Raw genomic sequence first — 56,803 nt, forward strand, 5'->3', positions numbered from 1 at the left:
GGCCGGCTTCATGCGCATCATCGATCCGGCGGCATTTGCGCCCTGGCTCGGCCGCATCATCAATATCCATCCGTCGCTGCTGCCCCGATATCCCGGCCTGCATACGCACCGCCGCGCACTCGAGGCCGGTGATCACCTGCACGGCGCCAGCGTGCACTTCGTCACCGCCGAACTCGACGGCGGCCCGGTGCTGGGCCAGACCCGGCTCGAGATCCGTCCCGACGACACCCCGCAGTCCCTGGCCGAGCGGCTCCTCCCGCAGGAACACCGGTTGCTGGTGGCCTGTGTCGGCCTGCTGGCGAGCGGCCGGATCCGCTGGCGCACGACGGGCATCTTCCTCGATGGCCGGCCGCTGGCGAATCCCCTGCAACTCGACGAACACGGTGAATGGATCGACGATGCCGGCTGACCATGCGGCGTTCATGTTCGACGGTCCAGAATTGGGCGATTCCAAGCGGAGTACCGAGCCTTGATCCGAATCACTGCCCTTTCCCTGTGCGCCATGCTGCCGGCAATGGCGCTCGCACAATCGCCGATCGCTCCGTTCAGCGCCGAATACCAGACCTTGCGCAACGGCAAGGAACTCGCGCGCACGACGATCAAGCTCGGCGAGAACGACGATTCGACCACGACCCTGCTGACCACCACCGAAGGGACCTCCGGGCTGGCCAAGCTTGCGGGACTCGATGTCAGCGAGGAATCAGTGGTGCGCTGGGTCGGTGGCCGCCCGGAGACGATCCAATACGATTTCCGCCAGGACGTGGCTTTCAAGAACCGCCGGCGCCATGGCGAATTCGACTGGACGACCGGCCAGGTGCACATGGTCGACGGCAAGAGCGACGCCCGCTATGCCCTGGTGCCGAATGCGGTCGACCGGCACGCGCTGACCCTGGCCCTGGCCGCCGACCTGTCACGCAACGCCGAGCAGTTCGACTACAAGGTCGCGATGAAGGACGCCATCGAGGATGTCCGCTATACGCGCTGCGGGGATGACGTCGAGCTGACCGTGCCCGCCGGCACCTTTTCGACGCGCTGCCTCGAGCGCGTGCGGGCCAAACGCACCTCGAAGATCTGGTTCGTCGAGAACAACGGCTGGATACCCGTGCAGATCGAACAGATCGAGAGCAAGGGCGACACGGTCACGCTGCGGCTGGTGTCGGTGGAGAAAGGCTGACGCCTCGGGAATGGAGAATGGGGAATGGGGAATGGGAAAGCCAAAGCGCTACACGCTCCTGCTCCTCCCATTCTCCATTCCCTATTCCCCATTCCCGACCATCAAGAAGGCAACCGCCGGATCCGCGCGCCGAGCGAGCCGAGCTTTTCCTCGATGTTCTCGTAGCCGCGGTCGATGTGGTAGATGCGGTCGATGGTGGTGTCGCCCTCGGCGACCAGGCCGGCGAGGACCAGTGACGCCGATGCGCGCAGGTCGGTCGCCATCATCTGCGCGCCGGTCATGGTCGGCACGCCCTTGATGATCGCGGTGTTGCTTTCGAGCTGGATGTCGGCGCCGAGGCGCTGCAGCTCCAGGGCGTGCATGAAACGGTTCTCGAATACCGTCTCGGTGATCACGCCGACGCCCTCGGCAACGCAGTTGAGCGCGGTGAACTGGGCCTGCATGTCGGTCGGAAAGGCGGGGTACGGCGCGGTCGTGATGTTGACGGCCTTGGGCCGGCGGCCGCGCATGTCGAGTTCGATCCAGTCTTCGCCGGTCGAGATGTGCGCGCCGGCATCCTCGAGCTTGCCGAGCACGGAATCGAGCGTTTTCGGCCGCGCGTGCTTGGCCATGATCTTGCCGCCGGTGATGGCGGCGGCGACGAGGAACGTGCCGGTCTCGATGCGGTCCGGCAGCACCTCGTAGTCGGTACCGCCGAGGCGCTCGACGCCATCGATGACGATCGAATTGGTGCCGGCGCCACTGATCTTCGCGCCCATGCTGTTCAGGCAGTTGGCGAGGTCGACGACTTCGGGCTCCTGTGCCGCGTTTTCGATGACCGTGGTGCCCTGGGCCAGCACGGCGGCCATCATCAGGTTTTCGGTGCCGGTCACGGTGACCAGGTCGAGGACGATGCGGGCGCCCTTCAGGCGCTTGGCGCGGGCCTTGATGTAGCCGTTCTCGACGCGGACCTCGGCGCCGAGGGCCTGCAGCCCCTGGATGTGCAGGTTGACCGGGCGCGAGCCGATCGCGCAGCCGCCGGGCAGCGATACTTCGGCCTGGCCGTAGCGGGCCACCAGCGGACCGAGCACGAGAATCGACGCGCGCATGGTCTTGACCAGGTCGTATGGGGCGAAGAAGCGGTCGGTCGTGCGCGGATCGACGTGGATCTTCATGCGCTCGTCGACGACCAGTTGCACGCCCATCTGGCCGAGCAGTTCCATGGTCGTGGTCACGTCGTGCAGGTGCGGCACGTTGGCGATGCTGACCGGCTCGTCGGCCAGCAGGCAGGCGGCAAGGATCGGCAGCACGGCGTTCTTGGCGCCCGAGATCTGGACATCGCCGCGGAGCGGTTCTCCGCCGTTGATTACAATTTTGGCCATCGCCCGCGTGTTTCCTGAGTTGAAATGGGATCGGAATCGCCCCGGCCCGAAGGGTCGTGGGGCGGATCCGAAGAGTAGACCTGCGCAGCCGCTTCGCCGGGAATTCAGCCTTTGGCCGCTTCTTCCGGAGTCAAGGTGCGCAACGAAAGTGCATGAATCGCATTCCCCATATGTTCACCCAGGGTCGCGTAAACCATGCGATGGCGCGCCAGCGGGAGCTTCCCGGCAAATGCCGGACTGACCACTCTCGCCTCAAAATGTACGCCGTCCGCTCCTTCCACGACGATTTCCGCATCGGGCAGGCCTGACTGGATGAGATCGTGAATGGTTCGGGTGTCCATGAAGAGGCGGATTCCTGGCGATGCTGCGACGGACGGCCCATCCGGGCCGTCTTGAGCGCCAGCAGGGGGTAACGGATACAATAGGGAGCGCCAATGTTACTCAAAATACCGCTTCGCCGGAATCAAGCGCCGGCCGACCCGGCCATTTCGCTGCTCAATCCAGTCCTGATGAACGCCCAACTGAACACCCAAAACCTGACCCTGAACAGCCCGATCCTCGACGAATCGAAGATTCGCAACAGCGCGATGACGGTGATCGAGACCGAGGCACGGGCGATCTCGGCCCTGCAGAAGCGCGTCAACGGCAGCTTCCTGCACGCCTGCCAGCTCATGTTCCAGTGCCACGGGCGGGTCGTCGTCATCGGCATCGGCAAGTCCGGGCACATCGCGCGCAAGATCGCTGCCACCCTGGCCTCGACCGGTACGCCGGCGTTCTTCGTGCATCCGGCCGAAGCCAGCCACGGCGATCTCGGCATGATCACGCAGAAGGACGTGGTCCTGAGCCTGAGCAATTCCGGTGAAACCGACGAACTGCTGACCATCCTGCCATTGATCAAGCGCCAGAACGTGCCGCTGATCGCAATGACCGGCAACGAATTTTCCTCGCTGGCCAAGCTCGCCGACGTGCATCTCGACGTCTCGGTCTCCGAGGAGGCCTGCCCGCTCGGGCTGGCGCCGACGGCCAGCACCACCGCGGCCCTGGTCATGGGCGATGCACTGGCGATCGCGCTGCTCGAGGCCCGCGGCTTCACATCCGAGGATTTCGCCCGCTCCCACCCGGCCGGCACGCTGGGTCGGCGCCTGCTCGTGCGCATTAGCGACATCATGCATTCGGGCAAGCAGATCCCCGTGGTCGACCAGCACGACTCGCTGACTGCGGCCCTGGTCGAAATGACCCGCACCGGACTCGGCATGACCGCGGTCACCGACGATCAGGGTCACCTGCTCGGCGTGTTCACCGACGGCGACCTGCGCCGCGCGGTCGACGACAACGACATCGATCTGCGCGACACCCGCGTCGGCAAGGTCATGACCTCGAACCCCAAGACGATCACCGCCGACAAGCTCGCCGCCGAAGCGGCCCAGGTCATGGAGGCGTTCAAGATCCACGCCCTGCTCGTGGTCGATGACGAAAACCACGTGGTCGGCGCCCTCAACATCCACGACCTGCTGCGCGCAAGGGTGGTTTGATTTGTTCGGGAATCGAGAATAGGGAATCGGGAATAGGCAGAAGCAACAAAAGAGCGCAGCCTCGCTCCGACCATTCCCTACTCCCCATTCCCCATTCCCGGCTTTTTGACCATGCCCCCCACCGACATTCCCGCCGAGATCCGTGAACGCGCCGGCCGCATCAGGCTCGCCCTTTTCGACGTCGATGGCGTGCTCACCGACGGGCGCCTCTGGTATGCCGAGGACGGCCACGAGCTGAAGGCATTCCATGTCCATGACGGCCTCGGTCTCAAGCGCCTGCGTGCCAATGGCATTGAGGTGGCGATCATCACCGCGCGCATCAGCCACCTGGTCGCCCAGCGCATGGCCGAACTTGGCGTCGTCCATCTGTACCAGGGTCAAAGTGACAAGCGCATCTGTTTCGACCAGTTGCTGCACGCGCTGCAGCTTGAGGCCGGACAGTGCGCCTATACCGGCGACGACCTGCCCGACCTCTGCGTCATGAACGAGGTCGGCCTGGCCATCGCAGTGGCCAACGCACATCCCACCGTCATTCGCCACGCGCACTGGCGCACTCAGAAGGAAGGTGGCTCCGGTGCGGTCCGGGAAGTCTGCGACCTGCTGCTGGAATCCCAGGGCAAGTCCGAATCGGAGCTGGCCGCGCATCTGGGGAGTCGCTGAGTCCGTGTCGTTGCGATTGACCATGGCGGCCCCGAACGGGAACCGCCCATGAACATGGACCGGCGTTTCATCCTGCTGGTCATCGGCCTGGTGATCCTTGTTGCAGTCACCCAGGTGATGCTCTGGCTGACCCGCCCGCCGGCACTCGAACCGACCTTCAGCGGGCCGCCACGGTCGAGCTATACGCTGGACAACTTCTCGATGAATGCGCTGGGCGAAGACGGCAAGCTCAGTTTCACGGTCAGCGGTCCGCGCCTGACCCGGCGCAGCGAGGACGGCTCGATCTTCGTCAGCACGCCGGACTACGTGATGGTCGACAAGGACGGCAACCCCTGGGTCGGCAAGTCGGATTCGGCCTGGGTCAACAAGGATGGATCGCTGATGCGCCTGGAAGGCAACGTCGAGATGGCACGGGCCGACGCGGATGCCGCGAAGGCGGCCACGCTGCACACCTCGGACCTGACTGCGCGGCCGAAGGCCAAGACCTTCGAAACCGCGGCACCGGCGCGAATCGAGCAACCGGGCTCTATACTGCGGGGTACCGGCCTGCGCGGCGATCTCAACACGAAAGTCCTGGAGCTGTTGTCCGATGTCAACAATACCTTTGAGCCAACCCCGCGAAAAAACTAGGGTTTCAGCAGCCGCTGGCCGGCTGGCGGCACTTCTGCTGCTGGCCCTGGCGCTGCCGGCACATGCCCTGAGCACGGACCGCGACCAGCCTCTCGATGTCCGCGCCCAGTACAACAAGAGCACGTTCGGCACGCAGAACGTGACCCTCTTCCAGGGCAATGTGCGCATGGTGCAGGGCTCGCTGAAGGCGGCCGGCGATGAAGCGCGAATCTGGGAGATCGAAGGCGCTGACGCCGATGCCACCGCCCGGCGCCTGGTCCTGACCGGCAAGCCGGCCCAGCTCGAACAGCTCATGGACAACGACGGCGGCAAGCTGACCGCGCGCGCCTTGACGATCGACTACCGCTCCGACACCGGCCTGGCCGAACTGACCGGGGATGTGGTCGTGGTCCAGGAAGGCCGCTCCGAGTTCCGCGGTCCGCACATGACCTACAACACCAATACCGGCGCCATGGAAGGCGGCAGCCAGGCCCCCGGCAGCGAAGTCCACATGACCTTCAAGCCAAAACCGAAGGCCACGAAGAAGGCCGGAACGGACACGAACCCCTGATGCTGCATGCGGCGAACCTGCGCAAGGCCTATTCGGGCCGGACCGTCGTGCGCGACTTCGGCTTCTCCCTCAAACAGGGCGAAGTGGTCGGACTGCTCGGGCCGAACGGCGCCGGCAAGACAACCTGCTTCTACATGGTCGTCGGCCTCGTCGCGACCGATTCGGGCAGCATCCGCATCGACGAACGCACCGTGACCCACATGCCGATGCACGAACGCGCGCGGCTCGGCGTCGGCTACCTGCCCCAGGAACCCTCGATATTCCGCCGCCTGACCGTCGCCGACAACATCATGGCGATCCTCGAGTTGCGCGACGACCTCGATGCGGCCGGACGCGAGAGCGAGCTCGAATCCCTGCTCGACGAACTGCAGATCAGCCACATCGCAGGCAACAAGGGCGTCAGTCTTTCCGGCGGTGAACGGCGCCGAGTCGAGATCACCCGCGCGCTCGCTTCACGGCCGCGATTCCTGCTTCTCGACGAACCGTTCGCCGGCATCGATCCGATTTCGGTGGTCGACATCCAACGCATCGTGCGCCAGCTCAAGGCGCGAAACATCGGCATCCTGATCACCGATCACAATGTCCGCGAAACGCTCGGCATCTGCGACCGCGCCTACATCATGAACGAGGGCACCGTGCTGACCCAGGGTGCGCCGGCCGATGTGCTGGCGAATGAGGAAGTACGCAATGTCTACCTTGGGAAAGAATTTCGCATGTAATCGCCACCCCGGTGGGTAGCGGCACGGGTTGGATGCGGGTTCCGCATGGAATCGGCCCCCGTAATGGCCCACTCCCGAGGTTCGGACTGTCACGCACGGGGTAGAAAAATCCCCGCCGGACGGCCGCGAACGGAGCCAGCCAGATCCAATCGCCTGAGAGTGGACCCGGGCGCCCGCAGCGTCAAGACCTGCCGCTTGTAGGCAATTGGCGCTAGGATTGCATGAAGCTCCAAGGTGACCGTCCTACGGGCATGAAACCCGCTCTCCAACTCCGCGTCCAGTCCCAGCTCGCGCTGACGCCGCAGCTTCAGCAGGCCATCAAGCTGCTGCAGCTCTCCAGCGTTGAACTGGAACTCGAGCTCAACCAGGCGCTCGAGTCGAACCCGCTGCTCGATATCGAGGAGGATGATCCGGACGAAGCCGAAATCGAGGAGTTCGTACCGCCCGAGCACACGCTCAGCGCGCCGGTTGACGCCAGCGACGGGGCCGGTAGCGAAACGCGCGACGAGACGCCCGATTTCGACGACATTCCGCTTGATCTCGGCGAAGATCGCCGTGACTACCGCGCCTCCTCGTCCGATGACGAAACCCTCGAACAGCAGGACGCCGAAGCCGAGGACCTGCGCGACCATCTGCTCTGGCAGCTCAACCTGACCCCGCTGTCGCAGCGCGATCGGTGCATTGCAACGGCGATCATCGAAGCGATCAACGACGACGGCTATCTCGACGAAAGCAATGAAGTGATCTGCGCGAGCCTCGCCGATCTGTGCGCGGTGACGGTCGAGCAGGTCGAGGCGGTGCGCCATCGCGTGCAGCGCTTCGATCCGCTCGGCGCGGCCTCACGGACGCTGAGCGAATGCCTCGACGTCCAGCTCGAAGCCCTCGACCGGGATACGCCGGGCCTCGACAAGGCCCGCCTGCTGGTTGCCGACTGCCTCGACATGCTCGCCCGCAACGATCGCACGCGTCTGTGCCAGAAACTGCGCGTCAATGACGAGGAGCTGGATACGGTCATCGACCTGGTCCGCTCGCTGACGCCGAAACCCGGTGCCGGCTACTCCAACGGCCCGGCTGAATACGTCGCCCCCGATGCCTACGCGCACAAGGTCAACGGACGCTGGCAGGTCTCGCTGTCGCCGCATTGCCAGCCACGCCTGGCCATCAACGAACACTATGCGAGCCTGATCGCGCGCGCCCAGCGCGACGATGCCAGCTACCTGCGTGGCCAGTTGCAGGAAGCGCGCTGGCTGATCAAGAGCCTCAAGACCCGCGCCGAGACCGTGCTCAAGGTGGCGCAGGCGATCGTGCAAGCCCAGGAGGCCTTTCTCGAATTCGGTCCCGAGGCGATGCGCCCGCTGGTGCTACGCGACGTCGCGGAGGAAATCGAGATGCATGAATCGACGGTTTCCCGGGTGACCACGCGCAAGTACCTGCACACGCCACGCGGCACCTTCGAATTCAAGTACTTCTTCTCCAGCGGCGTCTCGACCGTCGACGGGGGCGCGGCGTCGGCCACGGCCATCCAGGCCATGATCCGCAAGCTCATCGACGATGAAAAAGCAGCCCGCCCACTGTCCGACCAGGCCCTGGCAGTGGAACTCAATCGCCGCGGCATCAGCGTTGCCCGCCGCACCGTCGCAAAATACAGGGAGGCCCTCAACATTCCATCATCGAACGACCGTTGCCGGCTCGGCTGAACGACGTCCGGGCGATCCTTCGGGAACGTCCCGGCGTCGCAGCGGTCGAAGTCGTCAACAGGATCCAGCGAACATGAATCCGGGATCGCGCGAATAGCCAGGATCCCGAACCGGGCCGGTATCGACCGGCCTGCCACTGAAGGAGGTTGCCATGCAGATCACGATCAAAGGCCATCAGATCGACGTCACGCCCGCTCTTCGCAAGCACGCCGAAGGGAAGCTGGAGCGACTGACCCGGCATTTTGACCACCTTCACGAGTTATCGATCGTGCTCAGTATCGAGAAGCTGCTGCACAAGGCCGAGGCGACGATTCATGTTTCCGGCAAGGATCTGCACGCCGATGCGGTCGCTCCCGACATGTATTCCGCCATCGACGCGCTTGCCGACAAGCTCACCGCACAGGTTCGCAAGCACAAGGAAAAGCTCACCAACCATCATCCTGAAGAGGTTCGCGCCGCGCGCTACGAATAGGCTCACCGGCGGCCGGCCCGCCCTGCCGGCGGGTCGGCCAGCGCCACGACGACGCTGCGAAACCGCGCCGCACCCCCGCCGACACCGCTGCGCAGCCGGCAATGCGATACTGTGCATCCCGGAGCCTTCCCGAACCCTGACTGCGCATGCCATTCCTTGATCTGCTGACCACGGAGCGCGTACGCACGGAGTTCATCGCCAGGGACAAGGCCAGCCTGCTGCGCAAGCTGGCCGCGATGCTGGGAGAGGATCCCGCCGAACGTGAACTCATCAGAGCCGCACTCGTCGACCGCGAGGACCTCGGATCGACCGGCCTGGGCCACGGCGTAGCCATCCCGCACGGACGCATCGCCGGAATCGACAAGGCGCGCGCCGCCTTTGTGCGGCTGGCCCGCCCGATCGCATTCGGATCGGCCGACGGGGTGGCGGTCGATCTCGTTGCCGCCCTTGTCGTACCCGCGCACCAGACCGACCAGCACCTGCAGCTGCTGGCGGAACTGGCCGAAGCCTTTTCGGACGCGCAGTTGATGGCCAGGTTTCGCCGTGCCGGCGACAGCAGCGCGCTGCGCGCGGAACTGGCAGAATTTGGCCGCAACCGAAGCAAGGGCCCGGCATGGACAGACTGACTTCCCGCCAGCTATACGACGCAGTCGGCGAGCGCATGCAGCTGCGCTGGGTAGCCGGGTTGCGCGGCGAGGGCCGCGCCATCGAGCCTGGCGACAAGAAATCGCGGCGGCCTTCGCAGATCGGCTACCTCAACATCATCTACCCGAACAAGGTGCAGATCATCGGTACCGAGGAGCTGGCCTATCTGGACAGCCTCGATTCGCGCCAGCGCTGGGAAACGATCGAGAAGATCATGGCCTACCGCTCGATCGCACTGATCGTGACCAAGGACCAGGCCATTCCGGGCGACCTGCGCGATGCCGCGGAGGAGTCGCAGACGCCCCTGTGGATCAGCCCGAAGCGCGGGCATGAGCTGCTTACCTACCTGCAATACCATCTCGCCCGCGGCCTGGCCCGCCAGGTGACCCTGCATGGCGTGCTGATGGAGGTGAACTCGATCGGCGTGCTGATCACGGGTGAAAGCGGCACCGGCAAGAGCGAGCTGGCCCTGGAACTGATCACGCGCGGCCATCGCTTGGTCGCCGACGACGCTCCCGAATTCACCCTGATCGCACCCGACGTGATCGACGGCACCTGCCCCGAGATGCTGCGCGACCTGCTCGAGGTGCGCGGACTCGGCGTGCTCAACGTGCGCGAGATGTTCGGGCATACCGCGGTCAAGCCGTCGAAATACCTGCGCCTGATCGTGCACCTGCAACCGATGGCCCAGAGCGGCGCCGACGACGAGATGAAACGCCTCTACGGCGATGTCGGCTATCGCGAGGTGCTCGACGTGCCGATCCCGCAGATCGTCATCCCGGTTGCCTCGGGCCGCAATATTGCCGTCCTTGCCGAGGCGGCCGTGCGCAGCCACATGCTCAAGTCCAAGGGCCTCGATCCAGCCCAGACCTTCGTCGACCGCCAGGCGCACCAGCTGCGCCGGCTGCCTCCGTGGTGAGCCCGTGAGCGAACCAGCGACCAGCCCCGGCAAGACCCGCCTGATCGTCGTCAGCGGGCTCTCGGGTTCCGGCAAATCGGTGGCGCTGAGGACCCTGGAGGACCTCGACTACTACTGCGTGGACAACCTGCCGAGCGCGCTGATGCCGGCCTTCGTGCGCGCCGTTTCGGAGGATGCCGACGGCCTGCATCCGCGCCTGGCGGTCGGCGTCGACGTGCGCAATCGGGCCGACGACCTGTATCGCCTGCCCGGTGTGCTGGCCAGCTTGGCCGAAGTGGGCATCGACTACGAACTCGTGTTTCTCGATACCCGCGACGACACCCTGATCAAGCGCTATTCGGAGACGCGCCGGCGCCATCCGCTGTCGGCGGACGGGCTGGGCCTGGCCGACGCGATCGCACTGGAGCGCAAGCTGATGCGCCAGGTCGCCGCGATCGCCGACCGCGTGATCGACACCAGCGACCTCAACGTGCACCAGTTGCGACGCTTGGTCATCGGCGAACTCGGCATGAGCGCGGGTTCCCTGACCCTGCTGTTCGAGTCGTTCGCCTACAAGCACGGCGTTCCGACCGATGCCGATTTCGTCTTCGACGCACGTTGCCTGCCGAACCCGCACTGGAATCCGCAACTGCGGCCCTTGTCCGGGCGCGACGCGCCGGTCAGGCAATGGCTGGAGGCGCAGGCCGATGTCATGCTCTTCCATGACAACCTGCGCGACTTCCTCGACACCTGGCTGACCCGCTTCGAGAGCGAGGGACGCAGCTATGTGACGATATGCATCGGATGTACCGGCGGACGCCACCGTTCGGTCCATCTGGTCGAACGCCTGGCCGAGCATTTCCGCCAGAACTACGAACAAGTCCTCAGCTACCACCGCGAACTGGAATAATGGTCCCATGACAGCTGCGAAGCTTGCCCCGCCCCCGTACAGAGCCACTTGCCCTGGGGCCCTGAACCCTGCGTCGTGCCCGGGGTGGCGGCGATGAGCGTCGGCGTCCTGCTCATGACCCACGAGGCCATGGGCGCGGCCCTGGTGGGGGCCGCCCGGCATGTGCTCGGCAAGCTGTCCCTGCCGCTCGATGTCATCGAGGTGGACTCCGGTGCGGACCCGGACAGCACGCTGACCGACGCGGCGCGGCACGCGCGCGGGCTCGATCATGGTGAAGGCGTACTCGTCCTGACCGATCTGTACGGCGCCACGCCGTGCAATGTCGCCCAGCGCCTGCCTTCGCTTGGACTGCACATGCATTGCGTGTCGGGGCTCAACCTTCCGATGCTGCTGCGTGTGCTCAACTATCCCGAACAATCACTCGACGAACTCGCGCAGACCGCAGCCAGCGGCGGTCGCGGAGGAATACATATCGACCATGCTTGAACGAGAAATCACCATCAGCAACAAACTCGGCCTGCACGCGCGGGCGTCGGCCAAGCTCGTGCAGACGCTGCATGGCTTCAAGTCCAGCGTGTTCATGGCCTACCGGGGCAAGGAGGTCAACGCCAAGAGCATCATGGGCGTGATGATGCTCGCCGCCGGTCTCGGCGCGGTGCTCACCCTGCGTGCAGACGGTGACGACGAGGAAACCGCGATGGCCGCCCTGGTCGATCTGTTCGAGCGCAAATTCGACGAGGGCCAGTAAAACCCGGGCGATGCCGGAGGCGTCGCCCGGACTGCGCAGCAGCAGACGTGTGCAGTGACAAGGAGAAGGATTCGGCGTGCGACTCATACTTGAAGGCAACGGCGCATCGCGCGGCATGGCGCTCGGGCGGGCTCGTCTCGAGCAACCGAGCCGCTTTCTCGTCGATGAGACGCCGCTCGAACAGGCCGAGGTCGATGCCGAAGTGCAGCGCATCGACGAAGCGCTGGCGACCGCCCGCGGTGAACTGAAGGCCCTGCGCGACAAGCTCGAGGGACCGCTGGCCCGCGAAGTCGCCGAATTCATCGATGCGCACAGCCTGATCCTCGAAGACCCCGTTTTCATTCATGGCCTGCACGAACTGATCCGGACCGGCCGCTACCATGCCAGTGCCGCGCTCAAGATGCAGCGCGAAAGCCTGGTCGCCGTGTTCGAGGCCATGGACGACCCCTACCTGCGCAGCCGGCGCGAAGACATCGAGCACGTCATCGGACGCGTGCAGGGCGCGCTGAGCCGCGAGTCGAGCGTCGAGGAACGCAAGATCGCGTCGCGCGTCGGCGAGATCCTGGTCAGCGACACGGTGGCGCCCTCGGAACTGGTCCCGCTGGCCGAACACGGCGTGCTCGGCTTCGTCTTGACCGCCGGCAGCACGCTTTCGCACAGCGCGATCCTGGCCCGCTCGCTGCGCCTGCCAATGGTGGTCGGCTCGCATGATGCGCTTTCCCACCTGCAGGACGGCGACCTGCTCCTGATCGATGGCGACGAAGGCCGGATCATCGTCCATCCGACTGCACAGGACCTCGCCGGCTACCGCCACTGGCAACGTGAGGTCGTCCAGCAGGACAAGCGCCGCGCACGCCTGCGCGATGCCGATACGCGGACCCGCGACGGCGTTCCCGTGCAGTTGTACGCGAATGCCGAGATGTCCGGCGACGTGGCCCAGGCCCGCGCCTACGGGGCCGCCGGCATTGGCCTGTACCGCACCGAATTCCTGTTCCTGCAACGCAAGGATGCGCCGGGGGAGGAAGAGCAGTTCCTCGCCTATCGCGACCTCGTCCTCGGCATGGGCGGGCTGCCGGTGACGATCCGCACGCTCGATCTTGGCGCCGACAAGGTCGACAGTGCCGGCCTGGTTCTGCAGGATGAACCCAATCCCGCGCTTGGCGTGCGCGGGGTGCGCCTGTCCCTGCGCACCCCGCAGCTGATGCACACGCAACTGCGCGCGATCCTGCGCACCACAAGCTATGGGCCCGTGCGCATCCTCGTGCCGATGGTCAGCGCCACCGAGGAGATGATCACGGTCCGGCGCATGGTCACCGAGTGCGCGATGCAGCTCCGTTCCGAGGGCCATCCCATTGCCGACTCGTTCGAGATCGGCGCCATGATCGAGGTGCCGGCGGCAGCGATCGCGCTGCCGAGCATGATCCGCAAGCTCGACTTCGTTTCGATCGGCACCAACGACCTGGTCCAGTACACCCTGGCGGTGGATCGCAACAACAACGAGCTTGGCGCCCTGTACGATCCGCTGCACCCGGCCGTCTTGCGCCTCCTGGCGCACATCATCGCGGTCTGCAAGCGGGCCAGGCGTCCGGTCACGCTCTGTGGCGAAATAGCCGGTGACGTGCATTTCACGGCCATGCTTATCGCACTCGGACTGACCGAATTCAGCATGCATCCCGGCCTGCTGCTCGAGGTCCGCGAAGCCGTCAATGCCATCGACGCCGAGGCCGTACGCAAGGTGGCCCCCGTCCTGCTCCGCGCCTCGGGGCGCGAGAGCATCCGCAAGGTCGTCGAGCGCATGCGTGCGCAGAGCCGTCCGATTGTGGAAAATACCGACCTCGTCAGCATCCCGCCCTAGCGCGCAAGCAGCACGCTCCGCGCCCAAACCGATCCCAGAAGATGCCCGCAACCCTTGACCACCTGATCAGTTCGCGTGTCCGTACGCATGCTGATGAACACGCTGCCCGGTTCGCCCGGCGCGAACCGTTCCGTCATGTCGTCATCGACGATTTCCTGGCCGGCCCATTCGCCGATCGCCTGCTTGCGGAGTTCCCGGCCTTCGAGCGCGGCAACGCCCGCAACGAAGCCGGCGAGCTCGGCAGCAAATCGACCGTCGAGCGCATCCGTGAACTTGGCCATGCCTACGCCGATCTCGACGACCTTATCCAGTCGGCCGAATTCCTCGCCCTCCTCGGCACACTGACCGGCGTCGATGACCTTCTCTACGATCCCTGGTACTTCGGCGGTGGTACCCACGAGAACCGGGCCGGACAGGACCTCGACCCGCACGTCGACTTCAACCGACACCCGATCGAGAACTGGCACCGGCGCCTGAACCTGATCATCTACCTGAATCCCGAGTGGGAGGATGCCTGGGGCGGCTCGCTCGAGCTGCACGACGATCCGCGCTCGCCGGACAACCGGGTCCGCCTGATCACCCCGCTCTTCAACCGCTGCGTGATCTTCGAAACCACGGAGACCAGTTGGCATGGGTTTGCCCGAATCGTCCTGCCCGACGACAGGCGCCACTTGAGCCGCCGTTCGATCGCCCTGTATTTCTATACGCGTGAACGACCCGCCGAAGAACTGGCCGACACGCATTCGACCATCTATGTCGACCGGCCACTGCCCGACCATTTCAAGCCGGGCACCGTATTGAGCGACGCCGACGTCGAGGAACTGCGCACCCTGCTGGCACGCCGCGACCAGCACAACCAGCGCCTCTACCGTGACATCACGCGGCTCAACACCGAACTTGAGCAAGCCAGCGCCGCACTCAATGCCGGGCGCCTGGGACGCCTGCGCTTTTTTGTCCAGCGCCTGCGCAGGAAGCTCAAATTTTGAAGGAGGCAGGCGACCAGACGCGACGATCCGGCCCGGCGAATCCGAAGCCCTCGATTCCGCTGGCCGTTGCTTTCTGGGCAGTCATCTTTCCGGCCTGCGTCATCCCGAATGAGATGGCCCTGCAGGACGTGGCCATGCCCGACCTTCGCCTGGCGGGCATCTTCGGCACCCTGGCCCTGGTCGCGATCGTCTTTTCCCTGTTCGGGCTGTTGCGGCCGCGCCTGGCGACGGCGCTGGCCGTCGTCGTGCTGTCGATCATGCTGCTCGTGCGCTTCCTGTTCTACGGACTGGCCGAGTTTTCGGGCTTCGGATTCACCAGTGACGTCTTCATTCACATGGAGGTCGAATCGGTCCGCGTTGCATGGGAGCAGTACCGGCTGATGATCCTGGCCCTGCTCGGCGTGCTCGTCGTGGCCGCCGGCATCGTCATCCTGCTTGCCCGACGCATGGCGCGTCCGTCACGTCGGGTCGGCCTGGCCATCCTGGTGCCGGCCGCCGTCGTGGCGCTGACCTGCCACAAGGCCATGCCCGAGTGGATGCTGGCCGAATCCGCATACGAGTGGTACCAACCCAAGCGCCTCGACATGCCCGAGGCGGAACAGCAACGCTGGCGCAACAGCGGTCTGGTCAACGTGGATCTGAAGAAGAAGTCCGACATCACGGTTGAACCACCGGAGCATCCGCGCAACCTGATCCTGCTTTACATCGAGTCGGGCGGGCTGCGCGTTATCGACCCACCGAAGTACCCAAGGCTCATGCCCAACCTGGCCAGGCTCGTGCGCGAGCGCTCGCTCGTTCCTTCCATCCATGCCAGCAGCTACATCACGATCGAGGGCATCGTGAATTCGCAGTGCGGCACGTTGTTTCCGTTCGAACGCGACAGCGAATCGCTCACCGGGCTCGACGGTGCCGCGGAGGAAATGCCCTGCCTGGGCGATGTGCTACACGCGGCCGGCTACCGCCAGAGCTATCTCGGTGGCGCCGGGCTAAGCTTCGCCGGCAAGGGAAATTTTCTCCGTGCACACGGCTACGACAAGCAGATGGGCATGCGTGAGTGGGTCGAACAGGGCCTGAATCAGCGCCCAGGCACCTGGGGTCTGAGCGATGCGGACCTGTTCGAGCAGTCGTTCGTCGAACTCGCGGCGCTGCGCCGTTCGGGCCAACCATTCAACCTCACGCTGCTGACCATCGGCACGCACTTGCCCGGGTTCTTCTATGAGGAGTGCTCGCCCTATGGCGCGGGAAACGAACGCTTCCTGAACGCGCTGCACTGCACCGACCAACTGATCAGACGCTGGCTGGATCGTCTCGAGGCGGAGGGCTATCTGAAGGACTCGCTGGTCGTCATCACCGGGGACCACAACGTATTCCCGAATCCCGAAATGCAACGCCTGTTCGGAAAGGATGCCATCGCGGACCGTCGATTGCCCTTCATCGTGCTCGGAGACGGCTCGAATGCGTCCAGCGATTTGGATGGCGCGGGCGTCGATCTTGCGCCGACCGTGCTGGACCTGCTTCGCATCAGGCATGACGCGCAATTCGCCCTGGGACGATCCTTGTTGAAGCGGGAGCCCAACCGAAACTACTTCGTCTCCCGTTATATCGACATATTCAATAATGAACCCGTCGATCCCGCGCACGGCCCTTGCAGTGAGAACGTCGCGCCTTCGCCGCCCTTGAACATCTGCGACAAGAAGAGCCTCCTCACTCTCTTGCGCATCCAGAATGCGGCGTTTTCTCGCCCCTCGGCCAAGCTCCGGTGCGAGCGCGCCGAACGAACCAGGATTCTGATTCCCGACTCAATCGAGCAGCCGATGCGAATCCTCGTCGACGGCGTCGATCAGGCTTTGCGGTTCTCATGGATGGAACGTACGTTGCATGAGTCGATGCCCGGGCTCTACCTGATCGCATTCGACCAGGAAGGGAATTTGCTCCAGCGAAAATTCTATCCAGAGGAAGAGAAAAGCGCCTACTCGAAGCGGCCGATCGACCCCGACGGAACCAAGGGTATTCTTGCCGTGTGGCGCAGCACCAATCCTTTCGTTCGACCACCAGCCTGGATGCACGCGTCATCGCGAGCCAAGACCGCTACCGCCACGCTTCTCGACACCCGCGGCACCGTCGCACGGCCTTTGAATCAGCACGCCAGCGACGCCGGCAGCGAGTTTGTCCTGGATCGTAATTCCTGCGATCTTATCATCTCGACTCGCTAACCTCATGCTTTGGATCGCAGGTACCTCTGTCTCAATAGAAGAAGGCGGCTACGCCAGCCGACTTCAGCAACGCGCCATGCGCGAATGCGGAATCTCCAGCATCAACCTATCGATAGGTGATCAAACATCCCTCATGGGATGCATGCGCGTCATGGAGCATCTCGAACGCATGACAGAGGGTGATGTGCTTGTATGGGAATACAGTTTGCTCGACTCGCTACTGACGAAGGACGCGTTCGCCGAGGACGACGTGCATGCGGCCCGACGAATGGCATGGCGACGCTTGATGGAGCGCAACGTGTCCACTTTCGTGCTGATGACGCCGCACCTCCAAAGCCCCACAACCCGAACGGCATGTGAAGACTTGATTGCTGCTGATGCCAGCGCATTCGGACTTTGCTGCCTGGATGTTCGCGAGCTGTTTGCATCCCTTGGGATCCACAATTTGGAGCCGCACTACCGCGATGATCGCCATCCGCGCCATGATTCGCCGGTGGTGGATGCCATCGTGGAGAAGGTCCTTGGCTATCTGCGCATTACCCATGGAACGCTTGCACCAGCCATCCCGGCACCGCCAATGCCCGGGCGCGAGCAGCACTGGCGATGGTTGGATGCCCGCGAGCTCGCAAGGATGGCTGGGAGAAAGCCGAGGCAGTTCAGCAACTCATTCTTGAAAACGCAAGCCATCATCCTGCGAAGCGATGAGGCTATAGACGTTCCGCAAGCGAGTCGTATCGTAGCGTTGGGTGTCTTAAGCACACACGATTCGGGAGGAGCCTGGTGTGGGCATCCAGGATGCCCGCCCGCCTCGACGCGATTGCAGGCCGAGCTGGACTACTCGTTCCTTCTGCGCTCCACAGGCATTCTCTGCGTGCGCAGGGCAATCGATAAGGTCGCCTCAGCGCCTGCGTGGGCTTATGGACGAGGCACGTGGGCAGGTTATGGTCAAGCACTCAGCAGCGCGCCCGGTCGACTGCTGGTCTTCGGCATGCTGTATGAGCCCGCCATCGGGGTGCCTGTGGCCGATGCGAACGCGAACAGTGCGATGACCTCGCATTCCCGACCGAGACCCGCCTTGGTTGCACGGCTGCGGTGGCGACTTCGGAGCTTAATGGGCAGACATTGACCGCATCCGGGAATCCGCTAGCAAGCTTGTGCGCAGCAGCTGCTGCCGACTTCATCCCTCGAGGCAGCTGCGAAGGACACCCGAATCGACGGGCGCAGGTGAATTGGCCAGGCCAACGACCCGATACCGGGATTGTTCAAGGTGGCCCTGCACAAACGTCGCAACGGTCACGATGAACTTGCGATGATTCACGCGAAGGCTTCTCCCATGCAGATATGCGCTGGACTAGTGCAAGGCACACTCATTGCAGATGTGCCGAGAGGATCTTGAAGGCCAGGACTCTCTGGTCGCCGGGCTCTCCGGGTTTCGCCGGTATCCACGTTCTCGAAGCCAGGATTTCGAGTTCGATGTGGTTACCCTTGTCGACTTTGAGCGGCAACGTGAAAGAAGTGCGCGCGCCTGGAGACAGATTCTGCGTGTACTTCTCTCCAGCTATGGTGATTCGAAGTTCCTGGTCCGCGCCAAGCTGCGGAGGCACCCAGACTTCAATTACCAGGCTACTGGCCTTGCGCGTCAGTTGCAGGGCAGCGCTCATGGCTTCGCCCACCCACCCGTCTGGCCACAGGCCTGTCACGCCACGAGGCTGGACCGCATAGCCCTGCACGGGGAGCCTCATCGAATCGCGGGCTTCCGACAGCGCATGTTCAAGGCTCGCAATCTGCGCTCCAAATTGCTTCTCCCGATCATAGAGGAAACGTAATTGCGTCCGCATGCGCACGAAGCGATTTCGCAGCTCTCTGATGTCCGCCTCGTCGAGTTCGCGGCCGGGTTTCCAGTCGAGCGTGTCCTCGGGGACATAGATGGTTGCATGAGGAGGCGCGGTCTCTGCGGCTGGGCGTTCGCGCGTATACAGGTAGATCGCGAAGGAGCGCCGCGATAGTTGGCGTCGCGACTCCGGCAGTTCGATCTTCGAGAATCCATGCCATGAGACTTCGTTCGTCTCGAAGATCACGCAGGTATTCATCAGCGGGGCAACACTCCTAGTCCGATTGTCGCTGCGGTCCCAGGGGTTGGAATGCAGCTCGAGCTGTCCGCCCCAATCAGCCCGCCATTCCTCGTTCAGATAGATGATCAGGTTTAGGCGTCGGTGCCACTTCGTGCGCGGGTGATAGTTGAAATCCACGTGCGCGTCCAGCCCCTGCCCATGTCGGTTTTCATGGGTACCGCCACCGATGTAGTCGGGATCATAGAGCAAGCCGGGAATTCCCGTGACGCGCGAGACGTAATCGAGAAAGGCACTTGTCTGGATGTACCGATCGAGTTCCCGGTAAGCCTCTGAAATATCGCGTACATCCGTGCGCACGGCCTTTCCGCCCACCTGCCCCATCTCATTGAGAGCATTCCGTTCCTCGAAGCTCGGGAAATCCGTGCTCAGTGCGTGGCAGAGATCGCAATCGAGGAAATCCTCGATGACCACGAATCGGAACGGTTCCGCATTCGCGAACTGCTGAGCGGCGTCTTCCCACTTTTGATGGACTCGCGGATCGATGACATTCATGGGTTTTCCCGCGACTTCTTCTTGGAGCCGAATGGAATTGAATTGGGCTGGATCAATGGGATTGGTTTGGATTGGAGCAGCTGCCAGAGCCGGTTCGCCGTGCACCGAATCGCCCGCGATTCTGCGCGCCGCCGCCGACGCTCAAGGCTTGGAAGTCTTTTCGGGCACGTCTTCCTGCTGCCGGATATCCGCTGTTCACCCTCGCAACCTAGCGACGAACAAGCCAGATGCTGCCTCCTCCAAATGCCCTGCCGTCAGGGTATGCCAAGGCTTCCTTCAGAAGTTCCCTGTGCCGCCAATAGGCATGGCTACACGAGAACGTGACTTCGAATGCTGTCGAGTACATCAGGAGCGCCCGCAGGAGGTACTGTTCGTTCCAGCTCCGATTCTCCGTCACGACCCAGTCATGTGGATAGTCGCTCGGAAGGAAGATGTCGTGAACGTGGATGCGGACACCCGGATTCAGCCTTGGGAGGACTTCGAAGTACAGAAAGTTGACGTCGCTGCCGGTCTTGGCCACATGCGACGAGTCGATGAACAGAATATCACCTGCCTCAAGTTGGGCGAACTCCGAAAGCGGAACATCCTGAACCTTCTTCTCAACAAGGCGATTCAGACCTGAGAATCCGTGACGCAGGAAGGGACGGGGATACGGTTCGATACAGGTGATATCCAGTCGATCATCGAGAAACCGGCGCTTCACGTCCGCAGCAAGCAATGTGGAATACCCTGAACCAACCTCAATCAGACGGCGGGGCTGCCAGGCGCGCAGCAAGACAAACATCGAGCGGGAGTCCAGCCAGCTAAATTGCGAATTCCGGGTATAAAACTGTTCGAGAACATCCGAGTCCTCGACGGTCTCAGGATAATCGTATTCCGGCAGGAATTTTGGAAAGTAGGACCCTAGAATCTGCCGATGGCTTGCTTCGTTGAAGTCGATCCCGAGGACCTCGGGGTCCTCTGGCCAAATGCGTGCACTCTGCGCCTCTATCGAGTCTGGATCGACGACTGGCGAATAGAAATGGCCGTTGGGGTGCGCGGTTTGGACTGGCACGTCCTCATGCTCCTTCGGTGACAATGGAATCGTCGCTGGAGGGTTACCTCCGAAAAATCGCTCTATCAATGCTTTCAATTGCCACTCTCGATGTAATTTGATCGGAATCCATGTCCGAGAATTTCAGATGTGGCCCCAAGCCCCATACTGAGGCCTCCGAGTTGTGCATTTCCTCCGGTCGACTGGCGGCCGGATCAGAGCGCACAAGCAGCCATGGAGTGGCACATCGAGGAAACTCGACCGCAGCCGGTTCCATGTCGGCATCGGAGGGGTGTTACGCTGATGGACTTGCGGGATCGATTGCAGCTACCGGATCGAATCGCCGGAAGGCAATTCTACATGGCTGATGAACGAAAACGATCTTGTTCTGAATGGCTCATCGCGACCTTGTCGCGCAGATAGGTGGGCATTGGAAATTCGGGCGCAAGGCCCGATCCGGCCGCCAGATCAGGGCCGGCAATCCGGGCAACTGCAGCGGCCTGAGGATAGCGCCGGCCCGTCGTCGACGCCGGAGCGAACTCCATCCGACCGAGAATGAGATTGCCGTAGCTATCCCATCCGCTGCCGATGACGTGCCATTGCAAGGAACGCGGCAGTGAAATTTGGTCCGCGAGCCCCACGGTGTCGGCGCCGATGGAGGCGACCAGACCGTCGCTGCTGCGCTTGAACAGGCCAGCGTAAACCCTGTTCGGACGCTCCGGCTTCCTGCTGGTCGAGGCATTCGTGTTCCGGCGCGCCCTCCGGCGTGGACCACTCACGAGTATCGAATCTCTAGCGCTGACCCTCGCCCTGTTCGCCGCGGCAGTCTCACTGGTCATCGGCATTGGTCGCTTGGACTATTTTGTCGGCCATCCGGGACAGATTTTCGCGGATCGCTATCTGCCATGGTCGTGCATGTTCTGGATTGGCTGCGGCATCTTGCTTCTGCGCAAGTTGGATCGCGCTGGGCCGTCAACCCGTATTGCTGCTGCAATCGTATCGATCGTCATTCCCATCGCATTGCTTCCCAGCCACGAGAGCTGGGCAGGATGGGGCGAAGCCGTCTTCCGCAACAGCCAGCAAGCCGGCGCCGCCGCGCTATCGGACGTTTACGACGCACGCCTGTTTCCGGACGATGAATCGGCCTCCACTGCCGATGTCCGCAGAACGCTGGACCTGTTGAAGCACCGGCATCTCGGGATGTTCTCGACCGCAGGTGCCGAGAGGCTGGGAGCGCGGGTCGATCTTGGCGGGCCCGCACTGGACGCATCTATATGGATGGACAGCCCCGAACTGCTTGCATATGCTGAAGGCGGGCGAACGGCGGCGCACGTTCATGGTACGTGATCAGCGGAATCTGCCACGTGCTCGAAGGAGGCACACTGGTCATCGTCGATGGCAATGACCAGATCGTCGGCTATGCCTTGCCGAGCTTCGTCGGCACCAGCAAGCACTTGCCGAGGAAAGGTACAGGAAACGCGGGTTCGACGGGTATGTACGCTTCTACTCGCGCGGTGAGTTGTATCTACTGGCCCTTCTCGACCCTGACCGCAACAGCGCGACTACACTCGCGACCCTCGCGACGGAGCCCAGGTAATTGAGCGTTCGGATGCGTCCGCTCGAGGCTCGGCGCGACCGGGAAGCCCCACCATTTCGGCAGCGCGTCCGGAGCACAGGGGGTTGCATAGAAGTGCAAAATCCTCTCACTTGACGGCATGGCCGATAGGGTCGGTCTTGCCCGAGTCAGAAATACGGGTGATGCAGAAAGGCAAAACGCATCGGCTCAGGTCTAATTCGAATCATGGGGAAACATGCGTGAACACAGCAGTTCTCGAACAGAAGGAATTCGCGGCGCAATTCGAACCGCACGGCGGTACAGACCGCGAGTACCTCGCGCATCACTATGCCCGATTTGTCTCGACACTTTGCGAATTTCGCTCCAGTTGGGACATGAGCCGCGGCAACCGGGTCGTCGATATCGGCGCGCACTGGTTGCATCAGGCAGTACTTTGGAGCCAGGCGGGATTCAGAATTACCGCCGTCGACATGCCGATCACGTTTGAAATGAGCAACGTACGGTCCATTGCCGAAGCAATGGAAATTGAATTGCTAGCCTGCTCCAATCTAGAGAAGGCTGATGCCCTGGATGCGCTACCCGATGCCAGCGCGGACGTCATCCTGTTCACTGAAATCATCGAGCACCTGACGTTCAATCCAGTCAATCTTTGGAAGCAGGTTTACCGCATCCTCTCGCCACGAGGCCGACTGCTGGTTACGACACCAAACTACTATGCCTGGAATGGGCGAGCTTGGAATTTCCTGCGTTTCGTGCGTGGATTTGGCGGCGGAATCAGCGTCGACGAAATCCTCAACTCGAATACCTATGCTCACCACTGGCGCGAATTTTCAAAGCACGAAGTCATTCGCTATTTCTGCCTTCTTTCTCCGGACTTCAACACGGTCAAGGCGAAGACAGTCAGAAATGACTATCCAGCACCGCTTAAACTGAGTAAGCGGATATCAGGAAAGGTCTTCGAGACAATATCCGGACTGCGCCCCAACCTGCACTTGGAGATCGAGCTCCTTTCAAAGGCACACGGAATCACCATTGAGCCTGGATGGTAGTCGGAATCAAAGGCGCGGAAGATCGAGGCGCGAGAAAATCCAGATTCCCTCTGAATCCACTTCTCGACCAGGCGGGGGACCGAAGATGTGGCACAGTCGTCATGGCGTGCTGAACCTCCTTGACTGATACTTCCGTTTAATCGAATCGGTCAGGAGGGTGGCTGGACGTGGCCAGCGGATTGCTGGCGCTCTTCACTGGTGAAGGCGACCTTGTCGCGCAGATAGATTGGCAGGGCCTGCTCTGCGGACATGCCCCGGCCGAACTCCAGATGCTGCAGAGCCAGCCGCGCAATCGCCGACGCCAGCGGGTATCGGTTTCCTTCAGCCCACAGCGGCTCTTCACCCAGACGTCGCAAAATTGCATCGCGGTAGCCGTCCCAGCCTGTTCCGACGACGTTCCATTTCGCGCTGAGCGGCACTTTCAGAGCTTCGACGGATCCCACGGATTCCATGCTTGTCGGAGTGACCAGGCCGTGAGCATCGCGTCCAAAGCAACCAGCGTAGATTTCGCCCATGCGGGCATCGATGACAGCAAGAATGGCACCTTCATTCAGTGGCACATCGAGGGCGAGCGCCGCCAGCGAGGATATCGGAATCACCGGCAGATCAAGCGCCAGGGCGATTCCCTGCGCAGCCGAGACGGCCAGGCGCACGCCGGTGAATGCGCCGGGGCCGCGACCGACGGCAATCGCGTCGAGGTGGCGTCTCGAGATGCCGGCTTCAGCCAGCACCGCCTCGCACATCGGTAGCAGCAACTCGGCATGCCGGCGCGGCGCGTATTCGCTGCGGGTGATGATTTCTCCGTCGCAACTGAGGGCGACCGAGCAGCATTCGGTGGCAGTTTCGAGGGCGAGCAGGTTCATGACGGCATTCTACCGGTTGTGCCGGCGCCGCCGATGCCGATGCCATACCAGTCGATGCGTCGGGTCAGGTACATCAGCGCGGCAATTGCCACGAGCAGGGCAATCGCCCCCATCAGCAGGGAGTATTGTTCGCTGATCACGAGGCCGTAGAGCAGCACATAGACCAGGGCCAGCAGCCCACCGAGGATCGCGCCGGCCTGGCGACTGCGCGCAGCGGCCGCGGCATATCCGCCTACGATGCCGACCAGGGCGATTGAAGCCAACGCGTAGGACCATGCGAAACCGATCTGTTCGGACAGCGCGAGCAGGAGGACATAGAACGTGCTCAGGGCCAGGCCGACCATCAGGTACTGGACAGGGTGCACGCGCCAGCGCCCCAGCGCTTCGAACAGGAACAGGGCGACGAAGCTCAGGGCGATGAACAGGATGCCGTACTTGCCGGCCCGCTCGTTCTGCTGGTAGGTACCGACCGGCTGGAACAGCTCGACGCCGAAGGCCGATTGCTGGAGGACAAGGCCATTGAGGGCGCTGGACGCACCGGCCTGGCCATAACTGCGATTGAGGTCGAGTACCTGCCAGTGGGCCCGGAATTCCGTCCTGTTCTCGCTGTGGCTTTCCGGCAGGAACGCGCCGACATAGCTCGGATCAGGCCATGCGCCGCTCAGGCGCACATCGGTCTGACGGGCCAGAGGCAGCACGCTGATTGAGGCCGTTCCGGCGAGGCGCAGGCTAAACGAGAACTCGTGCGCCGACCGGGCGCCGTCCAGATCAATCGGCCACGCTACCTCGGTGGTGGTCATGCCGCCGAATCCGCCGCTACCGGGACCGAGCGGGCGCTCGACACCATCGAGCGTAAGCGCCGACATGCTACGGATACCGCGAACGTCAGCGATCGGAACGCGCAGCACGGCCTGCGCCCACTGCGGCTCGCCGCCATTCGTGGCCAGTGCCTCGAGCGAATCGCGATTAAAGCCACCACTGACCGACAGGGCGGCCGTGTAGATCGGCGTCGCATAGATGCCGTATTGGCGGACCTCGGTTGCCAGACTGCCCTCGACCAGCAGCTTTTCGGATAGCAGATAGCGCTCCTCGTCAGCGAGGATCCATCCCTTCTCGCCTTGCAGCTGCCTGCGCACGGGCACCACGAGCACCGGGCCACCGACAGTCTGCTGCCGGCCCCAACGCTCGGCGATGCGCTCGCGGGCCTCGCTCTCGAGGCCCCGACGCTCGCCGACCAGGGACTGCACCTGCGCCAGCGGTATCAGCATGACCAAGGCCAGCAGCCCTACGCCGATCACCTTGAACGTGATGTTCTGGGTCCAGTTGCGCACCTGCATGACCGTCTCCTCTGGGTGAGAGGAGACAGTGGAGCGCCGGCAGCAGGCAACCGGAAGGCAGGAAATGGCCATTCAAGGGCAATTGCGGGCACGAACTTGCGCGGCCGTGGGGAGGCGTTGGGGTTCGCATTCGCTCACCACCAACCTACGACGCGCGGGCTTTCGCGCCAGCCTTCGGCACACGCCCTGCTCCGCGCAGGTCAATCGGAAAAGCGGATTCGCGCGCATGGATGGGAAATGGTGGGCCGTGAAGGATTTGAACCTTCGACCAATGGATTAAAAGTCCACTGCTCTACCGCTGAGCTAACGGCCCCCGCTCCAATCAGATACCTCTGTCGCGCAAAGCGCGACAATCACTCCCCCTCTCCCCCGGGAGAGGGCAAGGGGTGAGGGTCCGGGCCGCGATGAAAAACATCAAAGCCTCAAACCAAAACCCCGCCGCGCAAAGCGCGACGATCACTCCCCCTCTCCCTCCGGGAGAGGGCAAGGGGTGAGGGTCCGGGCCGCGATGAAAAACATCAAAGCCCCAAACCAAAACCCCCGTCGCGCAAAGCGCGACGATCACTCCCCCTCTCCCACCGGGAGAGGGCAAGGGGTGAGGGTCCGGACTACGACCATACCCATCGCAGCCTGAAGCCCCAACCGCTCTTGTAAGAAGCGGCTTCAGCCGCGATGCAATTTCTCGAATCGCAAGAGCATCGAGGCTGAAGCCGCTTCCTACGCCGCTGCGGCACTTCTGCCGTTCAATCGGACCTTGGAGCGATCCGATCGAACCGGCATGATGACGCGCGAACCGCGAAGTTTAACGGCATATCCGTTTCAACGATAGCGTGTCGGATCGTCGAGACCGGCAGCGGCAAAGCCCTCCGCTCGCAGGCGACAGGCATCGCAGTGGCCGCAGGCGCGCCCTTCGGCGTCTGCCTGGTAGCACGAGACGGTCGCACTGAAATCGATGCCGAGCCGCGCGCCGGCACGCGCGATGTCGGCCTTGCTCATGGCCATGAGCGGCGCGTGCACGCGAATTCCGGCGCCCTCGACACCGGATTTCGTCGCCAGGTTGGCAAGACGCTCGAAGGCCTCGATGAATGCCGGGCGACAATCCGGGTAACCGGAATAATCGACTGCGTTGACGCCGCAGAAGATGTCCGAGGCACCGAGCACCTCCGCCCAGCCCAGGGCAATCGACAGCATGATCGTATTGCGCGCCGGCACGTAGGTGACCGGAATACCCGCACCACCCTGCTCCGGTACGTCGATATCCGCAGTCAGCGCCGATCCGCCAATTGAACGCAGGTCGACACTGACCGTCTTGTGCTCAACCGCGCCGAGCGAGCGCGCGAGGCCGGCAGCAGCCGCCAGTTCGGAGGAATGGCGTTGGCCATATGCCACGCTCAGGGCATGGCAGGCGAACCCGCCTTCGCGCGCGAGCGCGAGGGTAACCGCGGAGTCCATGCCACCCGATACGAGGACGACAGCCGGTTTTCTGTTTTCCTTGCTCATGTCATTCCGTATCAATCAAAACCGGCGCCCATGGTTCGCTGGCTGACGTTGCTCCCTGGGAAGCCCGCGCACAACGAGCGCGTCGATCAGCCTTGCCGCTGCTGTTCCCTATTCCCTATTCCCCATTCCCGGCCCCCAATCAACGCCCGGGCTCGCTGCCCCAAAGCTGCTTGTGCAACTGCATCTGGAAACGCACGGGCAGACGATCGGCCAGGATCCACTCGGCCAGGGCTCGCGGTTCGAGCTGGCCATGCACTGGAGAAAACAGGATCGGACAGCGCCTGGCCAGTGCATGCTCCTCGATACGCGCCACGGCCCAGTCGTAGTCGGCACGATCGGCAAGCACGAACTTCACCTGATCGCGGGCTCCGAGATGCCCGACGTTTGTCCAGAGATTGCGCCCGACCTCGCCGGAACCGGGCGGCTTGAAATCGACGACGCGCCGGACACGCGGATCCACCTCGCCGATATCGAGTGCACCGGAGGTTTCGAGGGAAACCTCGTAACCCTCATCGCAGAGCGCGACCAGCAAGGGCAGGCAGCGCTTCTGTGCCAGCGGCTCGCCTCCCGTCACACAAACATGATGGGTTGCATAGCCGCCGACCTGGTCGAGTATCGAGGGAATGTCCCGCCACTCGCCGCCGTGAAAGGAGTACTCCGTGTCGCACCAGACGCAGCGAAGCGGGCAGCCGGTCAGGCGCACGAAGACCGTCGGCCAGCCGACACTGTCGGACTCGCCTTGCAGGGAATGGAAGATCTCGGTGACGCGCAGACGCCGTGAGGCAGTGGTCGCGGACGACGGATCGGGTGTCAGGGCAGTTGCGACCATCGCATCGTCGAATCCGGGCCGGACTCAGCGCCGGTTTTCGAGCTTGAGCGCGCGCAGGCGGCCCTGGGCGAGACGGGCCACGGTCGTGTTCGGGTAGGTTTCGACCACCGAATTGAGCGTCGCCTCCGCGGCGTCCCATTGCTTGAGCTCGTACTGGCAATAGCCGGTCTTGAGCAGCGCGTCGGGCGCCTTCTGGTTCTGCGGGAAACGCGACAGCAGCGTGTTGAAGGTTTCCAGGGCCACCCGGTAATTCTGGGTGACGTAGTAGGACTCGCCGAGCCAGTAATAGGCGTTGCCGGTCAGGTCGCCGTTCGGGTACTCCGCGATGAAGGTCTGGAAGCGGCGTGCCGACTCGGCATAACGACCGTCCTTGAGTGCGGAAAACGCCTCGTCGTAGGCGCGCTTTTCCGCCTCGGGATCGGCTGCATCCGGTGGAAGATCCGCGCCGGGGCTATCCGACGCCAGGGGTGCGGCATTGCCTGCCTCGTCCGGCGGCGCCAGCTGTGCGTCGCCCGGAGTCAGCGAAGAATTTGTGTCGCCTTGCGGCGGCGTACCGAGTTCGATGTCCTGCAGGCCCTGATCCACCGGACCCGGGCCGGCGGCCGGTGCCGCGGCAGGTCCGCTACGGCCTTCGATGCGGCCAATTCTTGAATCGAGATCGATGTATTGGTCCTTGGCGCGACCCTGGGCTTCGCTGAGCTGGTGGCGCAATTCCTCGATCTGTCCCTGCAGCACCTGGACCTGGGACTGCAACGCCTGGATCTGGTTGACCAGTTCGATGCTGCCCTGTGCGCCGCCCCGTCCGGAGGCCTGCTGTTCGAGGCGCTCGAGGCGCTCGGACAGGCTCAGGCGTTGCTGGGCGCTCGCCGGGGCGGCAAGCGCAGCAGCGGTCACGAGGACCGCTGCTGCCAGACACTTGCTGTATCCAGTGTCGCCCACGGACATCAGTTGGCGCTGGTGTAGACGATTTCGACGCGGCGGTTCTTCGACCAGGCCGACTCGTCATGGCCGCGATCGACCGGGCGCTCTTCGCCATAGCTGACCACGGTGAGCTGGCCGGACGATGCACCGGCAGCGCTCAGGGAGCCAGAGACGGCATTGCCGCGGCGCTCGCCGAGACCGAGGTTGTACTCGCGCGTGCCGCGCTCGTCGGCATGACCTTCCAGGGTCACGCGGGCGTTCGGGAACTGACGCAGGTATTCGGCATGGCAGGCCACCTGGGCCTGGAATTCCGGCTTGATTTCAGTGCGGTCCAGATCGAAATAGATCACGCGCTGGCGCAGGCAGGAATCGGTGTCGAGATCGCCGACCTTGTAGCGGCCGGACTCTTCCACCGGGGTGGTGTCGGTCGGTGTCGCCGGCTCTACCGGCGCGCTCGGCTTGACCGCTTTCTTGGCGCAGGCGCCAAGGCCGGCCACAAGCATTGCGGCAAACAGGATACGAACAGTATTCTTCATGAGTGTTCCCCTCAATCGGTTGTTAAGGTCACGGTTAAGTTTTAGGACAGTAGCAATAGACACGATCATGCCGGTGTTCCGGCCATTCTTTTCTCTTCTGGCTTGTCAGCGCTGGCGAAACGGTCCCCACGCCGGTTCCCGAACATCACCATCGGCGAGGACCAGCCGCTGCCGCACCCTTCCATCGGCGGAGACCGCATAAAGCACGCCCCGGGGCCCTTCGGTCGCTGCGTACAGGACCATGCTGCCGTTCGGTGCAAAGCTCGGCGATTCGTCCACGTTGCCCGGGGAAATCTCCGTGTAAGTACCGGTCGTGCGGTCAAAAACCGTAATACGATACACGTTTCCATTACCCTGTGCCATGGCGATTTTCTTGCCATCGCAGCAGATCGTGGCACGCGCATTGTACTGGCCCTGGAAGGTCAATCGCGCTGCATCGCCCCCCGCTGCCGACACCTCGTATAACTGCGGTTTACCTGAGCGATCGGAGGTGAACACCAGACTGCGCCCATCCGGCATCCAGGCGGCCTCGACATCGATCGCGAAATGATTCGTCAATTTGGTCGATTTTCGCGACGCCAGGTCCATGATGTAGATGTCCGGACTGCCGCCGTAGGACAGGTTCAGGGCGAGCTTGGTGCCGTCCGGCGAGAAGGCCGGGCCGCCGTTGATGCCCTTCTGCGCCGAGATCAATTCGCGCGAGCCGGTCGAAAGGTCCTGCAGGTACACCGAGGAATTGCCCCGCTCGAACGAGACATAGGCCAGGCGGCGGCCGTCCGGCGACCAGGCCGGCGACATCAGCGGTTCGCGCGAACGGACCACGACCTGCGGATTGAAGCCGTCGGAGTCGGCCACCATCAGCGCGTACTGGGTATTCTGGCCGAGGCCGACCGAGGTGACGTAGGCGATTCGCGTCCAGAACGCGCCGCGGACACCGAGGATCTTCTCGTAGATGAGATCGGCAATCTGGTGCGCGACATCGCGCATGGCCGTGCGCTGGCCGCTGATGGCGAGACCGATCATGCGACTCTGGCGGGCCACGTCGAACAGCTCGAACTCGACGCGCAGGGCGCCGTCGCCGGCGTCGGCGATGCGGCCGACGACGAGATAGTTCTGCTTGAGCAGGCGCCAGGTGGCGAACTTGACCTCGGACTCGCGGGTCGGGAACTCGACGATGTCGCGCCGGGCCAGGGTGAAGAACTTGCCCGAGCGGGCCAGGTCGGCACGGACGATTTCGGAAACGTCGGTCTCCGGTGGCAAGCCGGCGCCCTCGAAGGCGAACGGAACCACCGCGATCGGGTCGGCGGTGCGGCTGCCATCGTTGATTTCGATCGTCAGGCCCTGGGCCCAGGCGCCGTTGGCGCTGACGAGCAGAAGCAGGAGCAGTCCGAAGCGGATCAGGGTGCGGTTTCTCATCAGCATTTTATCCTTGCCCGTCGTATTTGAAATTGAAGGTGATTTCGCGACTGAATACTTTCTCATAGCCCCTGTACGGCAGCGGAGCGGCCCGCATCACGGCCTGTTCGATCGAAACGCGCGCGCCGGGATCGGCATTGCAGGGCGACGTCACGTTGGCCGATATCACGTCACCACCGGGGATCTGCACGATACGCAGGGTGCAGCGCAAACCGGGCGGCACCGATTCGGGCCGGTTCCAGTTCTGCGTCACCGCGGCCTGGATCGCGGCGGCATAGCGCGCAGTCAAGTCGTTGTCCTGGCCGCCGGCGCCGGTCTGAGCCTGCCTGGCCTCCTCTTCGAGCAATTCCTGCATGCGTTCCTTTTCGGCATCTTCCTGCTCCGCAAGACGCCTGTCCTGCAGCTGCTTGAGACGCTCCTTCTCGAGATTCTTCTTCTTCTCGGCCAGCGCCAGTTGCTTGCGCACCTCGTCGAGCTGCTTCTGCCGTTCGGCTTCCTGCTTTTCCTGTTCGAGCAGGATCTGCTCGCGCCGACGCTTCTCTTCTTGCTCCTTCTTCAACTGGTCGGCCTTCTGTTCGGCCAGCGCGGCAACCCTCTCTTGCTCGATCAGGTCCTGCTTCGGCGGTTCCGGCGGCGGCACCGTGTCGGGCTTCGGCTTCGCTTCCTCGGGCTTCGGCGGTGGTGGCGGCTTCGCCGGCGTCGGCTTCGCCCGCGGCTTGCGCGAACTTGGCTTCGGCGCACTGGTCGGTCCGACCAGGCTCGCCTCGATCACCGGCCCCGGCATGACCACCACGCGCGACTCCTGGGTCCACCACAGGCCGATGCCGATCATCAGGATCAGTACGGCGTGCAGCAGCACGGCATAGATGACCGCGCGAACCTTGTCGGCGAAACTTTCCATCGTCCGGCTCAGCGCTTCTTGTCGGGGGGTGGCGTGGGCTGGCTCATCAGGCCGACCTTGGGCGCCCCGGCCTGCTGCAACAGCACCATGGCCGCGTAGATCCTGCCGTAGTCGACGCGCTCGTCACCTCCGATCAGCACGGGTACCTGGGGATTCTGGCGGACGAAAGCTGAAACCTTGTTGACCAGGGTTTCCTCGTCGACCGGCTCGCGCGTGCTGGCGCCGATGGTCAGGAACAGGGCCCCGTCCTTGTCGACGCTGACGACGACCGGTTCCTTGTCGTTCTGGATCGCCGTGGCGTTGGACTTGGGCAGTTCGATATCGACGCCGAGGTTCATCAGCGGCGCGGTGACCATGAAGATGATCAGCAGCACGAGCATGACGTCGATGTAGGGCACGACGTTGATCTCGGCCTTGAGCTTGCGCCGCTTGCGATTGCGATAGCTGTGCTGCATCAGGCGACTCCGCTGGCTCGTATGCGCGTTGACGGCGCGGCGCTGCCGGCATGCAACGCGCAGGCGCGTCGATCAGGGTTGCTGCATGGCTCAATCATCGACGTGGGCCTGGCGCTGCAGGATCGAGGAGAACTCCTCGAGGAAGGTCTCGTAACGCAGGGCGACGCGCTCGACGCGCGTGGCGAAGCGGTTGTAGGCCCAGACCGCCGGAATCGCCGCGAACAGGCCCATTGCAGTGGCGATCAGCGCTTCGGAAATACCCGGGGCGACCATGGCGATGGTCGCCTCCTTGACGTTGGCCAGGCCCTGGAACGCGATCATGATGCCCCAGACGGTCCCGAACAGGCCGACATACGGGCTGATCGAGCCGACATTGGCAAGGAACTCGAGATTCTGTTCGAGGCGCTCGACTTCGCGCGATTGGGACACCCGCATGGCCCGTTGCGCGCTTTCCAGCAGGGTCCGTGAATCGACGCCGCGGCGCTGGCGTTGGCGGGCGAATTCGCGGAACCCGGACTCGAAGATCGCCTCGATGCCGCCGATGCGATCGCCGCTGGCGTTGACGTCCTTGAACAGGGCGGCCAGGTCGGAGCCCGACCAGAAACGCTCCTCGAACTCGTTGGCGCTCGAATTGGCCCGGTTGATCATGCTCATCTTGCGGAAAATGATGATCCATGAGACCAGCGAGAACAGGACCAGCATCAGCAGGACGAACTTGACCGGAAGGCTCGCCCCCCAGATCAGGGCGAAGACATTGAGTTCGTGATTCATGATTGTGCGATCTCTTGCAGCAGGAATTCGGGAATCGGAATGGGACGCCAGCGTTCGACGTCGAGGCAGGCGATGCGCACCCGCGCATCGACCAGCCTGCGATCGTCGGCAGTCCGGCGCAGGGATTGTTCGACCTTGAAACTGGCGCTGCGCAATTCGGTGACGCTCACGGTGGCCTCCAGCATGTCGTCCAGCCGGGCCGGCTGGATGAAGCGCAAGTCCATGCCATGGACCACGAATACAACGCCGTGTTCTTCACGCAAGGCCTGCTGTCCGATGCCGGCCGCACGCAACCACTCGGTCCGCGCGCGTTCGAAGAAACGGACGTAACTGGCGTGGTAGACGACACCACCGGCGTCGGTATCTTCCCAGTAGACACGCAAAGGCCAGATGAACGGCCGGTTCCGACCGCTCACCGGCTCGCCACCCGTGGCTGCTCGCGGGGCGAGGGAATCATTCGCCACCCGGGTCGAAAAGTTCGCCCGGAACGGGCACTTGCGCGCGTCGCGGCGGGGTCAGGCCGAGATGACGCCAGGTTCGATTGGTAACCATGCGCCCGCGCGCGGTGCGGATCAGGAAACCCTGCTGGATCAGGTAAGGCTCGATCACGTCCTCGAGCGTGCCGCGCTCCTCGCTGAGCGCGGCGGCCAGGGATTCGACCCCGACCGGACCGCCATCGAAGTACTCGATGATCGTGCCCAACAAGCGGCGATCGAGCGCATCGAAACCCTCGGCGTCGACATCGAGCATCTTCAGCGCATCCCGCGCCACCGCGGGCGTGACATTGCCGTCGGCCCGGATCTCGGCGAAATCGCGGACCCGGCGCAGCAGCCGGTTGGCGATACGCGGGGTGCCGCGCGAGCGCCGCGCGATCTCGCCGGCACCCTCGGCGTCGCAGACCACGCCGATGATCCTGGCCGCGCGCTGCACGATCAGGGTCAATTCGGCCGGGGAATAGAACTCGAGGCGCTGGACGATGCCGAAGCGGTCGCGCAACGGTGCGGTCAGCAAGCCTGCCCGCGTGGTCGCCCCGATCAGGGTGAATGGCGGCAGATCGAGCTTGATCGAGCGCGCCGCCGGCCCTTCGCCGATCATGATGTCGATCTGGAAATCCTCGAGCGCCGGATACAGCACTTCCTCGACCACCGGCGAAAGACGGTGGATCTCGTCGACGAACAACACGTCGCGCGGCTGCAGGTTGGTCAGCAGCGCGGCCAGGTCGCCGGCACGCTCGAGCACGGGTCCGGAGGTGCTGCGCAGGTTGACCCCGAGTTCGTTGGCGATGACGTGGGCCATGGTGGTCTTGCCGAGGCCCGGAGGCCCGAAGATCAGCACATGGTCGAGCGCACCCGCCCGCCGCCGCGCGGCTTCGATGTAGATCGACATCTGCTCGCGCACGGCTTCCTGGCCGAGATATTCGGCCAGGCGCTGCGGGCGGATGCTGGCTTCGATCAGCTCGTCCTCGCGGTCGGCGCTGGCGGCGATCAGGCGGTCGGTCATTGGGGGCCGGGATTCGGGATTGGGGATTCGGGATTGGTCAAAGCGGATTATCGTCTGGCTGGCACTTTCGCGATAGCAACATGACGGCGAAAGGCGCCAGTGTCTCAGTAAACCACATGCCGCCGGCTCTTCCGAATCCCGAATCCCGAATCCCGAATCTCGGTTCCAACCAATCCCGAATCCCGGCCTCTCAGATCTCCACCTGCGTACCCAGCTCGATCAGGCGGTTGCCGGGAATCTCGAAGTAGGCGGTGGCCGGCAGGGCGTTGCGCTGGAGGAAGGCGAACAGCTTGTCGCGCCATAGCGGCATGCCGTGGTTGTCGGTCGCGACGATGCTCTCGCGGCTGAGGAAGAAGGTGGTGTCCATCATGTCGAACGGCAGGCCGCATTCGCTGATCGCCATCAGCTGTTGCGGCACGTTCTGGTCCTCGGCGAAGCCGTAGCGCAGCACGACCTTGAAGAAGTCGTCGCTGAGCGTCTCGATCTCGACATGCTCGTCGGCATCGACCGTCGGCACATCGAGGGTTTCCACGGTCAGCAGCACGTTGCGCTCGTGCAGCACCTTGTTGTGCTTGAGGTTGTGCAGCAAGGCGTTCGGCACCGCGCCCTGGTTGGCGGTCATGAAGATGGCCGTGCCCGGCACGCGCAGCGGCGGGTGCGAGTTGATCGAGGTGACGAAGGGCTCTATGGCGAGACCGGCGCGCTTGATCTGGCGCATGACCAGGTCGCGGCCGCGCCGCCATGTGGTCATCACCGCGAACAGGATGATGCCGAGCACCAGCGGGAACCAGCCGCCGTGCTCGACCTTGTCGGCGTTGGCGCCGAGGAAGGCGCCATCGATGGTCAGGAACAGCAATCCGACCGCGAACACGCTGATCCGGCTCCAGCCCCAGATCCGCCGCGAGACGATCATGACCAGCACCGAATCGATCGTCATCGTGCCGACCACGGCGATGCCGTAGGCGGCAGCGAGATTGGTCGAGGACTGGAAGCCGAGCACGACCGCGATCGTCAGCACCAGCAACATGCGATTGATCCAGGGCAGGTAGATCTGGCCGCGCGATTCGGCCGAGGTGTGCAGGACCTGCATGCGTGGCAGGTAGCCAAGATGGATCGCCTCGCGGGCGACCGAGAAAGCGCCCGAAATGACCGCCTGCGAGGCGATCACGGTGGCCGCGGCGGCAAGGATGATCATCGGGAACAGCAGGGCCTCGGGAATCATCCGGTAGAACGGGTTGGTCGCTGCCGAGGGGTCGGAGAGCAGCAAGGCACCCTGGCCGAAATAGTTGAGGACCAGCGCCGGCAGCACGAAGCCGAACCAGGCCATGCGGATCGGTTTCTTGCCGAAGTGGCCCATGTCGGCATAGAGCGCTTCGGCGCCGGTCACGGACAGCACGACAGCGCCGAGCGTGAAGAAGCCGGCGGTGCCGTTGCCGAGCAGGAAATCGATGCCGTAGTGCGGGCTCAGCGCGGCCAGCACCTGCGGCGCCTGGACGATCTGGACCAGGCCGAGTGCCGCCAGTGACAGGAACCAGACCGCCGTGATCGGAGCGAACACCGCGCCGACCTTGCCGGTACCGTGGCGCTGGAACGAAAACAGGCCGATCAGGATCAGCACGGTGATCGGCACGACCCAATGGTCGAGCCCGGGCGCCGCGACCTGGAGACCCTCGACCGCGGATAGCACCGAGATGGCCGGCGTGATCACGCCATCGCCGAAGAACAGCGAGGCGCCGAAGATGCCGAGGACCATGATCAGCCAGCGCGCCTTGACGTTGTCGCGCACGCCACGCTGGGCCAGCATCATCAGGGCCATGATGCCGCCTTCGCCCTTGTTGTCGGCGCGCAGGATGAAGGTGGCGTATTTGACCGAAACGACCAGGATCAGCGACCACAGGAACAGCGACAGGACGCCGATGATGTTGGCCGAGGAATGGCCGATGCCGTGTTCGCCGAAGGCTTCCTTGAAGGCGTACAGCGGGCTCGTACCGATATCGCCGAAAACGACGCCAATGGCGCCCGCGGCGAGTCGGTAAAGGCGGGTGCGGCTACCGTTGCTGGTTTCAGTGCTCATGGATTCGCATTCCGGATTCGATGCCGATCAGCGCAGTGCCGCTTTCAACGCCTTGCGGATGATGTCCTCGGCACTGTCGCCGGGCGCACTGGCATCCTTGACCAGCCGCGAAACCTCGGCGGGCTTGTAACCAAGCGACTGCAGGGCCACGCTGGCTTCGCTGACCGGGTCCTTGGCCACCGCGCCGAAAACGCGGGTCGCCGGCGTCCCGACCAGGCCGTCGACCCGATCGCGCAACTCGACGATCATGCGTTCCGCGGTCTTCTTGCCGATGCCCGGGATGCGCGTCAACGCAGCCACGTCGCCCCCCTGCACGAAGCGGGCAAAGTCATCGGTGCTGACCCCTGAGAGAACCGCGAGAGCTATCTTGGCGCCGATTCCGCTGACTTTCTGCACGCCGCGGAACAGGGCGCGTTCGGTTTCGCGCAGGAATCCGTAGAGGGCGACCGCGTCTTCCTTGACCGCGTAGTGCGTGCACAGCGTGACCGCCTGGCCTACTTCAGGCAGGTCGTAATAGGTCGACATCGGCACTTCGAGTTCGTAGCCGATGCCACCGACATCGACCATGATCCACGGTGGCTGCTTGCTCACCAGGGTGCCCTTCAATCGACCGATCATCGGCGCCTTCTCCATGCTGTTCGCGGAATGCCCAGCCGCTCGGTGCTCGAGCGGGTGTGGGCATGGGTCAGGGCCACGGCGAGGGCATCGGCCGCGTCGGCCTGCAACCGGCCCGGGATGCCGAGCAGCACACCGACCATGTGCTGGACCTGGCCCTTGTCGGCACCACCACCGCCGACCACGGCCTGCTTGACCTCCTTCGCCGCGTACTCGGCCAGGCCGAGGCCATGGCTGACCACCGCGCAGATGGCCGCGCCGCGGGCCTGGCCCAGTTTCAGGGCGGAATCCGGATTGCGCGCCATGAAGACGCGCTCGATGGCGACTTCGGCCGGCGCATGTGCTTCGATTGTCGCCCCGACTTCGTCGAAAATGCGTTTGAGACGCTCATGGAAGGTATCCGCCCCCAGCAGGTCGATCGCTGCATGGAAGACGTGATGGGAGCGACCGTCCTCGCCGACGTCGATGACGCCGATGCCGGTGCGCTGGCTGCCCGGATCGATGCCGAGGATGCGGATCATGGCCGCCGGATCCCTGCGCGTTCGACATCGGCAGGAGCGCGCCGGCGGCTTCGGATGACACTGACCTCCATCGACGCTACGTGTCCTGTCCAGTCCATGCGCTTGACCCGATGGACGCCTCGGCGTCGAACGGGCAAGTCGCGGATTTTAGCAGGTGCCGGCGCGCCTGGCTGGATCATCGGGCGGCTCCCGCTTGCGCGAAGAACCGTCCGTCGCGGAGGAACCCGGCGGCCAGCGAGGCGACCTCGGCCGAGAACAGCAATCCGGTATGCGTGGCGTCGACCACGCAATGATCCCGGACTCCCGCCAGGCGGGTCTCGGTGACGCTGACCGTGCCGTCGTGTGGCCGCTCGAGCGGTGCGATCAGGGCGCCGAGGCCGATCGGCGTGCTGCCTGCAATCACGCCGACCTCGCGTTCGCCGTTCCAGGCCTGCAATCCCTGGTGCAGGACTTCGGCGCTCCTGCCCATCAGCAGTCGCCCACCCGGCAGGGCCTGCAGGCGACTGGCCGCCGTGCTGCCCCTGAGCGGAGAACCGAGACAGACGATCCGTCCCGCGGGAAGGTCCGCATCCTGCGCCGCCAGGTCCAGCGCGAGCATGCCGCCGAGACTGTGGCCGACCACGTGGACGCGGCGTGCGCGCGGCTGGCGCCAGCATTCCCGCAGCCGCGCCAGCGAACCGTTCCATTCCGCGGTGACGCTGCGATAGTCGAAGGTCTCGACCGAGAACCCGGCATTGCGCAGGCGGCGGGCCAGCGGCAGCATGGCGATGCCGCGCATCCAGATGCCATGCACGACGATCACGTGTTCGGCCGACTCAGTGCTCACCAGCTCGCATCCTCCGGGCGCAGGCGACCCGACCGTGGTCAGGCGGAACCGGGCGCTGAAACAGGTCCATCGGGCTGAGGACCGTGGCTTCAGCGATCCGCCGGCTCGACCACCTGGACGTGCAGTTCAGCCAGTTGGGCGCCCGGCACCCGCGACGGCGCGGCGGTCATCAGGTCCTGCGCGCTGGCCGTCTTCGGGAAGGCAATGACATCCCGGATCGAATCGGTACCGGCCATTAGCGCCGCGATGCGATCGATGCCGAAGGCGATGCCACCGTGCGGCGGCGCCCCGTAGCGCAGCGCCTCGAGCAGGAACCCGAACTTGGCCTGTGCTTCCTCGGCGCCGATGCCGAGCAGGTCGAACACGGCACTCTGCATGTCGGTACGATGGATACGAATCGAGCCACCGCCGATCTCGTTGCCGTTCAGGACCATGTCATAGCCGCGCGACACCGCATTCGCGGCATTCGCCCGGAGGTCGGCCACGTCGTCGATCTTGGGCGCGGTGAAGGGATGATGCAGGGCGACGAAACGCTTCGCTTCGGCATCGAACTCGAACATCGGGAAATCGACCACCCAGAGCGGTTTCCACGCATTTTCGACCAGACCGAGGTCGCGTGCGACCTTGATCCGCAGGGCGCCGAGGAAATCGCTGACCGTCTTGTAGTCGCCGGCCCCGAACAGCAACAGGTCGCCACTCTGCGCAGCGGTCGCACCGAGCACGCCCTCGAGTGCCGCATCGTCGAGGAACTTGGCCACGGGTGAGTTGATCCCGTCGCGCCCGTTTTCGAGCGCGTCCACGCGCAACCAGGCCAGTCCCTTGGCGCCGTATTTCGCCGCATGCACGCCGAGTTCGTCGATCTGCTTGCGCGTGAACGACGCGCCGCCGGGCACGCGCAGGGCGGCGACGCGTCCGGCGGGATCGTTGGCCGGCCCGCTGAACACCTTGAACTCGACATGGCGCACGTGCTCTGCCACGTCCACCAGTTCGAGTGCGATGCGCAGGTCGGGCTTGTCAGAGCCATAGCGGGCCATGGCTTCGGCGTAGCTCATGCGTGGGAACGGCCCACCGAGATCGACCCCGGAAACTTCCTGGAAGACATGGCGGATCATGGCCTCGACCGCGTCCTGCACGTCGCGCTCGCCGACGAAGGCGAATTCCATGTCGAGCTGGGTGAATTCGGGCTGGCGGTCGGCGCGCAGGTCCTCGTCGCGGAAGCAGCGTGCGATCTGGTAGTAGCGATCGAAGCCGGCCACCATCAGCAACTGCTTGAACAGCTGCGGCGATTGCGGCAAGGCGAAGAACTCGCCCGGGTGCACGCGGCTCGGCACCAGATAGTCACGGGCACCCTCCGGCGTGGCCTTGGTCAGGATCGGCGTTTCGATATCCTGGAAGCCGCGCTCGTCGAGATAGTGGCGCAAGGCCGACACCAGCCGCGTGCGCAGGCGCATCTTGCGCTGCATGTCGGCGCGACGAAGTTCGAGGTAGCGGTAAGTGAGCCGGGTGTCTTCGTTCGGATTCTCGTGCAGCGCGAATGGCAGGCCTTCGGCCTTGTTGAGGATTTCGATGCGTCCGGCGAGCACTTCGACCTGGCCGCTGCGCAGCTTGTCATTGGCGCTGACCCGGCGCCGCACGGTGCCCTCGATGCGCAGGCAGTATTCGTAGCCGACCCCCGAGATCTGCCGGAAGGCTTCCTCCGACTCACGCTCGACCACGATCTGGACGATGCCCTCATGGTCGCGCAGGTCGACGAAGGCCACGTGGCTCTGCAGGCGGACCGTATCGACCCAGCCGCAGACACTGACGCTCTGGTCGATCAAGGCCTCGTGGATGAGGCCGCAATAGTGACTGCGCATGGCTAGCTCCGGGGAAAGGCGCGGAATGCTATAGCCGATCATGCTGCACCGCAAACAAGAACGCCCGCCGTGAGGCGGGCGTCGAGGCTTGCAACAACGCTGGAGGCGGGCTCAGCGCCAGCGACGATCGATCCGGAACACCGCCGAACATCCCCCGCTGACCCAGACTCCGGCGCGGTTCCAGCCCCAGCTCCGGCCCTCGATGCAGGCCGAATTGGAGAGCTGGCGGACGATTCGGACACCGCCGCCGCGACCGACGTCGACCTGGCACATGCGATAGCGGTAGTCGTCGCTCGAGCAGGTCAGGCTGATGTCGCGATCCCAGCCGGGACCCGGACGCCAGTCGCCGCCGTGGTGATCGCCCCGCCCACGCTCGACGAAAACGCCGGCACAACCGCGGTCGACCCACAGGCCACGGCGATCGATGCCCCAGGTACGGCCCTCGATGCAGCGCGCTTCGGAAAGCTGCCGAACGAGGTCAGCCGAACGCCAGTCCACGTCGCAGCGCGTGTAGCGATAATCGTTGCTGCTGCATTCGATGCGATCACGACCGCCGCCGTAGCCACCGCGTTGCGGCTCGGCCTGGGCCGTCGTAGTCATCAGAACCGCTCCCGCAACGGCGACCCCGATGGTGAATAACTTGCTCAGCATGCGCCTTCTCCTCTCTGATGGCGCCCGCAGTGTAGACCGGACGACGCTGAACGTCTGCCCTCCCCGGCTAGCCTTCGTTCGCGGCAGACGGTTTCGATTCAGGCTTCTTGGTTTCCGTCTTGACCGGCTCGGGCTTGGCCGAGGTATCGGCGGCGGCCGGCTTTTCCGCGGACTCCGAGCTGGCCAGGTTGCGCCTGGTGTCGCCCTCCTTCTTGAAATCGGTCTCATACCAGCCTGAGCCGGACAGCCGGAATGCCGGCGCGGTCAGGCGTCGGCGCACGCCATGCTTGCCGCATTCCGGGCAGTCGCTCGGATCGGCGTCGGAAACCTTCTGCAGACGTTCGAACCGGTGCGCACAGCTCGGACATTCAAATTCGTAGATAGGCATCGGTGTCTTCACCCGGAATCGTGGAATGCTGCGCCGGCAAATGGTGCCTCGCGCCAGCATATCAATGCCTGGGCGGATGACGGAAATTCCGCGCGCAAGGGCCGCAGAGGAGCCTGCACGTGCGCGCACCGAGCCGCGGGGCGAGACATCCGCCCGGCAGATCGATACTCTCACGACCGGACCACGCCTGGTCCGCTGCGCCAATTCGACCGGCCACGGCGCGCGGAAACCGCCGTCTGGCGGGAATCGGAACCGGCGGCAACCGGCCCCGTTCGGCCGCAAACAGGAGCCTGAAACCTAATGAATGAAGTCATCGGCGCGATCAATGACCTGGTCTGGAGCAAGGCGCTGATCGCGTTGTGCCTGGGTGCCGGCCTGTACTTTTCGATACGCACCCGCTTCATGCAGGTGCGCTCGATACCGGAGATGATCCGTTCGATCTTCAGCGGCAAGACCTCGCCCTCGGGCGTGTCGTCGTTCCAGGCACTGACCATGTCGCTGTCCGGCCGGGTCGGCACCGGCAACATCGCCGGCGTCGCCACCGCGATCGCCTTCGGCGGTCCCGGCGCGGTGTTCTGGATGTGGACCGTGGCCTTCTTCGGCGCATCAACTGCGTTCGTCGAAGCCACCCTGGCCCAGATCTACAAGGAAAAGGACGATCGCGGCATGTACCGCGGTGGCCCCGCCTATTACATCGAGAAGGGCCTCGGCCTGAAGTGGTATGCTTGGCTGTTCGCGGTCGCCACGATCGTCGCCACCGGCTTCCTGCTGCCAGGCGTGCAGGCCAACAGCATCGGCGCGGCCATGCAGAACGCCTGGGGCATCGAGCCCTGGATGACTGCGGCCGCGGTCGTATTCGGACTCGGCTTCATCATCTTCGGCGGGGTCAAGCGCATCGCCCACTTCGCCGAATTCGTCGTGCCGTTCATGGCCCTGGCCTACATCATCGTCGCCCTGATCATCATGTTCCTCAACATCGAGCAGGTGCCGGCGGTGTTCTCGCTGATCTTCAAGAGCGCATTCGGCCTGCAGGCCGGATTCGGCGCCGTGCTCGGCCTGGCCGTGGAGTGGGGGGTCAAGCGTGGCGTCTATTCGAACGAAGCCGGCCAGGGCACCGCGCCGCACCCGGCGGCAGCGGCCGAGGTCACCCACCCGGCCAGGCAGGGCTACGTGCAGGCATTCTCGATCTACATCGACACGATGCTGGTCTGTTCGGCCACGGCGTTCCTGATCCTCTCGACCGGCATGTACAACGTGATGAACCCTGACGGCGGCATGCTCGTCGAGAAACTGCCGGGCATGGAGATCGGACCCGGCTACGCGCAGGCGGCGGTCGAATCGATGCTGCCGGGCTTCGGCCAGGGTTTCGTCGCCCTGGCCCTGCTGTTCTTCGCCTTCACCACGATCGTCGCCTACTACTACATGGCCGAGACCAACATCAGCTACATCAACCGCAAGATACACCGGCCCTGGATCGTCCTCGTCCTGCGCGTCGGCATCCTGATCATGGTCACGATCGGGACGATCAAGACTGCCGGCGCGGCCTGGCAACTCGGCGACATCGGCGCCGGCCTGATGGCCTGGCTCAACATCGTCGCGATCCTGATCCTGCAGAAACCGGCATTTGCCGCCCTGCGCGACTACGAACGCCAGCGCAAGGCTGGCACCGTCGACCCGACCTTCGATCCCGACGCACTCGGCATCCGCAATGCCGAATTCTGGAGCGAGAAGCTGCGCGAGGATGCGAAATCGGCGGGCAATTCCTGACCGCATTGCGCTGGCCGGCTGCGCGCGGGCTCCGGACGCGGCGCGACTACGCCGTGGCCGGAGCCCGGCGCCCTTGCCGGGCGCGGCCCTTTACGACGCCGGAGCGAACACGATCTGCCCGCCCTGGGCGTCGACGTGGACCGTGTCGCCTGGCTGGAACTGGCCTTCGAGGATCTGCCGGGCCAGCGGATTCTCGAGCTGCTGCTGGATCGCCCGCTTCAGCGGCCGCGCACCGTAGACCGGATCGAAGCCGACGTTGCCGAGCAGGTCGATGGCCTTGTCCGAGATCTCGAGTTTGAGCTGGCGTTCGGCCAGGCGCTTGCCGAGGTACTCGGTCTGGATCCGCGCGATCTTGCGGATCTGGGCCTTGTCGAGGGAGCGGAATACGACGATCTCGTCGAGCCGGTTGATGAACTCGGGGCGAAAGTGCGCCTGCACGACGCCCATCACCGAGGCCTTCATCTGCGTGTACTGTTCCTCGCTGTCGCCGGACATCTCCTGGATGAACTGCGAACCGAGGTTCGAGGTCATCACGATCACGGTGTTGCGGAAATCGACGGTGCGACCCTGGCCATCGGTCAGGCGGCCATCATCAAGCACCTGCAGCAGCACATTGAAGACGTCCGAGTGCGCCTTCTCGACCTCGTCGAGCAGGATCACGCTGTAGGGACGGCGACGCACCGCCTCGGTCAGATAGCCGCCTTCGTCATAGCCGACATAGCCGGGCGGCGCGCCGATCAGGCGGCTGACCGAATGCTTCTCCATGAACTCGCTCATGTCGATGCGCACCATCGCGTCGGTCGAGTCGAACAGGAACTCGGCCAGCGCCTTGCACAGCTCGGTCTTGCCGACGCCGGTGGGCCCGAGGAACAGGAACGAGCCGTTCGGCCGGTTCGGATCGGAAAGACCGGCGCGCGAGCGACGGATCGCGTCGGCGACCGCCTTGACCGCCTCGTCCTGGCCGACCACGCGCTGGTGCAGCGCATCTTCCATGCGCAGCAGCTTGTCGCGCTCGCCCTCGAGCATCTTGGAAACCGGAATGCCGGTCCAGCGCGCGACGACTTCGGCGATTTCCTCGGCGGTGACCTTGTCCTGCAACAGCTGGAAGCCCTGCTGCTCGGTCTCCTGGGCCGCGGCCAACTGCTTCTCCAGCTGCGGGATGCGCCCGTACTGGATCTCCGAAACCTTGGCGAAATCCTGCTGGCGCATCGCCGCGTCGATCTCCTGGCGCGCCTGCTCGATCGCTTCCTTGATCTTGGTGGTGCCGGTGACGGCCGCCTTTTCGGCCTTCCAGATCTCCTCGAGATCCGAGAACTCGCGCTCGAGCGTGTCGATCTCGGTTTCGAGATCGGCTAGGCGCTGCTTCGATTCGGCGTCCTTCTCCTTCTTCAGCGCCTCTCGCTGGATCTTGAGCTGGATCAGGCGCCGCTCCTTGCGGTCGAGCTCTTCCGGCTTGGAATCGATTTCCATGCGGATGCGCGAGGCCGCCTCGTCCATCAGGTCGATGGCCTTGTCGGGCAACTGGCGATCCGGGATGTAACGGTGCGACAACGTGGCCGCGGCGACGATGGCCGGGTCGGTGATCTCGACCCCGTGGTGCACGGCATAGCGCTCCTTGAGTCCACGCAGGATCGCGATCGTGTCCTCGACGCTCGGCTCGCCGACGAAGACCTTCTGGAAGCGGCGCTCGAGCGCGGCATCCTTCTCGATGTACTTGCGGTATTCATCAAGGGTGGTCGCACCGACGCAATGCAGTTCGCCGCGCGCCAGCGCCGGCTTGAGCATGTTGCCGGCATCCATCGAACCCTCGGCCTTGCCCGCGCCGACCATGGTGTGCAGCTCGTCGATGAACAGGATCACCTGGCCTTCCTGCTTGGCCAGGTCGTTGAGCACGCCCTTCAGACGCTCCTCGAACTCGCCGCGGAACTTGGCGCCGGCGATCAGCGCGCCCATGTCCAGCGAGAGCACGCGCTTGCCGCGCAGGCCCTCGGGCACTTCGTCGTGGATGATGCGCTGGGCCAGGCCTTCGACGATCGCGGTCTTGCCGACGCCGGGTTCGCCGATCAGGACCGGGTTGTTCTTGGTGCGCCGCTGCAGCACCTGGATCACACGGCGGATCTCCTCGTCACGCCCGATCACGGGATCAAGTTTGCCGGAACCGGCCCGTGCGGTCAGGTCGATGCAGTATTTCTCCAGCGCCTGGCGGTTCTCCTCGGCATTGGCGTCCTCGACCTTCTCGCCGCCACGCATGCGCTCGATCGCCGTTTCAAGGGCGGCGGCGTTGCCGCCGGTCGCCTTCAGTGCGGCACCGACCTCACCCTTGTCCTCGAGCGCGGCCAGCACGAACAGTTCGCTGGCGATGAACTGGTCGCCACGCTTCTGGGCCAGCTTGTCGGTCAGGTTGAGCAGGCGGTTGAGATCGTTGCCGACTCCGATGTTGCCCTCCTGCCCCGCTACTTTCGGCAGGCGGTCGAGGACCTGGCCGAGGCGCGTGCGCAAGGCGGCGACGTTGACCCCGGCCTGGGCCAGCATCGGCTGGGTCGAACCGCCCTGCTGATCGAGCAGGGCGACGAGGACATGCACGGGTTCGAGCATGTTGTGGTCGCGACCGACGGCCAGGCTCTGGGCATCGGCCAGGGCCTGCTGGAAGCGCGAAGTGAGTTTGTCCATGCGCATGTTGAGTGCCTTCTGATGAAGTGGCAGCCGGGCCGCCGATGCGCATGAAATGGTGCCCGGCCGGCGCGGAATCAAGCAGCCTGGGAACGCCCCCGCCGCACCACTGCGGCGGTCGCCGCGAATGGCGCGCGGTCAGGTCGCCTGGGCCGCGGTCCGCGCGGCGAGCGTAGCCGCCGGCGACAGGGTGATGCGGAAACAGGCGCCACCGCCGGCCACCGGCACGTACTCGAGCGTGGCCTGGCTCGATTCGCACATCTGCCGGGCCAGGTACAGGCCCAGTCCGGTGCCGTCCTCGCTGGTCGTGTAGAACGGATCGAAGATCTGCGCGGCGACCTTGGCCGGGATGCCCGGGCCGCGATCGACGACTTCGAGCAGGGGCGGCCCCTTGTCGGTCGCCATGCGCGCCACGAGTACCACGCGCGCCACCGAACCAGGCTCGCGGCCGTAGCGGATCGCGTTCTGGACCAGGTTCCAGACCACCTGCTGCAGGTGCTGCGGATCGACCATGGCCTCGATCGTGCGGTTCTGCGTGATCGCGCGCAGATGATCCTGGCCGAGGTCGTTGCTCTGCTTGTATTCCTCGACGAAGGCCAGCGCCCAGGCATTCAGGTCGATGCTTTCCGGACGCGAACGCTCGCGTCGCGACAGCTGCAGGATGTTCTCGATGACTTCGTTGGCGCGCGTGCAATGGTTGTTGACGATCTCGACCAGGCGCCGGTCCTCCTCGTGCATGTTCTCCGACTCGGCCAGCAGCTGCGCCGAATAGCGGATCGCCGCGAGCGGATTGCGGATCTCGTGGGCGATCGACGCGGATAGCCGGCCGAGCGAGGCGAGGGTCATTTCCTCGGCCCTTCGCGACAGCAGCGAAGTGTCGTCGAGAAAGATCAGGATGTGCGTGTCGTCGTTTGGCGACATGCGCGAGAAGCGCGGGATCACCTCGGGAACGTCGGCGGCCAGGGCGACCGGGTTCTGGTCGATCCGACCGGAATGGCGCCAGTGGTAGAGCCGACGCGACAGTTCCGGCGCCACCTGGCCAAGATCGCGCTGGTTCGGCGAGGGATTGCCGATCAGGTGCCAGGCCGACTCGTTGATGCGCAGGATGTGGTTGGCATCGTCGACCAGCAACACGCCGGTCTTCATGCGCCGGATGATCAGGTCGTTGACCTGCTCGAGATTGAGCAGATCGACGCCGCGCTGCTCAGCCAGCGCTTCGGTTTCGCGCATCTGCCGGCCAAGATGCGCGCAAAGCGCGGCCACGGCGATGTAGGCGAATCCGAACAATGACGCTTCGAGGATGCTGCGGTCGACCGTCGCTGCGCTGAAATACGAAAACAGCGGCGGCGCTATGACGCCGACCGCAGCCAGCGCGGCAAGCAGCAGGGATTGCCGGAACGGCAGCAGCAGCGCGCCGACGCCGACGTTGACCATCAGCATCATCGGAATCGAGCTGTGCCCGCCGCTGATCGAGAACAGGACCAGGGCCGCCGCCAGCGTGTCGAGGGTCAGGGCCAGGCCAATGCTGGCGCTGAGCCGGCGGCGCATGCGGTCGGTGGAAATCAGCAGGATGATCGCGACCGCGCAGTAGATCAGGGTCACCGAGCGACCGAGGTCGGCGTGGCTGATCCGGATCCAGTCGACGGCGAGGGTACTGAACACCAGGCCCAGGTAGACGACTGCTTCGAGCAGGCGGTACAGATTGAAGAAATAGAGTTCGCGCCGGGTGATGTCACCGGCCGCGTCTTCCGCCCGTCGCGCCTGCCGCTCTGCCAAGATCTGTCCTCCAGTGGCCCCGAAGTATAGGTGCGCAGGGCGCAATGCTACAGCCTGCGCGCCGGCTTGCCTGCCCGTCGTTGACCCTAGTTGACAGATCGAACCGGCTCGACCGGCCCCGGGCGCGGCAACTTCGGCGTCGCGGCGAGCATGATCAACGGCTTGCGGGCGTGGGCGAGGGCAGCTGTCGCGGGCATCGCCGATGGCACCCGGCCGTCCCGAAAACGCCGACGTTTTGCAATCGTTCCGGGCTTTGCCCAAAATACGCGGCCATCCTGCGGGTCGACCCGGTCTTCCAGCGTCGACGCTCTCCTCCTCCGCTCAACGGCTTGCGGCCTTGCCCGCCGGGCAATGTTGCTTTCCGCGTCTTTCCCATGAAGGTGCCTGCATGAATTTCCACGAATACCAAGCCAAGGAACTGTTCGCCGAGTACGGCATCCCGGTGCCGCCGGGCAAGGTCGCCGCGTCTCCGGAGCAGGCTGTCGATGCGGCCAAGGCGCTCGGCGGCTCGCAATGGATGGTCAAGGCCCAGATCCACGCCGGCGGCCGCGGCAAGGCCGGCGGCGTCAAGTTCTGCAAGTCGACCGACGAGGTCAAGGCGGCCGCCGCCGGCATGCTCGGTCGCGACATGGAGACTTACCAATCCGGCGGCCGCGCGCTTCCGGTCAACCTGGTCCTGGTCACCGATGCCACCGACATCGCCAAGGAGCTGTACCTGTCGATCCTGGTCGACCGCGACAGCAAGGCCGTCTCGTTCATCGCCTCGGCCCAGGGCGGCGTCGACATCGAACAGGTCGCCCGCGAGACTCCGGAAGACATCCACACGATCGAGGTCAACTTCGTCGAAGGCCTGCAGCCCTACCAGTGCCGCAAGCTCGCCTTCGACATGGGCCTCGACGGCAAGCAGGCCAGCCAGCTGACCAAGATCATGCTCGGCCTGTACAAGCTGTTCAACGAGAAGGACCTGGCCCTGGTCGAGCTCAATCCGCTGGCGATCCTCGATTCCGGCGTGCTGATGGCCCTCGACGGCAAGGTCAACTCGGACGACAACGCCGAATTCCGCCATCCGAAGCTGGTCGCCATGCGCGACCTGACCCAGGAAGATGCGGCCGAAGCCGCCGCGGTCCAGCACAACCTCAACTACGTGACGATGGACGGCAACATCGGCTGCATGGTCAACGGGGCCGGCCTGGCCATGGCCACCATGGACGTGATCAAGCTCGCCGGTGGCGAGCCGGCCAACTTCCTCGACGTCGGCGGCGGCGCGACCAAGGAACGCGTGACCGAGGCGTTCAAACTGATCCTGCGCTCGGACAAGGTGCAGGCCATCCTGGTCAACATCTTCGGTGGCATCGTGCGCTGCGACCTGATCGCCGAGGGCATCATCGCCGCGGTCAAGGAAGTCGGCCTGAAGATCCCCGTCATCGTCCGCCTGCAGGGCACGAATGTCGAAAAAGGCCGCGAGCTGCTGGCCAGCTCCGGGCTCGCGATCACGCCCGCCGATGATCTCAATGACGCGGCCCAGAAGGCCGTCGCATCGGTCAAGGCCGCCTGATCAATACAACACTGTAGGAAGCGGCTTCAGCCGCGATGCTTCTGTTCTGGATCCCCAACGAAGCGCATCGCAGAAGCCATTCCCGAAAGAACGAAATCTCGAGGATCGATCCATGAGCGTTTTGGTCAACAAGAACACCAAGGTGATCACCCAGGGCTTCACCGGCCAGCAGGGCACCTTCCATTCCGAACAGGCCGTCGACTACGGCACCAGACTGGTCGGCGGCGTGACCCCGGGCAAGGGCGGCAGCGAGCACATCGGCCTGCCGGTCTTCAACACCGTGCACGATGCCGTGCAGGAAACCGGTGCCGACGCCTCGATGATCTTCGTGCCGCCGCCGTTCGCTGCCGATGCCATCCTCGAAGCGGCCGACGCCGGCATCAAGGTCATCGTCACGATCACCGAGGGCATTCCGGTGCTCGACATGCTGCGCGTGAAGAACGTGCTCAAGCAGTACCCGGACACCGTGCTGATCGGGCCGAACTGCCCCGGCATCATCACCCCCGGTGAGTGCAAGATCGGCATCATGCCCGGCCACATCCACAAGCCCGGCAAGGTCGGCATCGTCTCGCGCTCCGGCACGCTGACCTACGAGGCCGTGTTCCAGACCACCAATGTCGGCCTCGGCCAGTCGACCTGCATCGGCATCGGCGGCGACCCGATCAACGGCCTGAGCTTCATCGACTGCCTGAAGCTGTTCCAGGACGATCCGCAGACCGAGGGCATCATCATGGTCGGCGAGATCGGCGGCAGCGCCGAAGAGGAAGCGGCCGAATTCATCCAGGAATTCGTGACCAAGCCGGTGGTCGCCTTCATTGCCGGCGCCAGCGCGCCGGCCGGCAAGCGCATGGGCCATGCGGGCGCGATCATTTCCGGCGGCAAGGGCACGGCCGCGGCCAAGTTCGCCGCCCTCGACAAGGCTGGCGTGACCACGGTCAAGTCGCCAGCGGATCTCGGCACGACGCTGGCCGGAATCATGAAGTAGGTCCTCGGCCAAGGCCCCGACAAAGGCCGCCGGAGCCATCCGGCGGCCTTTTTTGTTGCGCGCCGCGAGCCGAATTGCGTGATCCGGGACACCGCACGGCAGCGCCGACCCGACCGATTGCGCTAGGCTGCGGGCGCCATCCCTCCTGCGACCCACTCCGTATCGAACTACCGGGCACGGCTCGATGCCAGAAAACGACCAGAACGATCGACCCGAAAGCGCCGATGCGCGCAGCGACCTGCCGCGTATCGCCGGATACCGCCTGGTGCGCAGGCTCGGCCTCGGCGGCATGGCGACGGTCTACCTGGCCGTGCAGGAATCGCTCGATCGCGAAGTGGCGATCAAGGTCATGCGCCCGGCGCGCCAGCTCGACGAAGAGCAGACCATCCGCTTCGAGCACGAGGCGCGGATCATCGCCAAGCTCGAACATCCCGGCATCGTCGTCATCCACGAGGTCGGGCGGACCCTCGAGGGCGACCTCTACTACGTCATGCCCTACCTCGCCAAGGGCGACCTCAGCGTGCGCGATTATCGCGACGACGAGCCGGGCCTGATCGCCCTTCTGCGCGCCCTGCTCGATGCACTGGGCTACGCCCATGCACGCGGCATCGTGCACCGCGACGTCAAACCCGAAAACGTCCTGTTCGACAACGCCGACCGGCCGCAGCTGGCCGATTTCGGCATCGCCCTGGCCCAGCGCGAGGTCAACTCGCGGATCACCGGCGATGGTCTGGTCATCGGCACCAGCGCACAGATGAGCCCCGAGCAGGCGCGAGCGGATCCGGTCGACGACCGCTCGGATCTGTACAGCCTCGGCATCCTCGCCTTCGAGCTGCTGACCGGTTACCTGCCCTATCAATCGCCCGATGCGCTGGCGCTGGCCCTGATGCACGCGCAGGATCCGATCCCGAAGCTGCCGGAGGAAAAGTCGCACTGGCAGGGCTTCATCAATCGGGCCATGGCGAAGCGACCCGAGGACCGCTTCCGCAATGCCCAGGCCATGCAGCGCGCGCTCGATCCGATCGAGCGGCACGTGCGCCACGCGGCCGGCCTACCAGGGCGCTTGCGGCGTGCCGTGAACAAGCGGCCGTCGGTGCTGGTCGCGGTCGGTGCCCTGGTCGCGGTTGCGATCGTTGCCACCGTGCTGCCACTGATGGCCGGCCTGCGCGGACATGCCGCGGCCCCACCCCCGGCGTCGGACCGTGCGCCCGAACTTGCGGCCGAGCTCGCCGACGCGCAATCCCTGCTTTCCAGGGGTGCCCTCCTGCAACCGCCCGGCGCCAACGCGGCCGAGCATTTCCTTGCCGTGCTGGCGGTCGATCCGGACAGCAGCCTCGCCAGGAGCGGGCTCGAGGCGGTCCTGACGGCAGCGACCGATCCGATCGTCGCGGCCGCCAATGCCGATCGCTTCGACGAAGTGCGTACGGGCGCGGCCAGGGCCCGGACCGTGGCCGGACAGGCCGGACTGGGCGACTCGCCGGCCTGGCAGGCCTTGCGCGATCGCAGCATCGAGGCCCTCGCGACACGCGCACGCGCGCACCTGGCCGACGCCGATCGCGGTCTCGCCGCAGACGCGATGGCATTGATGCGCGAGCTCGGCGCCAGCGATGCCTTGCTGCAGCCGCTGGATGGCGAGTTGCGGAATCTGCCGCAGCCGGGCGTGGCAATCAGCGACCCCGGGGGCCCGCCCCTGCTGCTGGTGCCGGCGCGCTACCAGGGGGCGACGCTGTCGGCGCCGGTCCTGATGATGCGCAACGAAGTCAGCCGCGACGAATACGCGGCATTCGCCGCGGCCAGCGGTCGGCCGGCCAGTCGCTGCCGCAACAGCCTGTCACCGTTGCGCCTGTTCGACCGGCGCGACTGGAAGGACCCGGGCTTTCGCCAGACCGGCGACGATCCGGTCGTCTGCGTCAGCTTCGATGACGCGCGCGCCTATGCGGCCTGGCTTGGTCGGCGCACCGGCATGAAATATCGCCTGCCGACCAATGCCGAATGGCTGCAGGCGGAGCGTTCCGTGCCGCGCAAGGCGTCGGCCTGCGCCAGAGGCAATGTGCGCGACAGCAGCGCCAGGGGGATCGCGCTGCACCACGACTGCAATGACGGCTACGCGAACACGGCGCCGACCGGTCGTTTCCGGCCGAGCGAGCTGGGCCTGCACGATCTGCTCGGCAACGTCTCGGAGTGGTCGGCCGAATGCGGCACCGCCAGCAATGCCCTGGCCCGCAGCTTCGAGAGCGATACCTGTCCGCGGCGGGCCGTGCTCGGCATGTCCTGGCAGGATGGTCCCGATATCGACCCCAGGAGCGCGCGCCTGCTGCCTTCGGATCGCGGCTACGACGACGTCGGCTTTCGCCTGGTTCGCGAACTCTAGTGGCCACGGGTGCGTGGCATAATCGCGCGGCAGCCGGACTGTGCCTGGTCGGCCACGACCCGCCCGCCGCCACAGTCGACGATCGAACCCCCTCCTTCACCACCCTGTTGACGAATTCCCCATGGCGAAACTGCGCGTCGCGCTGGCCCAGTTCGATTTCCCGGTCGGTGCGGTTGTCCGCAACGCCGAACGCATCGCCTCGCTGATTGCCGAAGCGCGCGACCGCCTGCATGCCGACCTGATCGTATTTCCCGAGCTGGCCCTGTGCGGTTATCCGCCCGAGGACCTGCTGCTGCGGCCGAGCTTCCTGGCCGAGTGCGAGGCTTCGCTGCAACGGATCGCCGCCGGGGTCCGCGGCATCGTCGCCGTGGTCGGCTGGCCGCAGTCGGCCGGGTCGATCGTCTACAACGCGGCCAGCGTGCTGCGCGATGGCCGCATCGAAACGACCTACCGCAAGCGCGAACTGCCGAACTACGCGGTTTTCGACGAACGTCGCTACTTCGAGGTCGATCCGGACGGCGGCTCGTGCGTGTTCGAGGTGGCCGGGGTCAGGGTCGGCGTCGTCATCTGCGAGGACCTGTGGTTCTCCGAACCGCTGGCAGACACCGCCGCGCACGGCGCCGAGCTGGTCGTCGTGCCGAATGCGTCGCCCTTCGACCACGGCAAGCTGGCCCGCCGCGATGCTCTATTGGAGACCCGGGTCGCCGAATCCGGCGTTGCCCTCGCCTACCTCAACGTCGTCGGCGGCCAGGATTCGGTGGTCTACGACGGCGCGAGCGTGCTGGCCGACGCCAACGGCACCGTGCACGCGGCCGCACGCGCCTTCGAGGACCATCTGCTGCTCGCGGAGTTCGACCGTGCAACGCGGTCCTTCGCGACCCGGGACTGGCCGGCCGAGGTCGACGAAAGCCGCGAGAGCCTGGCCTGGCGGGCCATCGTCCGCGCGACGCGCGACTACTCCACCAAAAATCGTTTCGAGAAGGTCTGGGTCGGTTTGTCCGGCGGCATCGACTCGGCCCTGGTGCTGGCCATCGCGGTCGATGCGATCGGCGCCGACGACGTGACCGCGGTGCGCCTGCCCTCGCGCTACACCTCGGGGCAGAGCAATGATCTGGCCAGCGAACAGGCCGCCGCGCTCGGCGTGCGCATCGAGACCGTCCCGATCGCGGCACCCTTCGAAGGATTTCTCGAGGCGCTCGGTCCGCTGTTCGCCGGTCATGCCGCCGACACCGCCGAAGAAAACCTGCAGTCGCGTTGCCGCGGCGTGATCCTGATGGCGCTGGCCAACAAGCTCGGCGGCCTGCTTTTGACCACCGGCAACAAGAGTGAATACGCGGTCGGTTACGCCACCATCTATGGCGACATGTGCGGCGGCTATGCGCCGATCAAGGATCTGTACAAGACCGAAGTGTTCGATCTGGCGCGCTGGCGCAACGCGCAGCAGGCGGGCCGGACGCCGGCCTGGGTGGTTCCGCAGGCGGTCATCGATCGCGCGCCCTCGGCCGAGCTTCGCGAAAACCAGACCGACCAGGATTCATTGCCGCCGTACGAAATGCTCGATGCGATCCTCGCCCGCTACGTCGACGAGGAGCAGTCGCGCGAGGAAATCGTCGCCGCCGGCTTCGACGCCGAGGTGGTCCGCAAGGTCGTCCATATGGTCCGCATCAGCGAATGGAAGCGCCAGCAGGCCGCGCCCGGACCCAAGGTCTCGCGCCGCGCCTTCGGACGCGAGCGCCGTTACCCGATCACTTCCGGCTGGGACTGAGCCGGTACGGTCGGCGCGCAGGCGCTCGAAAGGCCTGCGCAGGGCGACGTCGAGCCGGGCTAGTCGTTCTTGACCACCGACTTGGCGCCGCGATTGGAGAGCGGAATCAGCTTCCACCAGTTCGAGCGCCAGGACGGCCAGGCGCCGGACAGCGAGGGGTGCTCCGGAAAATTGAGCTTCAGTACGCGCTCGGCGTCCGCCGAGAGCTTGTCCTGGCCGAGTTCGTGGTAGCTCTTGACGAGGATCGCCAGCGCATCGGCGACCTGGCGCGACTGGTCGTAGGTCTCGAGGATCGCCTTGGCCCGGTTGGCCGCACCGACGTAGGCACCCTTGCGCAGGTAGAACAGGGCCACGTTGAGCTCGGACTGGGCCATGCCGTCGCGCAGGAAGATCATGCGCTGCTTCGCATCCGGTGCGTAGCGGCTGTCCGGATGGCGCTTGATCAGGGCCGCGAAGTCGTCGAATGACTGGCGCACGAAGGCCTGGTCGCGCTGGGTCATGTCGAGCCCGGCGTAGCGCTCGAGGAGGCCTTCCTCGCGATCGAAATTGATCAGTCCGCGCAGATAGAACGCGTAGTCGATGTGCTTGTGCGCGGGATAGGTCTTGATGAACCGGTTGATCGTCGAGTAGGCCTCGTCCGGTTTGTTCATCTTGTACTGGGCATAGGCCTGGTCGAGCTGCGCCTGTTCGGTATAGGGGCCGAACGGAAAGCGGGCGACCAGGCGAGAGAACGTCTTGTTGGCGCGCTCGTAGTTGCCTTTTTCGATATCCAGCTTGCCCTTCTCGTAGAGCTGTTCGACCGCGAGCGCCTCCAGCGGGTCGGCTTTCTTCTTGCCGAAAAACGAGCAGCCGGCAACCAGGGTGACGGCGAGGAGGGCAACGGCGATACGGGAAACGACCCGGAACTGACGGGAAACTCGCATGCGGAGGGGGGCTCTGCGATGATGGTGGACGGCGATCATACCGCAGACGCCATGGACGCCGGAAACCTGCGTCAACCCGAACCGAACTCCTGATCGACGCCCATGAACCAACCCCAACCCACGCTGAATGCGAGCATTCCGGTCGAATCGGCAGGCCGTCGCCTCGATGCCGCCCTGGCCGACCTGTTCCCGGATTTCTCGCGTTCGCGCCTGAGTGCCTGGATCAAGGCTGGTGATGTCCTGCTCGACGGCGAGCAGGTCGTGCCGCGGCACATCGTGCACGGCGGCGAAGCGGTCGTCCTCAATGCACGCATGCAGCGCGAAGTCAGCGCGGCGCCGGAGGCCATCGAACTCGACATCCGCTACGAGGACGAAGACGTCATCGTCGTCAACAAGCCAGCCGGACTGATCGTGCATCCGGGTGCCGGCAACCCCGACGGCACGCTGCAGAACGCCCTGCTCCACCACGAGCCGGGCCTGGTCGGCATCCCGCGCGCCGGCCTCGTGCACCGGCTCGACAAGAACACCTCGGGCCTGATGGTCGTCGCCCGCAGCCTGCGCGCGCACACCAGCCTGGTCGAGCAGCTGTCGGCGCGCAGCGTGCATCGCCAATACGAAGCCCTGGTCTACGGGCCGATGGTCTCGGGCGGCCGCATCGACAAGCCGATCGGCCGGCACCCGGTCGATCGCCTCAAGCAGGCCGTGCGCGAGGACGGTCGCGAAGCGGTCACCCACTACCGGGTCCGCGAGCGTTTCCGTGCCATGACCCTGGTCGAGTGCCGCCTCGAAACCGGGCGCACACACCAGATCCGCGTGCACCTGGCCTCGATCCGGCACCCGATCGTCGGCGACCTCAGCTACGGCAACCTGCGCCTGCCCAAGGCTGCGACCGCGGAGCTGATCGAGGCCCTGCGCGGTTTCCGCCGCCAGGCCCTGCATGCCGAGCGCCTCGAGTTCACCCATCCGGCGAGCGGCGAATCGCTGGCGTTCGATGTCGCGCGGCCGGCCGACATGACCGCCCTGATCGAAACCGTGCGCGCCGATTCGCAGGCCTGAGTCCGGCATGGGCATCGGCGCGAACTGGCTCGTTCCCGATTGGCCTGCGCCGGGCAACGTGCATGCGCGGGTCACGACGCGCGCAATGGCCGGGCACTCCCGGGCGCCATTCGATTCGCTCAACCTCGGCGATCGCTGCGGCGACGAGGCTGCCGCGGTGGCCGCGAACCGCGCCGCCCTCGTCGACCTGCTCGGGCTCCCGGCCTCCCCCTGCTGGCTGCGCCAGGTTCACGGCGCCGGGGTGTGGCGCGCGGAATCGCCCGCACCGCCCGGCGATCCGCCCGAGGCCGATGCCGCGGTCACCGCGCGCGACAACCAGGTCCTGGCCGTGCTGACCGCCGACTGCCTGCCGGTCCTGTTCTGTGCCGACGACGGCAGCGAGATCGCGGTCACCCATGCGGGCTGGCGCGGACTGGCCGGCGGCGTCATCGAGGCGACGCTGGCGAAGATGCGGGCCAAGCCGTCGGCCATCCTGGCCTGGCTCGGACCGGCGATTGGCCCGGCGTCCTACGAAGTGGCGGCCGATGTCCGCGACGCGTTTCTCGACCGCGATGCCGGAGCGGACCAGGCATTCACCGCCTCGCGCCCGGGACACTGGCGATGCGACCTGTATCGGCTGGCCTGGCGGCGCCTGGCAGCCAGC

55 protein-coding genes and 1 tRNA gene (2 of these 56 running past the window's edge) are annotated in these 56,803 nt (G+C 64.8%); 27 read left to right on the forward strand and 29 right to left on the reverse strand.

The window, feature by feature from the left end; translation table 11 throughout:
• Together purN and BM125_RS08725 are read left to right on the forward strand one after the other, a co-directional pair.
• Positions 1-409 carry the 3' portion of a phosphoribosylglycinamide formyltransferase gene (purN, locus tag BM125_RS08720; protein ID WP_092406995.1) on the forward strand. The gene continues 254 nt to the left of window position 1, outside the view, so only the last 409 of its 663 coding nucleotides appear in the window; the start codon falls outside the window, past its left edge; its stop codon occupies positions 407-409.
• A 60-nt stretch (positions 410-469) separates the two neighbouring features.
• Complete coding sequence (locus tag BM125_RS08725) at positions 470-1,174, forward strand: DUF3108 domain-containing protein (protein ID WP_139224915.1); 705 nt, start codon at positions 470-472, stop codon at positions 1,172-1,174.
• Between the two features lie 101 nt (positions 1,175-1,275).
• On the opposite strand, the gene murA is transcribed toward BM125_RS08725, so the two are convergent.
• The gene (gene murA, locus BM125_RS08730) at positions 1,276-2,535 is read right to left on the reverse strand and encodes a UDP-N-acetylglucosamine 1-carboxyvinyltransferase (protein ID WP_092406999.1); all 1,260 of its coding nucleotides are present in this window, start codon (positions 2,533-2,535) and stop codon (positions 1,276-1,278) included.
• A gap of 104 nt (positions 2,536-2,639) precedes the next feature.
• On the reverse strand, positions 2,640-2,876 hold the full coding sequence (locus BM125_RS08735; protein ID WP_092407001.1) for a BolA family protein: 237 nt from the start codon (positions 2,874-2,876) through the stop codon (positions 2,640-2,642).
• A 168-nt stretch (positions 2,877-3,044) separates the two neighbouring features.
• Here BM125_RS08735 and BM125_RS08740 point away from each other — a divergent pair, with 168 nt between their 5' ends.
• The 14 genes from BM125_RS08740 (at position 3,045) to BM125_RS08805 (ending at position 14,837) form a co-directional block, all read left to right on the forward strand.
• Entirely contained in the window at positions 3,045-4,067 is a 1,023-nt protein-coding gene (locus tag BM125_RS08740; RefSeq protein WP_092407003.1) for a KpsF/GutQ family sugar-phosphate isomerase, read from the forward strand.
• 111 nt (positions 4,068-4,178) lie between these two features.
• A complete protein-coding gene (gene kdsC, locus BM125_RS08745; protein ID WP_092407005.1) occupies positions 4,179-4,727 on the forward strand; it encodes a 3-deoxy-manno-octulosonate-8-phosphatase KdsC in 549 nt (182 codons plus the stop codon).
• Positions 4,728-4,775: 48 nt separating this feature from the next.
• Positions 4,776-5,357, forward strand: a complete 582-nt coding sequence (gene lptC / locus BM125_RS08750; protein WP_092407007.1) for an LPS export ABC transporter periplasmic protein LptC — start codon at positions 4,776-4,778, stop codon at positions 5,355-5,357.
• Positions 5,317-5,907, forward strand: a complete 591-nt coding sequence (gene lptA / locus BM125_RS08755; protein WP_092407009.1) for a lipopolysaccharide transport periplasmic protein LptA — start codon at positions 5,317-5,319, stop codon at positions 5,905-5,907. The genes lptC and lptA overlap by 41 nt, the downstream gene beginning before the upstream one ends.
• A complete protein-coding gene (gene lptB, locus BM125_RS08760) occupies positions 5,907-6,626 on the forward strand; it encodes an LPS export ABC transporter ATP-binding protein (RefSeq protein WP_092407011.1) in 720 nt (239 codons plus the stop codon). The genes lptA and lptB overlap by 1 nt, the downstream gene beginning before the upstream one ends.
• A gap of 251 nt (positions 6,627-6,877) precedes the next feature.
• The gene (locus BM125_RS08765; RefSeq protein WP_092407013.1) at positions 6,878-8,323 is read left to right on the forward strand and encodes an RNA polymerase factor sigma-54; all 1,446 of its coding nucleotides are present in this window, start codon (positions 6,878-6,880) and stop codon (positions 8,321-8,323) included.
• Positions 8,324-8,474: 151 nt separating this feature from the next.
• On the forward strand, positions 8,475-8,795 hold the full coding sequence (gene hpf / locus BM125_RS08770; protein WP_092407015.1) for a ribosome hibernation-promoting factor, HPF/YfiA family: 321 nt from the start codon (positions 8,475-8,477) through the stop codon (positions 8,793-8,795).
• Between the two features lie 146 nt (positions 8,796-8,941).
• A complete protein-coding gene (locus tag BM125_RS08775) occupies positions 8,942-9,421 on the forward strand; it encodes a PTS sugar transporter subunit IIA (protein ID WP_092407017.1) in 480 nt (159 codons plus the stop codon).
• Positions 9,409-10,359 (forward strand): HPr(Ser) kinase/phosphatase, encoded by a 951-nt coding sequence (gene hprK / locus BM125_RS08780; protein ID WP_092407019.1) that lies wholly within the window; start codon positions 9,409-9,411, stop codon positions 10,357-10,359. Before BM125_RS08775 ends, hprK begins: the two co-directional genes overlap by 13 nt.
• Before the next feature lie 4 nt (positions 10,360-10,363).
• A complete protein-coding gene (gene rapZ, locus BM125_RS08785; RefSeq protein ID WP_092407021.1) occupies positions 10,364-11,248 on the forward strand; it encodes an RNase adapter RapZ in 885 nt (294 codons plus the stop codon).
• Between the two features lie 93 nt (positions 11,249-11,341).
• Positions 11,342-11,734 (forward strand): PTS sugar transporter subunit IIA, encoded by a 393-nt coding sequence (locus BM125_RS08790; protein WP_092407023.1) that lies wholly within the window; start codon positions 11,342-11,344, stop codon positions 11,732-11,734.
• Positions 11,727-11,996, forward strand: coding sequence for an HPr family phosphocarrier protein (locus BM125_RS08795; protein ID WP_092407025.1), 270 nt, complete (start codon positions 11,727-11,729; stop codon positions 11,994-11,996). Before BM125_RS08790 ends, BM125_RS08795 begins: the two co-directional genes overlap by 8 nt.
• 76 nt (positions 11,997-12,072) lie before the next feature.
• The gene (gene ptsP, locus BM125_RS08800) at positions 12,073-13,851 is read left to right on the forward strand and encodes a phosphoenolpyruvate--protein phosphotransferase (protein ID WP_092407027.1); all 1,779 of its coding nucleotides are present in this window, start codon (positions 12,073-12,075) and stop codon (positions 13,849-13,851) included.
• Between the two features lie 41 nt (positions 13,852-13,892).
• Complete coding sequence (locus BM125_RS08805) at positions 13,893-14,837, forward strand: 2OG-Fe(II) oxygenase (RefSeq protein ID WP_092407029.1); 945 nt, start codon at positions 13,893-13,895, stop codon at positions 14,835-14,837.
• On the opposite strand, the gene BM125_RS20195 is transcribed toward BM125_RS08805, so the two are convergent.
• A complete protein-coding gene (locus BM125_RS20195; protein ID WP_175497976.1) occupies positions 14,827-15,096 on the reverse strand; it encodes a hypothetical protein in 270 nt (89 codons plus the stop codon). The two genes, BM125_RS08805 and BM125_RS20195, sit on opposite strands and share 11 nt — an antisense overlap.
• Here BM125_RS20195 and BM125_RS08810 point away from each other — a divergent pair.
• Both BM125_RS08810 and BM125_RS08815 read left to right on the forward strand, forming a co-directional pair.
• Complete coding sequence (locus tag BM125_RS08810) at positions 15,095-17,050, forward strand: LTA synthase family protein (RefSeq protein WP_175497977.1); 1,956 nt, start codon at positions 15,095-15,097, stop codon at positions 17,048-17,050. The genes BM125_RS20195 and BM125_RS08810 overlap by 2 nt on opposite strands.
• Positions 17,051-17,054: 4 nt before the next feature.
• Positions 17,055-18,176, forward strand: coding sequence for a hypothetical protein (locus tag BM125_RS08815; protein ID WP_092407033.1), 1,122 nt, complete (start codon positions 17,055-17,057; stop codon positions 18,174-18,176).
• 241 nt (positions 18,177-18,417) lie between these two features.
• Here the strand turns inward: BM125_RS08815 and BM125_RS08820 are convergent, their stop codons facing one another.
• From BM125_RS08820 to BM125_RS08830, 3 genes are all read right to left on the reverse strand, one after another.
• Complete coding sequence (locus BM125_RS08820; protein ID WP_092407035.1) at positions 18,418-19,674, reverse strand: 2OG-Fe(II) oxygenase; 1,257 nt, start codon at positions 19,672-19,674, stop codon at positions 18,418-18,420.
• A gap of 208 nt (positions 19,675-19,882) precedes the next feature.
• On the reverse strand, positions 19,883-20,806 hold the full coding sequence (locus BM125_RS08825) for a class I SAM-dependent methyltransferase (RefSeq protein WP_139224916.1): 924 nt from the start codon (positions 20,804-20,806) through the stop codon (positions 19,883-19,885).
• 257 nt (positions 20,807-21,063) lie between these two features.
• Complete coding sequence (locus BM125_RS08830; protein ID WP_092407039.1) at positions 21,064-21,486, reverse strand: hypothetical protein; 423 nt, start codon at positions 21,484-21,486, stop codon at positions 21,064-21,066.
• A gap of 73 nt (positions 21,487-21,559) precedes the next feature.
• On the opposite strand from BM125_RS08830, the gene BM125_RS08835 reads away from it, so the two are divergent.
• Positions 21,560-22,054, forward strand: coding sequence for a hypothetical protein (locus tag BM125_RS08835; protein WP_092407041.1), 495 nt, complete (start codon positions 21,560-21,562; stop codon positions 22,052-22,054).
• Between the two features lie 468 nt (positions 22,055-22,522).
• Entirely contained in the window at positions 22,523-23,332 is an 810-nt protein-coding gene (locus BM125_RS08840; RefSeq protein WP_175497978.1) for a class I SAM-dependent methyltransferase, read from the forward strand.
• 149 nt (positions 23,333-23,481) lie between these two features.
• Here the strand turns inward: BM125_RS08840 and tsaB are convergent, their stop codons facing one another.
• The 20 genes from tsaB to BM125_RS08940 form a co-directional block, all read right to left on the reverse strand.
• Entirely contained in the window at positions 23,482-24,195 is a 714-nt protein-coding gene (tsaB, locus tag BM125_RS08845) for a tRNA (adenosine(37)-N6)-threonylcarbamoyltransferase complex dimerization subunit type 1 TsaB (protein WP_092407045.1), read from the reverse strand.
• Positions 24,192-25,532, reverse strand: coding sequence for a cell envelope integrity protein CreD (gene creD, locus BM125_RS08850; protein ID WP_092407047.1), 1,341 nt, complete (start codon positions 25,530-25,532; stop codon positions 24,192-24,194). Before creD ends, tsaB begins: the two co-directional genes overlap by 4 nt.
• Positions 25,533-25,770: 238 nt before the next feature.
• Positions 25,771-25,845: transfer RNA gene (locus BM125_RS08855), tRNA-Lys, on the reverse strand.
• Positions 25,846-26,351: 506 nt separating this feature from the next.
• The gene (gene queC, locus BM125_RS08860; protein WP_092407049.1) at positions 26,352-27,032 is read right to left on the reverse strand and encodes a 7-cyano-7-deazaguanine synthase QueC; all 681 of its coding nucleotides are present in this window, start codon (positions 27,030-27,032) and stop codon (positions 26,352-26,354) included.
• A gap of 139 nt (positions 27,033-27,171) precedes the next feature.
• A complete protein-coding gene (queE, locus tag BM125_RS08865; protein ID WP_092407051.1) occupies positions 27,172-27,861 on the reverse strand; it encodes a 7-carboxy-7-deazaguanine synthase QueE in 690 nt (229 codons plus the stop codon).
• Between the two features lie 24 nt (positions 27,862-27,885).
• Complete coding sequence (gene ybgF / locus BM125_RS08870; RefSeq protein ID WP_245778852.1) at positions 27,886-28,755, reverse strand: tol-pal system protein YbgF; 870 nt, start codon at positions 28,753-28,755, stop codon at positions 27,886-27,888.
• A gap of 50 nt (positions 28,756-28,805) precedes the next feature.
• Entirely contained in the window at positions 28,806-29,318 is a 513-nt protein-coding gene (gene pal, locus BM125_RS08875) for a peptidoglycan-associated lipoprotein Pal (RefSeq protein WP_092407055.1), read from the reverse strand.
• Positions 29,319-29,423: 105 nt separating this feature from the next.
• Positions 29,424-30,734: a Tol-Pal system beta propeller repeat protein TolB gene (gene tolB / locus BM125_RS08880; protein ID WP_092407125.1), complete on the reverse strand. Its 1,311-nt coding sequence runs from the start codon at positions 30,732-30,734 to the stop codon at positions 29,424-29,426.
• A gap of 7 nt (positions 30,735-30,741) precedes the next feature.
• Positions 30,742-31,635, reverse strand: a complete 894-nt coding sequence (gene tolA / locus BM125_RS08885; protein ID WP_092407057.1) for a cell envelope integrity protein TolA — start codon at positions 31,633-31,635, stop codon at positions 30,742-30,744.
• An 8-nt stretch (positions 31,636-31,643) separates the two neighbouring features.
• The gene (gene tolR, locus BM125_RS08890; RefSeq protein WP_092407059.1) at positions 31,644-32,090 is read right to left on the reverse strand and encodes a protein TolR; all 447 of its coding nucleotides are present in this window, start codon (positions 32,088-32,090) and stop codon (positions 31,644-31,646) included.
• A 90-nt stretch (positions 32,091-32,180) separates the two neighbouring features.
• Positions 32,181-32,861, reverse strand: coding sequence for a protein TolQ (tolQ, locus tag BM125_RS08895; RefSeq protein ID WP_092407061.1), 681 nt, complete (start codon positions 32,859-32,861; stop codon positions 32,181-32,183).
• Positions 32,858-33,277, reverse strand: a complete 420-nt coding sequence (gene ybgC, locus BM125_RS08900) for a tol-pal system-associated acyl-CoA thioesterase (RefSeq protein ID WP_092407063.1) — start codon at positions 33,275-33,277, stop codon at positions 32,858-32,860. The genes tolQ and ybgC overlap by 4 nt, the downstream gene beginning before the upstream one ends.
• A 37-nt stretch (positions 33,278-33,314) precedes the next feature.
• Positions 33,315-34,361, reverse strand: coding sequence for a Holliday junction branch migration DNA helicase RuvB (gene ruvB, locus BM125_RS08905; RefSeq protein WP_092407065.1), 1,047 nt, complete (start codon positions 34,359-34,361; stop codon positions 33,315-33,317).
• 190 nt (positions 34,362-34,551) lie between these two features.
• On the reverse strand, positions 34,552-36,435 hold the full coding sequence (locus tag BM125_RS08910) for a potassium transporter Kup (protein WP_092407067.1): 1,884 nt from the start codon (positions 36,433-36,435) through the stop codon (positions 34,552-34,554).
• Between the two features lie 27 nt (positions 36,436-36,462).
• On the reverse strand, positions 36,463-37,053 hold the full coding sequence (gene ruvA / locus BM125_RS08915) for a Holliday junction branch migration protein RuvA (RefSeq protein ID WP_092407127.1): 591 nt from the start codon (positions 37,051-37,053) through the stop codon (positions 36,463-36,465).
• Entirely contained in the window at positions 37,050-37,571 is a 522-nt protein-coding gene (gene ruvC / locus BM125_RS08920; RefSeq protein WP_092407069.1) for a crossover junction endodeoxyribonuclease RuvC, read from the reverse strand. The genes ruvA and ruvC overlap by 4 nt, the downstream gene beginning before the upstream one ends.
• 175 nt (positions 37,572-37,746) lie before the next feature.
• A complete protein-coding gene (locus BM125_RS08925) occupies positions 37,747-38,397 on the reverse strand; it encodes an esterase/lipase family protein (RefSeq protein ID WP_245778853.1) in 651 nt (216 codons plus the stop codon).
• Between the two features lie 89 nt (positions 38,398-38,486).
• Positions 38,487-40,253: an aspartate--tRNA ligase gene (gene aspS / locus BM125_RS08930; protein ID WP_092407071.1), complete on the reverse strand. Its 1,767-nt coding sequence runs from the start codon at positions 40,251-40,253 to the stop codon at positions 38,487-38,489.
• 111 nt (positions 40,254-40,364) lie between these two features.
• The gene (locus BM125_RS08935) at positions 40,365-40,904 is read right to left on the reverse strand and encodes a DUF3011 domain-containing protein (RefSeq protein WP_092407073.1); all 540 of its coding nucleotides are present in this window, start codon (positions 40,902-40,904) and stop codon (positions 40,365-40,367) included.
• Positions 40,905-40,971: 67 nt separating this feature from the next.
• On the reverse strand, positions 40,972-41,292 hold the full coding sequence (locus BM125_RS08940; RefSeq protein ID WP_092407075.1) for an FmdB family zinc ribbon protein: 321 nt from the start codon (positions 41,290-41,292) through the stop codon (positions 40,972-40,974).
• Positions 41,293-41,592: 300 nt separating this feature from the next.
• Here BM125_RS08940 and BM125_RS08945 point away from each other — a divergent pair, with 300 nt between their 5' ends.
• The gene (locus tag BM125_RS08945; RefSeq protein WP_092407076.1) at positions 41,593-43,059 is read left to right on the forward strand and encodes an alanine/glycine:cation symporter family protein; all 1,467 of its coding nucleotides are present in this window, start codon (positions 41,593-41,595) and stop codon (positions 43,057-43,059) included.
• 90 nt (positions 43,060-43,149) lie between these two features.
• Here the strand turns inward: BM125_RS08945 and clpB are convergent, their stop codons facing one another.
• Both clpB and BM125_RS08955 read right to left on the reverse strand, forming a co-directional pair.
• Positions 43,150-45,735, reverse strand: a complete 2,586-nt coding sequence (gene clpB / locus BM125_RS08950) for an ATP-dependent chaperone ClpB (RefSeq protein WP_175497979.1) — start codon at positions 45,733-45,735, stop codon at positions 43,150-43,152.
• A 132-nt stretch (positions 45,736-45,867) separates the two neighbouring features.
• A complete protein-coding gene (locus tag BM125_RS08955; RefSeq protein ID WP_092407080.1) occupies positions 45,868-47,505 on the reverse strand; it encodes a sensor histidine kinase in 1,638 nt (545 codons plus the stop codon).
• 388 nt (positions 47,506-47,893) lie between these two features.
• Between BM125_RS08955 and sucC the strand changes: the two genes are divergently transcribed.
• The 4 genes from sucC to BM125_RS08975 all read left to right on the forward strand — a co-directional run bounded on the left by sucC (position 47,894) and on the right by BM125_RS08975 (position 54,181).
• Positions 47,894-49,060, forward strand: coding sequence for an ADP-forming succinate--CoA ligase subunit beta (gene sucC / locus BM125_RS08960; RefSeq protein WP_092407082.1), 1,167 nt, complete (start codon positions 47,894-47,896; stop codon positions 49,058-49,060).
• A 112-nt stretch (positions 49,061-49,172) separates the two neighbouring features.
• A complete protein-coding gene (gene sucD, locus BM125_RS08965; protein ID WP_092407084.1) occupies positions 49,173-50,045 on the forward strand; it encodes a succinate--CoA ligase subunit alpha in 873 nt (290 codons plus the stop codon).
• A 184-nt stretch (positions 50,046-50,229) separates the two neighbouring features.
• Positions 50,230-52,416 carry a bifunctional serine/threonine-protein kinase/formylglycine-generating enzyme family protein gene (locus tag BM125_RS08970; protein WP_092407087.1) on the forward strand — a complete coding sequence of 729 codons (2,187 nt, stop codon included), beginning with the start codon at positions 50,230-50,232 and terminating at the stop codon, positions 52,414-52,416.
• Between the two features lie 121 nt (positions 52,417-52,537).
• Positions 52,538-54,181 carry an NAD+ synthase gene (locus BM125_RS08975; RefSeq protein WP_092407089.1) on the forward strand — a complete coding sequence of 548 codons (1,644 nt, stop codon included), beginning with the start codon at positions 52,538-52,540 and terminating at the stop codon, positions 54,179-54,181.
• A gap of 59 nt (positions 54,182-54,240) precedes the next feature.
• On the opposite strand, the gene BM125_RS08980 is transcribed toward BM125_RS08975, so the two are convergent.
• Entirely contained in the window at positions 54,241-55,104 is an 864-nt protein-coding gene (locus tag BM125_RS08980) for an outer membrane protein assembly factor BamD (protein ID WP_092407091.1), read from the reverse strand.
• A 102-nt stretch (positions 55,105-55,206) separates the two neighbouring features.
• Between BM125_RS08980 and rluD the strand changes: the two genes are divergently transcribed.
• Both rluD and pgeF read left to right on the forward strand, forming a co-directional pair.
• Entirely contained in the window at positions 55,207-56,160 is a 954-nt protein-coding gene (rluD, locus tag BM125_RS08985) for a 23S rRNA pseudouridine(1911/1915/1917) synthase RluD (RefSeq protein WP_092407093.1), read from the forward strand.
• A gap of 7 nt (positions 56,161-56,167) precedes the next feature.
• On the forward strand, positions 56,168-56,803 hold the 5' portion of the coding sequence (gene pgeF, locus BM125_RS08990) for a peptidoglycan editing factor PgeF (RefSeq protein WP_092407095.1). Its footprint extends 114 nt past the window's final position; the window shows 636 of its 750 coding nt (coding positions 1-636); it begins with the start codon at positions 56,168-56,170; the stop codon falls past the right edge of the window.

This window comes from Dokdonella immobilis (assembly GCF_900115085.1).
Classification (GTDB): Bacteria; Pseudomonadota; Gammaproteobacteria; order Xanthomonadales; family Rhodanobacteraceae; genus Dokdonella; species Dokdonella immobilis.

Excerpts from the sequence above, each read along its gene's own strand:
- murA (WP_092406999.1), bottom strand. The coding sequence starts at position 2,535 with ATGGCCAAAATTGTAATCAACGGCGGAGAACCGCTCCGCGGCGATGTC.
- BM125_RS08735 (WP_092407001.1), bottom strand. The coding sequence starts at position 2,876 with ATGGACACCCGAACCATTCACGATCTCATCCAGTCAGGCCTGCCCGAT.
- BM125_RS08740 (WP_092407003.1), top strand. The coding sequence starts at position 3,045 with ATGAACGCCCAACTGAACACCCAAAACCTGACCCTGAACAGCCCGATC.
- kdsC (WP_092407005.1), top strand. The coding sequence starts at position 4,179 with ATGCCCCCCACCGACATTCCCGCCGAGATCCGTGAACGCGCCGGCCGC.
- lptC (WP_092407007.1), top strand. The coding sequence starts at position 4,776 with ATGAACATGGACCGGCGTTTCATCCTGCTGGTCATCGGCCTGGTGATC.
- lptA (WP_092407009.1), top strand. The coding sequence starts at position 5,317 with ATGTCAACAATACCTTTGAGCCAACCCCGCGAAAAAACTAGGGTTTCA.
- lptB (WP_092407011.1), top strand. The coding sequence starts at position 5,907 with ATGCTGCATGCGGCGAACCTGCGCAAGGCCTATTCGGGCCGGACCGTC.
- BM125_RS08765 (WP_092407013.1), top strand. The coding sequence starts at position 6,878 with ATGAAACCCGCTCTCCAACTCCGCGTCCAGTCCCAGCTCGCGCTGACG.
- hpf (WP_092407015.1), top strand. The coding sequence starts at position 8,475 with ATGCAGATCACGATCAAAGGCCATCAGATCGACGTCACGCCCGCTCTT.
- BM125_RS08775 (WP_092407017.1), top strand. The coding sequence starts at position 8,942 with ATGCCATTCCTTGATCTGCTGACCACGGAGCGCGTACGCACGGAGTTC.
- hprK (WP_092407019.1), top strand. The coding sequence starts at position 9,409 with ATGGACAGACTGACTTCCCGCCAGCTATACGACGCAGTCGGCGAGCGC.
- BM125_RS08790 (WP_092407023.1), top strand. The coding sequence starts at position 11,342 with ATGAGCGTCGGCGTCCTGCTCATGACCCACGAGGCCATGGGCGCGGCC.
- BM125_RS08795 (WP_092407025.1), top strand. The coding sequence starts at position 11,727 with ATGCTTGAACGAGAAATCACCATCAGCAACAAACTCGGCCTGCACGCG.
- BM125_RS08805 (WP_092407029.1), top strand. The coding sequence starts at position 13,893 with ATGCCCGCAACCCTTGACCACCTGATCAGTTCGCGTGTCCGTACGCAT.
- BM125_RS08810 (WP_175497977.1), top strand. The coding sequence starts at position 15,095 with ATGCTGCTCGTGCGCTTCCTGTTCTACGGACTGGCCGAGTTTTCGGGC.
- BM125_RS20195 (WP_175497976.1), bottom strand. The coding sequence starts at position 15,096 with ATGATCGACAGCACGACGACGGCCAGCGCCGTCGCCAGGCGCGGCCGC.
- BM125_RS08815 (WP_092407033.1), top strand. The coding sequence starts at position 17,055 with ATGCTTTGGATCGCAGGTACCTCTGTCTCAATAGAAGAAGGCGGCTAC.
- BM125_RS08820 (WP_092407035.1), bottom strand. The coding sequence starts at position 19,674 with ATGAATGTCATCGATCCGCGAGTCCATCAAAAGTGGGAAGACGCCGCT.
- tsaB (WP_092407045.1), bottom strand. The coding sequence starts at position 24,195 with ATGAACCTGCTCGCCCTCGAAACTGCCACCGAATGCTGCTCGGTCGCC.
- creD (WP_092407047.1), bottom strand. The coding sequence starts at position 25,532 with ATGCAGGTGCGCAACTGGACCCAGAACATCACGTTCAAGGTGATCGGC.
- queC (WP_092407049.1), bottom strand. The coding sequence starts at position 27,032 with ATGAGCAAGGAAAACAGAAAACCGGCTGTCGTCCTCGTATCGGGTGGC.
- queE (WP_092407051.1), bottom strand. The coding sequence starts at position 27,861 with ATGGTCGCAACTGCCCTGACACCCGATCCGTCGTCCGCGACCACTGCC.
- pal (WP_092407055.1), bottom strand. The coding sequence starts at position 29,318 with ATGAAGAATACTGTTCGTATCCTGTTTGCCGCAATGCTTGTGGCCGGC.
- tolB (WP_092407125.1), bottom strand. The coding sequence starts at position 30,734 with ATGAGAAACCGCACCCTGATCCGCTTCGGACTGCTCCTGCTTCTGCTC.
- tolA (WP_092407057.1), bottom strand. The coding sequence starts at position 31,635 with ATGGAAAGTTTCGCCGACAAGGTTCGCGCGGTCATCTATGCCGTGCTG.
- tolR (WP_092407059.1), bottom strand. The coding sequence starts at position 32,090 with ATGCAGCACAGCTATCGCAATCGCAAGCGGCGCAAGCTCAAGGCCGAG.
- tolQ (WP_092407061.1), bottom strand. The coding sequence starts at position 32,861 with ATGAATCACGAACTCAATGTCTTCGCCCTGATCTGGGGGGCGAGCCTT.
- ruvB (WP_092407065.1), bottom strand. The coding sequence starts at position 34,361 with ATGACCGACCGCCTGATCGCCGCCAGCGCCGACCGCGAGGACGAGCTG.
- BM125_RS08910 (WP_092407067.1), bottom strand. The coding sequence starts at position 36,435 with ATGAGCACTGAAACCAGCAACGGTAGCCGCACCCGCCTTTACCGACTC.
- ruvA (WP_092407127.1), bottom strand. The coding sequence starts at position 37,053 with ATGATCGGTCGATTGAAGGGCACCCTGGTGAGCAAGCAGCCACCGTGG.
- ruvC (WP_092407069.1), bottom strand. The coding sequence starts at position 37,571 with ATGATCCGCATCCTCGGCATCGATCCGGGCAGCCAGCGCACCGGCATC.
- aspS (WP_092407071.1), bottom strand. The coding sequence starts at position 40,253 with ATGCGCAGTCACTATTGCGGCCTCATCCACGAGGCCTTGATCGACCAG.
- BM125_RS08935 (WP_092407073.1), bottom strand. The coding sequence starts at position 40,904 with ATGCTGAGCAAGTTATTCACCATCGGGGTCGCCGTTGCGGGAGCGGTT.
- BM125_RS08940 (WP_092407075.1), bottom strand. The coding sequence starts at position 41,292 with ATGCCTATCTACGAATTTGAATGTCCGAGCTGTGCGCACCGGTTCGAA.
- BM125_RS08945 (WP_092407076.1), top strand. The coding sequence starts at position 41,593 with ATGAATGAAGTCATCGGCGCGATCAATGACCTGGTCTGGAGCAAGGCG.
- clpB (WP_175497979.1), bottom strand. The coding sequence starts at position 45,735 with ATGCGCATGGACAAACTCACTTCGCGCTTCCAGCAGGCCCTGGCCGAT.
- sucC (WP_092407082.1), top strand. The coding sequence starts at position 47,894 with ATGAATTTCCACGAATACCAAGCCAAGGAACTGTTCGCCGAGTACGGC.
- sucD (WP_092407084.1), top strand. The coding sequence starts at position 49,173 with ATGAGCGTTTTGGTCAACAAGAACACCAAGGTGATCACCCAGGGCTTC.
- BM125_RS08970 (WP_092407087.1), top strand. The coding sequence starts at position 50,230 with ATGCCAGAAAACGACCAGAACGATCGACCCGAAAGCGCCGATGCGCGC.
- BM125_RS08975 (WP_092407089.1), top strand. The coding sequence starts at position 52,538 with ATGGCGAAACTGCGCGTCGCGCTGGCCCAGTTCGATTTCCCGGTCGGT.
- BM125_RS08980 (WP_092407091.1), bottom strand. The coding sequence starts at position 55,104 with ATGCGAGTTTCCCGTCAGTTCCGGGTCGTTTCCCGTATCGCCGTTGCC.
- rluD (WP_092407093.1), top strand. The coding sequence starts at position 55,207 with ATGAACCAACCCCAACCCACGCTGAATGCGAGCATTCCGGTCGAATCG.